This window comes from Aliivibrio sp. S2TY2 (genome assembly GCF_028765525.1).
GTDB lineage: Bacteria > Pseudomonadota > Gammaproteobacteria > Enterobacterales > Vibrionaceae > Aliivibrio > Aliivibrio finisterrensis_A.
The window spans coordinates 1-55,739 of the sequence record NZ_JARACS010000016.1; the positions used below are offsets into that span (position 1 = coordinate 1).

Below are 55,739 nucleotides of genomic sequence, written 5' to 3' on the forward strand. Positions count from 1 at the left end.
CGCTTAATAGCTAAAGATTTTGCGATAAATCGCATGACTAAAAAAGGGAAGCTTAGGCTTCCCTTTTTGTTGCTTGTAAGAAAATATAATTTTTTTCGTTTGTTTTTCAAACAACGCTTGCAACTAAAAGTGTGATCTGTATAATGCATCGCACTGGTTAAGCCAGTTGTGAACCAATGAGCAGCGAGGAAAGTGCTGATTCCTACAGAGTAGGGTGAGTACTTAGAATGAATACTCAGCTTATGTTCGCGGTTAATATTATTAGACATTACTCTAATGAGTGATCGTTAGATGTAAATTCTAATATAAGTTAACTGACAATGTGTCCTAATTTTGGACCTATGGTTTCACATAAATCAATCGACATTCTCTCGTTCTTACGGGATTGAGTGGCGATATTGTTTGTGTATTTATTATTGGAGCTCTGTCTCATGCAGAACCAACGTATACGTATCCGCCTAAAAGCATTCGATTACAAATTAATCGATCAGTCTACAGCGGAAATCGTTGAAACAGCTAAGCGCACTGGCGCTCAGGTTCGTGGTCCTATTCCACTACCTACTCGTAAAGAGCGTTTTACTGTTCTTACTTCTCCTCACGTTAACAAAGACGCACGTGACCAGTACGAAATTCGTACTCACAAGCGTTTAATCGACATTGTTGAGCCAACAGATAAAACTGTTGACGCACTAATGCGTTTAGACCTTGCTGCTGGCGTTGATGTTCAAATTAGCCTAGGTTAAGGGGAGATTATTATGATTGGTCTAGTCGGTCGTAAAGTGGGCATGACCCGCATCTTTACCGAAGAAGGCGTTTCTATCCCAGTAACAGTAGTTGAAGTTGAAGTTAACCGTGTTTCTCAAGTGAAAACTGTAGAAACAGATGGCTACAACGCAATTCAAGTTACTTGTGGTTCTAAGAAAGCTAACCGCGTATCTAAGCCTGAAGCTGGTCACTTTGCGAAAGCAGGTGTTGAAGCAGGTCGCGGTCTTTGGGAATTCCGTTTAGAAAGCGGTGAAGAATTCGCAGTTGGCGCTGAGCTAAGTGTTGAAATCTTTAACGAAATCAAAAAAGTAGACGTTACTGGTACATCTAAAGGTAAGGGCTTCCAAGGCGCTGTTAAGCGTTGGAACTTCCGTACTCAAGATATGACTCACGGTAACTCTTTGTCTCACCGTGCTCCGGGTTCAATTGGCCAATGTCAAACTCCAGGTCGCGTATTTAAAGGCAAAAAAATGGCAGGTCACATGGGTGCTGAGCGTTGTACGACTCAAAACCTAGAGATCGTACGTGTTGACGCTGAGCGCAATCTGCTTCTTATTAAAGGTGCAGTACCAGGCTCAACAGGTGGCAACGTGATCGTTAAACCAGCTGTTAAAGCATAACGTCTTAGGAGTATGTAATGGAACTAATGGTTAAAGGTGCTGCGGCACTAACTGTTTCCGAAACTACTTTCGGACGTGAGTTTAACGAAGCTCTTGTACACCAAGTAGTTGTTGCTTATGCAGCAGGTGCTCGTCAAGGTACTCGCGCTCAAAAAACACGTTCAGAAGTATCTGGCGGTGGCGCTAAGCCATGGCGTCAAAAAGGTACAGGCCGAGCTCGTGCGGGTACTATTCGTAGCCCAATCTGGCGTTCAGGTGGTGTTACTTTTGCTGCGAAACCACAAGATCACAGCCAAAAAGTAAACAAAAAAATGTACCGTGGTGCTCTTAAGAGCATTCTTTCTGAGTTAGTTCGTCAAGATCGTCTGATCGTTGTAGACAACTTCTCAGTTGAAGCACCTAAAACTAAAGAGCTAGTTGCTAAGCTTAAAGAGCTTGAGCTTAACGATGTTCTTATCGTAACTGGCGAAGTAGATGAGAATCTATTCTTAGCTGCTCGTAACCTTTACAAAGTTGACGCACGTGACGTTGCTGGTATTGATCCAGTAAGCCTAGTGGCATTCAACAAGGTTCTAATGACTGCAGCTGCAGTTAAGCAAGTTGAGGAGATGCTGGCATGATCAGTGAAGAGCGTCTACTAAAAGTTCTACGTGGCCCTATTATCTCTGAAAAAGCAACGATGGCTGCTGAAGGCAATAACACTATTGTTTTCAAAGTAGCAATCAATGCAACTAAAAAAGAGATTAAAGCAGCAGTAGAAAAGTTGTTTGAAGTTGAAGTTAAGTCTGTAAATACCCTTATCACTAAGGGCAAGACCAAACGTCAAGGTGCACGCCAAGGCCGTCGTTCAGACGTGAAAAAAGCGTACGTAATCTTGAAAGAAGGTCAAGACCTAGACTTCGTTGGCGGCGCGGAATAACAGGAGTAGTTAAAAATGGCTATTGTTAAATGTAAGCCGACTTCCCCTGGTCGTCGTCACGTTGTAAAAATCGTTAACGCTGACCTACATAAGGGTAAGCCATACGCACCTCTTTTAGAGAAAAACTCTAAATCTGGTGGTCGTAACAATAACGGTCGTATTACAGTACGTCACGTTGGTGGTGGTCATAAGCAACACTACCGTCTAATTGACTTTAAACGTACTAAAGATGGCATCCCAGCTATCGTTGAACGTTTAGAATACGATCCAAACCGTAGTGCAAACATTGCACTAGTTCTGTTCGCAGACGGTGAGCGTCGTTACATTATCGCACCAAAAGGTCTTAAAGCCGGCGATACAGTACAATCAGGTGTTGATGCGCCAATCAAAGCAGGTAACTGCTTACCATTGCGCAACATCCCAGTAGGTTCTACTGTTCACTGTGTTGAATTAAAACCTGGTAAGGGCGCGCAAGTTGCACGTTCTGCTGGTGCATACGCACAAATCATTGCTCGTGATGGCGCTTATGTGACATTACGTCTACGCTCTGGTGAGATGCGTAAAGTTCTTTCTGAAGGTCGTGCGACTATCGGTGAAGTTGGTAACTCTGAACACATGCTACGTGAGCTAGGCAAAGCCGGTGCTACACGCTGGCGCGGTGTTCGTCCAACGGTACGTGGTGTTGCAATGAACCCAGTGGATCACCCACACGGTGGTGGTGAAGGTCGTACATCAGGCGGTCGTCACCCAGTATCACCTTGGGGTATGCCAACTAAGGGCTTCAAGACTCGTAAGAATAAATCTACTGACAAGTACATTGTACGTCGTCGTAACAAATAATCTATAAAGAGGAATCGCCATGCCACGTTCTCTCAAGAAAGGTCCTTTTATTGACCTACACTTGCTGAAGAAGGTAGAGAAAGCGGTGGAAAGCGGAGACAAAAAGCCTATTAAGACTTGGTCCCGTCGTTCAATGATCATTCCAACTATGATCAACTTGACCATCGCTGTCCATAATGGTCGCCAGCATGTACCAGTTTTCGTTACAGAAGACATGATTGGTCACAAGCTGGGCGAATTTGCACCTACTCGTACTTATCGTGGCCATGCTGCAGATAAGAAAGCTAAAAAGCGTTAGGAGGTAGAATATGGAAGCTATTGCTAAACATCGTTTTGCCAGCATTTCTCCACAAAAGGCTCGCTTAGTTGCGGACCAAATTCGTGGGAAATCAGTAGACCAAGCTCTTGAAATTCTTACTTTCAGCAACAAAAAAGCTGCAGTATTAATTAAGAAAGTTGTTGAGTCTGCTATCGCAAACGCTGAACACAACGAAGGTGCAGATATCGACGATCTAAATGTCGCTAAAATCTTCGTAGACGAAGGCCCTATCATGAAGCGTATTATGCCTCGTGCTAAAGGTCGTGCAGATCGCATCTTGAAGCGTTCAAGCCACATCACTATCGTTGTAGCTGATCGTTAAAGACTAGGAGATTAAGCAAATGGGTCAAAAAGTACATCCTAATGGTATTCGTCTTGGCATCGTTAAGCCTTGGAATGCTACATGGTTTGCTAGTAGCCAAGAGTTCGCTGACAACCTAGACGGCGACTTCAAGGTACGTCAGTATCTTACTAAAGAACTGAAAAAAGCATCTCTATCACGCATCGTTATCGAGCGTCCTGCTAAGAGTATCCGTGTGACTATTCACACTGCTCGTCCAGGCGTTGTTATCGGTAAGAAAGGTGAAGACGTAGAGAAACTACGCGCAGGCGTAGCAAAAATCGCAGGTGTTCCAGCGCAAATCAACATTGCAGAAGTTCGCAAGCCTGAGCTAGACGCTCAACTTGTAGCTGACAGCATTGCTTCTCAACTAGAACGTCGTGTTATGTTCCGTCGTGCTATGAAGCGTGCGGTACAAAATGCAATGCGTCTAGGCGCTAAAGGCATCAAAGTACAAGTAGGTGGCCGTCTAGGCGGTGCTGAAATCGCACGTTCTGAGTGGTATCGTGAAGGTCGTGTACCTCTACATACTCTACGTGCTGACATTGATTACGCAACTTCTTCGGCTCACACTCAATACGGTGTGATCGGCGTTAAAGTTTGGATCTTCAAAGGTGAAGTTCTAGGCGGTATGCCAGCTGCTAATGCAGTAGAGCCTAAGGCTGACAAGCCTAAGAAGCAGCGTAGAAGCCGTAAGTAAGGAGCTGACTGATGCTACAACCAAAACGTACTAAGTTCCGTAAGGTTATGACTGGTCGTAACCGTGGTCTTGCTAAAGGCACTGAAGTAAGCTTCGGCGACTTCGGTCTTAAAGCTGTAGGCCGTGGTCGTCTAACTGCTCGTCAGATTGAAGCGGCTCGTCGTGCTATGACGCGTCACATTAAGCGTCAAGGTCAAATCTGGATCCGTGTGTTCCCAGACAAACCTATCACAGAAAAACCGCTTGAAGTTCGTCAAGGTAAGGGTAAAGGTAACGTTGAGTACTGGGTAGCCCAAATCCAACCTGGAAAGGTTATGTACGAAATGAACGGCGTACCTGAAGAGTTGGCACGTGAAGCGTTCCGCCTAGCGGCACGTAAACTGCCTATCAAAACTACTTTTGTAACTAAGCAGGTGATGTGATGAAAGCACAAGATCTACGCGAGAAAAACGTTGAAGAGCTTAATGAAGAGCTTCTGAATTTGCTACGTGAACAGTTTAACTTGCGCATGCAAGCTGCGACTGGTCAACTACAGCAAACTCATACTCTGAAAGCTGTACGTCGTGATATCGCACGTGTTAAAACTTTACTGAATGAGAAGGCTGGCGCATAATGAGCGAGAAAATTCGTACTATGCAAGGTCGTGTAGTTAGCGACAAAATGGACAAGTCTATTGTTGTTGCTATTGAACGCATGGTGAAACACCCGATCTACGGTAAATACATCAAGCGCACGACTAAGCTTCACGCACATGATGAAAACAACGAGTGTGGCCTAGGCGATACTGTTGAGATTCGTGAATGTCGCCCACTGTCTAAGACTAAATCTTGGACTTTGGTAAACATTGTAGAAAAAGCAAAAGCTTAATTTGTTGATTCTATAGCGATTCTAAGCGGCTCCGAACTTTTTTTGGAGCCGTTTATTTTTAGACTACCTTTATTTAAAATATGGTGATATAATCCCCATCCCTTTTAAAGAGGCAGCCCGACCCGTGATGGGTCTAGTTTTAAATATTTAGCGGAGCACTAACAATGATCCAAATGCAAAGTACACTTGACGCTGCAGATAACTCTGGTGCGCGCAAGGTAATGTGTATTAAGGTTCTGGGTGGCTCTCACCGCCGTTATGCACATATCGGAGACATCATTAAAGTTACTGTTAAGGAAGCAATTCCTCGCGGTAAAGTTAAGAAAGGTGATGTTCTGAAGGCGGTAGTAGTGCGCACTCGTAAAGGCGTTCGTCGCCCAGACGGTTCTATCATTCGCTTCGACCGTAATGCTTGCGTATTGTTGAATGACACTACTGAGCAACCAGTCGGTACACGTATCTTTGGTCCAGTGACTCGTGAACTTCGTAATGCGAAATTCATGAAAATTGTTTCACTAGCACCAGAAGTTCTGTAAGGAGCGGTAAGATGGCAGCTAAAATCCGTCGTAATGACGAAGTAATCGTTCTTGTCGGTAAAGATAAAGGCAAGAAAGGTAAAGTAACTAAGGTTCTTGAAACTGGTAAAGTTATCGTTGAAGGTATCAACCTTGTTAAAAAGCACCAGAAGCCTGTACCGGCTCTTGGTCAGCAAGGTGGTATTGTTGAGAAAGAAGCAGCAATTGATGCTTCTAACATCGCAATCTACAACGAAGCTACTGGTAAAGCGGACCGTATCGGTTTCCGTTTTGAAGAAGGCAAAAAAGTGCGTTTCTTCAAATCAAACGGCGAAACCATTTCTAACTAATAGATAGAAGCAATTTGGAGTTCTACTATGGCGAAACTGCATGATTACTACAAGTCGTCTGTAGTCGCTGAGCTTACCAAAGAGTTCAGCTACTCAAGCGTCATGCAAGTCCCTAGGGTTGAAAAAATCACCCTAAACATGGGTGTTGGTGAAGCAATCAATGATAAAAAGCTTCTAGAAAACGCTGCTGCCGATATGGCAATTATCTCTGGTCAAAAACCATTGATTACTAAAGCGCGTAAATCTGTTGCTGGTTTTAAAATCCGTGAAGGCTACCCAATCGGTTGTAAAGTAACCCTACGTGGCGAACGTATGTGGGAATTCTTAGAGCGTTTAATCTCTATTGCACTTCCACGAGTACGTGATTTCCGTGGTGTTAGCGCGAAGTCTTTTGACGGTCGCGGTAACTACAGCATGGGCGTTCGCGAGCAAATCATCTTCCCTGAGATCGACTATGATAAAGTTGATCGTGTACGCGGTCTTGATATTACTATCACGACGTCTGCGAATACAGATGCGGAAGGCCGAGCTCTGCTGGCTGCCTTTAACTTCCCATTCCGTAAGTAAGGTGAAGGGTTACTGTTATGGCTAAACAATCTATGAAAGCACGTGAAGCTAAACGTGCAAAACTTGTAGCTAAGTTCGCTGAAAAGCGTTCGGCGCTAAAAGTTCTAATTAGCGATGTAAATGCTTCTGAAGAAGAGCGTTGGGATGCAGTTCTTAAATTGCAAGCTCTACCTCGTGATTCAAGTGCATCTCGTCAGCGTAATCGTTGCAACCAAACTGGTCGTCCACACGGTTACCTACGTAAGTTCGGTTTAAGCCGTATTAAGGTTCGTGAAGCTTGCATGAAAGGCGAGATTCCGGGTCTTCGTAAGGCTAGCTGGTAATTGCCACTTAATCATTTGGAGTAAATCATATGAGCATGCAAGATCCGATTTCGGATATGCTGACCCGCGTTCGCAACGGTCAATCAGCAAATAAAGTTGCTGTTAAAATGCCTTCTTCAAAGCTTAAAGTTGCAATTGCTGCACTACTTAAAGCTGAAGGCTACATCGCTGACTTCGCTGTTGAAGGCGAAATCAAACCTGAGCTAGAAATCACTCTTAAGTATTTCCAAGCTAAACCAGTTATCGAGCAAATCCAACGAGTTTCTCGTCCAGGTCTTCGTGTATACAAGAAGAACGACGCGTTACCATCTGTTATGGGTGGTCTTGGTATTGCTGTTGTTTCTACATCAAAAGGCCTAATGTCTGATCGCGCTGCGCGTAAAGCTGGTCTTGGTGGCGAAATTATCTGCTACGTAGCTTAATAGGAGTAGGATATGTCTCGTGTTGCTAAAGCACCTGTAGTAATTCCTGCTGGCGTAGAAGTTAAACTGAACGGCCAGGAAATCACTATTAAAGGTGGTAAAGGTGAACTAACTCGCGTACTTAACAGTGCTGTAGTTGTTTCACAAGAAGATAACACTGTTGTATTTGGTCCTCGCGAAGGCGTGGCTAATGCTTGGGCTCAAGCTGGTACAGCTCGTGCACTAGTTAACAACATGGTTATCGGCGTTAATGAAGGCTTTACTAAGAAGCTAACTCTTAAAGGTGTAGGTTACCGTGCTGCTATGAAAGGCAACTCTGTAGCTCTAACTCTTGGCTTCTCACACCCAGTAGAGCACGCTCTACCAGAAGGTATTAAAGCTGAGTGTCCAACTCAAACTGAGATCGTTTTAACTGGTTGCGATAAGCAAGTAGTTGGTCAAGTTGCTGCGGATATTCGTTCATACCGTCAGCCTGAGCCTTACAAAGGCAAAGGTGTTCGTTACGCCGATGAAATCGTGCGTACTAAAGAAGCTAAGAAGAAGTAGGGTATCACTATGGATAAGAAAGCATCTCGCATCCGTCGTGCTACACGTGCACGTCGTAAGATTGCTGAACTGTGTGCAACTCGCCTTGTAGTACACCGTACTCCGCGTCATACGTACGCTCAGGTAATCGCACCAAACGGCTCAGAGGTTATCGCTGCCGCTTCTACTGTAGAAAAGGCAATCCGTGAGCAAGTTGGAAACACTAGCAACAAAGCTGCAGCTCAAGCAATTGGTAAATTAATTGCAGAGCGCGCTATCGAAAAAGGCATTACTAATGTTGCTTTCGATCGTTCTGGTTTCCAATACCACGGCCGAGTAGCGGCGCTAGCAGATTCTGCTCGCGAAGCTGGTCTGAAATTCTAAGGTAGGGTTGGAAGATGGCTAAAGAACAACAACAAGCTACAGATTTGAACGAAAAGCTAATTGCTGTTAACCGTGTTTCTAAAACGGTTAAAGGTGGTCGAATCTTTAGCTTTACTGCACTAACAGTTGTTGGTGACGGTAATGGTCGTGTAGGTTTCGGTTACGGCAAAGCTCGTGAAGTACCTGCAGCGATTCAAAAATCAATGGAAAAAGCACGTCGTAACATGTTTACGATTGCACTTAACGAAGGTACTCTTCACCATTCTGTTAAAGGTCGCCACACTGGTTCAAAAGTGTACATGCAACCTGCTTCAGAAGGTACAGGTATCATCGCAGGTGGTGCTATGCGTGCAGTACTAGAGGTTGTGGGTGTCCGCAACGTTCTAGCAAAAGCTTACGGCTCTACTAACCCAATCAACGTTGTTCGCGCAACGATTGCTGGTTTAAGTAGCGTTAAGTCACCTGAGATGGTAGCTGCTAAGCGTGGTCTAACTGTTGAATCTATTTCGGAGTAAGTACCATGTCTAAAACTATCAAAGTAACTCAGACTAAAAGCTCTATCGGTCGCCTACCTAAGCACATTTTGTGCCTTAAAGGTCTAGGTCTTCGTCGCATCAACCATACAGTAGAAATTGAAGATACTCCGTGTAACCGCGGTATGATCAACAAAGTTTACTACATGGTTAAGATTGAGGAGTAATCAGAAATGCGTTTGAATACTCTATCACCGGCTGCTGGCTCTAAACCTTCTAAGAAGCGTGTAGGTCGTGGTATCGGTTCTGGCCTAGGTAAAACTGGTGGCCGTGGTCACAAAGGCCAAAAATCACGTTCTGGCGGTAAAGTTCGCGTTGGTTTTGAAGGCGGTCAAATGCCTCTGAAACAACGTTTACCTAAATTTGGCTTTACTTCACGTAAGAGCCTAGTAACTGCAGAAGTTCGTCTAAGCGAACTTGCTAAAGTTGAAGGTAACGTTATCGATCTAAACAGCCTTAAAGCTGCTAACGTAATCACTAAGAACATTGTGTTCGCGAAAGTTGTACTTTCTGGTGAAATCGCTACTGCTGTAACTGTTAAAGGTCTACGCGTAACGAAAGGCGCTAAAGCTGCGATTGAAGCTGCAGGCGGTAAGATCGAGGAATAATCCTCGAAGGATGAGGTACAATGGCAAAGAAACCAGGAAAAGAAGTAAGTAGTGCACAGAACGGCCTAGCTGAACTGAAATCGCGTCTGTTATTTGTTATAGGTGCGCTTTTAGTGTTCCGAGCTGGCTCATTTGTGCCAATTCCTGGGATTGACGCTGCTGTCCTTGCTGATCTTTTTGAACAGCAACAGGGTACCATCATTGAACTGTTTAACATGTTTTCTGGTGGTGCACTGTCTCGTGCCTCAATTCTTGCTTTAGGTATTATGCCGTATATTTCGGCATCTATCGTTGTTCAGCTGTTAACAGTTGTTCATCCACCTCTAGCAGAGTTGAAAAAAGAAGGTGAGTCTGGTCGTCGTAAGATTAACCAGTACACACGTTATGGCACCTTGGTGCTGGCTACATTCCAAGCAATTGGTATTGCAACCGGTCTACCAAGCATGATTCCAGGGTTAGTTGCTAACCCTGACATGATGTTCTATCTGACAGCTACAGTAAGTTTAGTAACTGGTACCATGTTCTTAATGTGGTTAGGTGAGCAAATTACTGAGCGTGGCATTGGTAACGGTATATCTTTGATTATTTTCACAGGTATCGTTGCTGGTTTACCACCGGCTATCGGAGAAACGATTCAGCAGGCGCGTCAAGGTGAACTGCACGTGCTTCTTCTATTACTAATTGCAGTTTTATCATTTGCAGTTATCTACTTTGTAGTGTTCATGGAGCGTGGTCAACGTCGTATCGTCGTTAACTATGCGAAGCGTCAGCAAGGCCGTAAGGTATTTGCAGCTCAAAGTACTCACCTTCCATTAAAAATAAATATGGCTGGTGTGATTCCTGCAATTTTTGCATCAAGTATTATACTATTCCCTGGGACATTGGCTCAGTGGTTTGGTGGTAATGGTGAAGGAACATTCGGTTGGTTAACTGATGTTTCCATGGCGTTAAGCCCTGGTCAGCCGTTATATGTAATGCTTTATGCAGCAGCAATTATCTTCTTCTGTTTCTTCTATACAGCGTTGGTGTTTAACCCGCGTGAAACAGCAGATAACTTGAAGAAGTCTGGTGCATTCGTACCCGGAATCCGCCCAGGTGAACAGACTACGAAATATATTGATAAAGTAATGACTCGTCTAACCTTAGCTGGTGCGATGTATATCACCTTTATCTGTCTGATTCCCGAGTTTATGATGATAGCTTGGAACGTACGCTTCTATTTTGGCGGTACTTCCCTACTAATCGTAGTTGTTGTTATCATGGACTTTATGGCACAGGTTCAGACTCATCTGATGTCTCAACAGTATGAGTCCGTGTTGAAGAAGGCCAATCTGAAAGGCTACGGCCGTTAATTTCAGATTCCAATTTTACGGAGTTTAGCAATGAAAGTTCGTGCTTCCGTTAAAAAAATCTGCCGCAACTGTAAAGTTATTAAGCGCAACGGTGTTGTGCGTGTAATTTGCGTTGAACCAAAGCATAAGCAACGCCAAGGTTAATTAGCAGAAATTTTTACTTGATATATTAAGTTAGGCCGAGTATTATTCTCGGCCTACCTTTTGTGTGCAAAAGAAGTAGTTATAGTCGCAACGTATCCTCAACGGGCTTTGTTGCGGCTCTTCTTAAGAAAAAGTACTAGGAGTGAATAGTGGCCCGTATAGCAGGCATTAACATTCCTGATCATAAACATGCAGTAATCGCTTTAACAGCGATCTACGGAATCGGTAAGACTCGCTCTCAAGCTATTTTAGCTGAAGTGGGTATTGCTGAAAATGTTAAGATCAGTGAACTGAATGATGAGCAGATTGATATTCTGCGTGATGGTGTTGCCAAATACACTGTAGAAGGCGATCTACGTCGTGAAGTATCGATGAACATCAAGCGTCTAATGGACCTTGGTTGTTATCGTGGTCTTCGTCACCGTCGCAGTCTACCGTTACGTGGACAGCGTACTAAAACCAACGCACGTACCCGTAAAGGTCCGCGCAAGCCGATCAAAAAATAATCGGATAAGGTAGAGAGTACAATGGCAAAACAACCTACTCGCGCTCGTAAGCGCGTTCGCAAGCAAGTAGCGGATGGCGTAGCGCACATCCATGCTTCTTTCAACAACACAATCGTAACCATTACTGACCGTCAAGGTAACGCACTAGCTTGGGCTACTGCAGGTGGTTCTGGTTTCCGTGGTTCTCGTAAATCTACGCCGTTCGCTGCACAAGTTGCTGCTGAGCGTTGTGGTGAAATGGCCAAAGAATATGGCGTTAAGAACCTTGAAGTTATGGTTAAGGGCCCTGGTCCTGGTCGTGAGTCAACTATCCGTGCATTAAACGCTGCTGGATACCGCATCACAAATATTGTTGATGCTACTCCGATCCCTCATAACGGTTGTCGTCCACCTAAGAAACGTCGCGTTTAAGTTTCGTTTCTAGGAATATTGGAGAAAGAACATGGCAAGATATTTGGGTCCTAAGCTGAAGCTTAGCCGTCGCGAAGGCACAGATTTATTCCTTAAATCTGGTGTACGTGCGATCGATACCAAGTGTAAAATTGATAACGCTCCAGGTGTACACGGCGCTCGTCGCGGTCGTCTATCTGAGTACGGCGTTCAGCTTCGTGAGAAGCAAAAAGTTCGTCGTATGTACGGCGTTTTAGAAAAACAATTCCGTAACTACTACAAAGATGCTGCTCGTATTAAAGGCAACACAGGTGAAAACCTACTTCAACTTCTTGAAGGTCGTCTAGATAACGTAGTTTACCGTATGGGTTTTGGCGCTACACGTGCTGAATCTCGTCAACTAGTTAGCCATAAGTCTATTCTAGTTAATGGTAAAGTAGTTAACGTTCCTTCTTTCAAAGTTGCGGCGAACGATGTTGTTTCTATTCGTGAAAAAGCTAAACAGCAATCACGTATTAAAGCTGCTCTAGAAGTTGCTGAACAACGCGAAAAACCAACTTGGATTGAAGTAGATGCTGGCAAAATGGAAGGTACGTTTAAGCGTCTTCCTGAACGTTCTGATTTGTCTGCCGACATCAACGAACACTTGATCGTCGAGCTTTACTCTAAGTAAGGCTTAAATAAAGAGAGGACACAATGCAGGGTTCTGTAACAGAATTTCTAAAGCCGCGTCTTGTTGACATTGAACAAGTTAGCATGACTCACGCAAAAGTAACTCTTGAGCCGTTAGAGCGTGGTTTCGGCCACACTCTAGGTAACGCTCTACGTCGTATTTTACTATCTTCAATGCCGGGTTGTGCCGTAACTGAAGTAGAAATCGAAGGCGTATTACATGAGTACAGCACCAAAGAAGGTGTTCAGGAAGATATCCTTGAAATCCTTCTAAACCTTAAAGGCCTTGCCGTTAAGGTTGAGGGTAAAGATGAAGTTATCATTACTCTTAACAAGTCTGGTGCAGGCCCTGTTGTTGCAGGTGACATCACCCATGATGGTGATGTTGAGATTGCGAACCCAGAGCATGTAATCTGCCACTTAACTGATGACAATGCTGAAATCAGCATGAGAATCAAGGTAGAGCGTGGTCGCGGCTATGTACCGTCAACAGCGCGTATCCATACTGAAGAAGATGAGCGTCCAATTGGTCGTCTGCTTATCGATGCAACTTACAGCCCAGTAGATAAAATTTCTTACTCGGTTGAAGCGGCACGTGTTGAGCAACGTACTGACTTAGACAAGCTTGTTATCGATATGGAAACAAATGGTACGCTTGATCCTGAGGAAGCTATCCGTCGTGCAGCTACAATTTTAGCTGAGCAACTGGATGCATTTGTAGATCTTCGTGATGTACGAGTTCCTGAAGAGAAAGAAGAAAAGCCAGAGTTCGATCCGATCCTACTGCGTCCTGTAGACGATCTTGAACTAACGGTTCGCTCTGCTAACTGTTTGAAAGCAGAAGCGATTCACTACATTGGTGATCTGGTGCAGCGCACTGAGGTTGAGCTACTTAAAACGCCAAACCTTGGTAAGAAGTCTTTAACTGAAATTAAAGATGTTCTAGCTTCACGTGGTCTTTCTTTAGGCATGCGCCTAGAGAACTGGCCACCAGCGTCTATCGCTGAAGATTAATCAGTTCACTAATTATCTAGTTAGAAGGATTAGGTCATGCGCCATCGTAAGAGTGGTCGTCAACTCAACCGCAACAGCAGCCACCGTAAAGCTATGTTTAGCAATATGGCTTGCTCTTTGGTTCGTCACGAGATTATCAAGACGACTGTACCAAAAGCAAAAGAGCTTCGCCGTGTAGTTGAGCCTTTGATTACATTAGCTAAGATTGACAGTGTTGCTAACCGTCGTCTTGCATTTGCTCGCACTCGTGATAACGAAGTTGTAGCAAAACTATTTACCGAGTTAGGTCCACGCTTTGCACAACGTGCTGGTGGTTACACTCGTATTCTGAAGTGCGGTTTCCGTGCAGGTGATAAAGCGCCAATGGCTTACATTGAGCTTGTAGATCGCCCAGAAGTAGAAGCTGCAGCTGAGTAATCAGAAGTAGTTTCAAGAAAAAACCGAGTCCTAGGACTCGGTTTTTTTGTTTCTGTACTATTGTATTTCGGTTATATTCTTTGTTATTCCGATTTAATAACAATGTAACTAATTAGATCGTCTATTTATTACGTAGTAAAATCACTTAAGAGTAATACCAATTTACATAAGTATTTGATTATTCTTGCCATTCATCAAGAAAATCTTGAACCTTATCTACCATATTGCTTGAGCCAACGAAGAAAGGTACACGCTGATGTAATTCTGTTGGTTTGATATCTAGAATACGTTGTTCTCCATCTGTCGCTTTACCTCCTGCCTCTTCAATCAACATTGCCATAGGGTTGCATTCATAGAGTAGTCGTAGCTTTCCATTTGGGTAAGCTTGAGTGCTTGGGTAAAGATAAATGCCGCCTTTTAATAAATTTCTATGGAAGTCAGCAACTAAAGAACCAATATAACGAGATGTATATGGTCGATTATCTTCAGGCTTCATTTCTTGGCAGTATTTTAAGTATTGTTTAATCCCTTCAGGAAAACGGATGTAATTTCCTTCGTTGATAGAATAAATATTACCATCTTTAGGGATCTTCATATCTTCATGAGATAAACAGAAGACACCAAGTGATGGATCATAGGTAAAACCATGAACGCCATTTCCTGTGCTATAGACCAACATGGTTGATGAACCATAAATAATATAGCCTGCAGCAACTTGTTGGTTTCCTGGTTGTAGGAAATCTTCTTCTGTAGGAGGTGTACCAATTGGTGAAATACGACGATAAATAGAGAAAATAGTCCCTACAGATACGTTAACATCAATATTTGATGACCCATCTAGTGGATCCATCAATACTACGTATTTAGCGTCTTTATTTAATGCTTTATTAAAGGCAACGGCTTCATCTTCTTCTTCACTAGCTACACCACAGACTTGCCCTCGATTTTCTAATGCCGCCTTGAATTTATCATTAGCGTAAAGATCGAGTTTTTGTTGCTGTTCACCTTGAATATTTTCTTCACCTGATGCGCCAGTGATATCAACCAGTCCCGCCTTATTTATCTCACGGTTTACAATTTTAGCAGCCAATTTAATTGAACCAATAAGGGAAGAGAGTTCTCCACTTGCATGAGGGAAGTCATGTTGCTTGGCAACAATGAATTCACCGAGGGTTCTTATTTCAGACATAGTTATTCCTTTAATTCTCTGTTATTAGATATCAATGCTAAGTAGGGTTAGGTACTGATTTATTTTTACAGTGGTTGTGTTACTGTTTGCTGTAATTCATTCTATAGCATAGAACTTTTTAAGAGTATTGAAGTAACTTTGAATTGAGGTTGCTTACTAATTTAATAAATAAGACGGTTGTAATTATGCATATTCATATCCTTGGTATCTGTGGCACCTTCATGGGAGGCGCTGCAACATTAGCCCGTCAGCTTGGGCATAAAGTCACTGGGTGCGATGCTAACGTTTACCCTCCAATGAGCACGTTATTAGAGTCTCAAGGCATTGAGATTATCCAAGGATTTGATCCGAGTCAGCTAGACCCCGCACCAGACCTAGTGGTAATTGGTAATGCAATGAGCCGTGGAAATCCATGTGTTGAGTATGTCTTAGATAAGAACCTGAAATACACCTCTGGTCCACAATGGTTACAAGAGTTTTTGTTGCAAGATCGCTGGGTGATGGCGGTTGCTGGTACTCATGGTAAAACAACAACGGCGAGTATGTTGACATGGGTGCTTGAAGAGTGTGGTTATAAACCAGGCTTTTTAGTCGGTGGCGTGCTTGGTAACTTCGGAGAGTCGGCTCGATTAGGCGAAAGCATGTTTTTTGTGGTCGAAGCAGATGAATATGACAGTGCTTTTTTTGATAAGCGTTCTAAGTTTGTGCATTACCGTCCACGTACGCTTGTATTGAATAATCTAGAGTTTGATCATGCGGATATCTTTGATGATCTTGCTGCTATTCAGCGCCAATTTCATCACTTAATTCGAACGGTTCCAAGTACAGGCCGTATTTTTGCACCAAAACAAGATAAACCACTTGAGCAAGTATTAGAGCTGGGATGCTGGAGTGAGCTTGAATTTACAGGCGAAGATGGTCAGTGGAAGGCAATAAAGCTAGAAAAAGATGGCAGTGTATTTGACGTTTATTTTGAAGGCGAGAAAGTTGGACAAGTTAATTGGGATTTAGTCGGTGATCATAATGTGAGTAATGCATTGATGGTTATCGCTTCTGCTCGCCATGTTGGTGTTACTCCTGATTTAGCCTGTGAAGCGTTAGGTAAGTTTATTAATACTAAACGTCGTCTAGAGTTTAAAGGTGAGGTTAATGGGGTGACGGTTTATGATGATTTTGCTCATCACCCAACAGCGATTGATCTAACGCTAGGTGGCCTACGTAATAAAGTGGGTGATAAGAAGATTATCGCGGTATTAGAACCACGTTCAAGTACCATGAAACTCGGTGTACACAAAGATACATTAGCGGCCTCTTTACATGCGGCTGATGCGGTTTATCTTTTCCAACCAGACAATATTTCTTGGTCTGTTGATGAGGTTGCACAACAATGCGCTCAACCTGCTTATACCCATAATAACATCGATATTTTTGTTGATATGATTGTGGCCGAAGCACAGCCGGGCGATCAAATATTGGTAATGAGTAACGGTGGTTTTGAAGGCATTCACGGAAAATTACTTGAGAAGTTAAACTAACAATGAAATCTGAAAAGAGAGCGATTACTTTAGCAATGACAGGCGCATCTGGTGCGCCCTATGGTCTACGCTTGCTTGAATGTTTATTAGCGGCAGATTATCACGTTTATTTTTTAATATCGTCAGCGGCTCGTGTTGTGATGGCGACAGAACATAGTTTGAAGCTCCCAAGCGGCCCTGATGCAATGAAAGCAGCGTTAGTTGAACACTTAGGTTGTAATGCAGATAACTTAACCGTTTGTGGCAAAGAGGATTGGTTCTCACCAGTGGCTTCAGGTTCTGCCGCACCAAAACAAATGATAGTGTGTCCATGCTCGGCAGGGAGTGTGGCATCAATTGCTCATGGTATTTCAGATAACTTAATAGAGCGTGCTGCGGATGTGGTGTTAAAAGAGCGAGGGCAGTTAATTCTAGTTGTTCGCGAAACGCCATTTTCTACATTACACCTAGAGAATATGTTAAAGCTATCTCAAATGGGTGCGACGATCATGCCGGCAGCCCCAGGTTTTTATCATCAGCCTCAATCAATAGAAGACTTAGTTGATTTTATGGTGGCGAGAATTTTGGACCACCTTGGGGTTGAACAAGGATTAGTTCCACGTTGGGGATACGATCACCGTTGATATAATCAATATGCTTAGAGAAAACCTCTGGCTCATTGCTTGATTCACACATACAATATCGCTTCTCATCGGGGAGCAATAGATATCGGCTTATTTAAGTTGGTATTCGCTGAGATTAGTAAGGGTTGGATAATGCTTACTTAAACCCGTACTACCTGACTCAGATAATGCTGGCGTAGGGATTGAGATGACATCCTCTTAGAGAATATCACCTTAATTCTGTGCCGCTCAAAAGGATGTAAGCGCACACAATGAACACTCTTTCTATTTCCTCTCCTCTTAAATTATTACCAAGTGTCTTAGCGATGGCTACGGCAACTTCTTTTGCTGTTTCAGCAGCAGAAACCAAAACGTTAACTGTTTATACCTATGACTCTTTTGCGGCTGATTGGGGCCCGGGCCCAACGGTTGAAGCGGCTTTTGAAGCGCAATGTGGCTGTGATTTAAACTTGGTTGCACTTGATGACGGAGTGTCTATTTTAAATCGTCTTCGATTAGAAGGGAAAAATGCCAAAGCAGATATCGTCTTAGGGTTAGATAACAACTTAATGGCAGAAGCGAAAGCAACAGGGTTATTAGCTCAGCATCAAGTAAATACAGATTCAGTGACTTTACCGGGAGGTTGGAATGACACTACGTTCGTTCCTTATGATTTTGGTTACTTTGCGTTTGTTTATAATAAAGAAAAAGTAGCAAATCCGCCTAAAAGCTTAAAAGAGTTAGTCGAGCAGCGTGATGATCTAAAAGTGATTTATCAAGATCCTAGAACATCAACACCGGGCCAAGGTTTATTACTTTGGATGAAATCGGTTTATGGAGATGAAGCACCACAAGCGTGGAAGCAGCTAGCGAAAAAAACCGTTACTGTTACAAAAGGGTGGTCTGAAGCCTACAGCATGTTCTTAGAGGGGGAGTCTGATTTAGTTCTCTCTTATACCACATCTCCAGCGTATCACTTGATTGCAGAAAAAGATGACAAGTTTACAGCGGCTGATTTTTCAGAAGGGCACTACACTCAAGTTGAAGTAGCGGCTAAAGTAAAAAATACTAAAAATAATGCACTGGCGGATGAGTTCTTAGCGTTTATTTTAAGTGATAAATTCCAATCAGCAATGCCAACTGGAAACTGGATGTATCCTGTGACTGATGTTGCATTACCTCAAGGTTTCGATAGTCTGACGGTGCCTAGTAAAGCCTTATCATTTAATTCTCAAGAGATCTCGCAACAACGTAAATCATGGATCCGAGAGTGGCAACACGCTCTAACATTTTAATTTGATATAAGGAGTACAGATGTGCTCCTTTCTTTTGGCAATGATGAAAAAAAAATCTTCTTATAATTCTGTTCCTCTATTGGGATATGTAATCGCAATTGTCATTATTGGCTTTGTTGGTGGGGCGATAAGCGCTCTATTTTTAGAATCGCCAAGTTTGGATTTGAGCTTAATTTGGTCTGATCGTTATTATCGCTACATTACTCAGTTCAGCTTATACCAAGCATTTCTCTCTGCTTTATTAAGCATTAGTTTGGCTATTCCTACTGCATATGCGTTATCACGCCGTCAGTTTAAAGGACGAAGCCTTTTACTTAAGCTTTGTGCAACTACGCTTGTGCTTCCTGCATTAGTGGGTGTTTTTGGCTTACTCTCTATTTATGGCAATAGCGGTTTAATCTCCGATTTATTTCAGTGGTTTGGTTACTCCTTACCATTTTCTATCTATGGCCTTAATGGCATTTTACTCGCACATGTTTTTTTCAATTATCCTTTTGCGACTCGTTTATTTTTACAAAGTTTAGATTCGATCCCCACAGAGCAGCATCAGTTAGCGGCGCATTTAGGGTTAATCGGTTGGAATAAATATCGATTAGTTGCGTGGCCGAGAGTAAAGCAACAATTGCCTCATGTGGCAGGTTTAGTCTTTATGCTTTGCTTCACCAGTTTTGCAACCGTAATGGCGCTAGGAGGTGGACCAAAATCAACCACTATTGAACTGGCTATCTATCAAGCGATTAAGTTTGATTTTGATTTGCAGTCGGGGGCTATTTTAGCTTTATGGCAGATGTTGCTATGTGGCGTACTTTCCTTGTTTATTCAACGTTTTTCTAAATCAGTGGCGGTTGACTCGGCATCTATTTCTCAAGCTGTATTGTATCAAGACTCAGCACAAGAGAAGCGGTGGGATAGAGGGTGGATTTTATTATTAATACTTTTTCTATTACCCCCATTACTGATGGTCGTACTCAGTGGCTTAAATTCAGAATTAATCAGAGTGCTTGGCTCGCAGGCGTTTTGGTTAGCGTTGGCTAATTCATTGATAGTCGCTTTAGGGGCTGCGGTATTAGCCATGCTATTTGGTGTGATGTTATTGCACACCACTCGAGCATTGAGATTAAAACAGAAACGTTTATGGGCAGATAAATTAGATCTGATAGGAACGATGATCTTAGTCACTCCAGGTTTGGTTATTAGTACCGGGTTATTTTTGTTATTGAGAAACATGACTGACGTATTTTCAATTGCTATTTGGATAGTTGTTGTCGTAAATGCACTTATGGCTCTGCCGTATGTGATAAAAACACTCGCTCAGCCCTTATTGCATATAGCGCAACAGTATCAATTATTATCGGCAAGTTTAGGGCTTTATGGTTTTACTCGTTTTCGATTGATTGAATGGCGAGCATTACGAAAACCCATGGCTCATGCGTTTGCCATTGCCTTTATTATGTCGATTGGTGATTTAAGTGCGGTAGCTTTATTTGGTAGCCAAGAGTTTAGAACATTGCCTTTGTATCTGTTTCAATTATTAGGAAGCTATCAAATGGAAGCTGCCTCAGTGGTATCCTTAAGCTTATTGTTATTAAGTGTTGGTGTATTTAGTGTCGTAGAGTGGTTATTCTCCTCTAAAAATAATCATAAAGGTGAATTGTAATGCTGAGCTTTTCAGAGGTGAAATACCGTTATCATTCAGAATTATTTGAGTTTGACTTAAAGGTGAATAAAGGGAATGTGGTGGCCATTCTTGGGCCGAGTGGTGCGGGGAAAAGTACATTACTGAGCTTGTTGGCTGGGTTTATTAGCCCTGAATCGGGTGATATCACAATTAATAATCTATCACTATTATCACAAGCGCCCCATCAGCGTCCGTTATCGATGCTATTTCAAGAGCACAATTTATTTGCCCACCTTTCTGTTTTCGACAATATTGGCTTGGGTATTAAGCCTAATTTACGTTTAAATGAAACAGAGAAAAGAAGTGTTACTCAGGCTGCTCAACAAGTTGGTGTTGATGAGTTATTGCATCGTTTGCCTGAGCAGTTATCGGGCGGGCAAAAGCAGCGAGTGGCTTTAGCTCGTTGTTTAGTGCAAAAGAAACCTGTTTTATTATTAGATGAACCCTTTTCAGCGCTTGATCCTATGCTAAGAGAAGAAATGATCGGGTTAATTCAACGCTTGATTGAAGAGCAACAATTAACCGTTTTAATGGTGACGCATAGCTTACAAGATGCAAAGGCATTAGCTTCTCATTATGCTTTTGTATGTCAGCACAAAGTATTGAGTTTTGGTGAAGTGTCGGCACTCGCCATGGAAGAGCATCCATCAGAATTAGTTCGTTATTTAAAGGCCGTTAAATAAACTTTTTCATCTCAAATTGAGTATAATCTACTACACTCATTTTTATGATAAATGGGCGTGACCTATGTGCTGTCATACAGTAACATTAGCGCCCTTTTGAACCTCGCCATTTTAGGCTGTTATTCTTGGTTCTAAAATTCTCACTCTATATAAAATAAATTAATTTTGAGGTGTGTTACCACTATGTCATTTGCTTTGGGCCAACGTTGGATCAGTGATACAGAAAGTGATTTGGGTTTAGGAACCGTAGTTGCGGTTGACGATAGAACCGTATCGATACTTTTTGCCGCATCAGAAGAAAATCGTTTATACGCAAGACACGATGCACCCGTTACCCGAGTGATGTTCAATAAGGGAGATACAATTGAAAGCCATGAGGGCTGGTCACTTGAAGTCGAAGACGTTATCGAAGATGGCGGTCTACTTACTTATATCGGAACTCGTGTCGATACTGATGAAGCGAATGTTGTCCTTCGTGAAACATTACTAAGCCATCAGATCCGCTTTAATAAGCCTCAAGATAAATTATTTGCAGGTCAAATTGATCGTATGGATCGTTTTGCGCTGCGCTTCCGTGCGCTGCAAAATCAATACGAACAACATAAAAACCCAATGCGTGGTTTGTGTGGTATGCGTGCAGGCTTAATTCCGCACCAGTTATTCATTGCACACGAAGTTGGCCGTCGTTATGCGCCACGTGTTTTATTGGCTGATGAAGTTGGCCTAGGTAAAACGATTGAAGCGGGTATGATCATTCACCAGCAAGTGCTGTCTGGCCGTGCTGAGCGTGTGTTAATCGTGGTTCCTGAAACACTACAGCATCAGTGGTTAGTTGAAATGATGCGTCGTTTTAACCTGCATTTTTCTATCTTTGATGAAGAACGTTGCGTTGAAGCTTATGCCGATTCTGAAAACCCATTTGATACTGCGCAGTTTGTATTGTGTTCATTAGATTTTATTCGTAAGAGTAAGCGTCGTTTCGAACAAGTTGTTGAAGCGGATTGGGATTTACTTGTGGTCGATGAAGCGCATCACCTTGAGTGGAACCAAACTAAACCAAGTCGTGAATACCAAGTAATTGAAGCAATTGCAGAAGAGACTGCAGGTGTTTTACTACTAACTGCAACACCAGAGCAATTAGGCCATGAAAGTCACTTTGCTCGCTTACGTTTGTTAGATCCTGATCGTTTCTATGATTACGATGCGTTTGTTGAAGAAGAGCGCCAATATCAACCTGTTGCTGATGCGGTTACCGCATTAATGAGTGGTGATACGCTATCTAACGAATCTAAAAATCGCATTGCAGATCTGCTTTCTGAGCAAGATGCGGAACCTCTGTTTAGAATTATTGAGTCCTCAACTTCTGAAGAAGAGCAAGCGCAAGCTCGTCAAGAGTTAGTTGATAATTTAATGGATCGCCATGGTACGGGTCGAGTGCTATTCCGTAATACTCGTGCTGCGATTAAAGGTTTCCCACAGCGTAATCTTAATTTAATGCCAATGCCTTTACCTTCTCAGTATGCAACGTCTATGCGTGTGGCAACGATGATGGGCGGTCGCATGACGGATGAAGCGCGTGCGATGAAGATGCTTTATCCAGAAGAGATCTTCCAAGAGTTCGAAGGTGATAGTGCGACGTGGTGGCAGTTTGATCCACGTGTTAACTGGTTACTTGAATTACTAAAAGAAAACCGTAATGAGAAGGTGCTAATTATTGCATCTCGTGCTTCCACTGCATTGCAATTAGAGCAAGCACTGCGTGAGCGTGAAGGTATTCGTGGTACGGTTTTCCATGAAGGCATGTCTATCATTGAGCGTGATAAAGCAGCCGCTTATTTCGCACAAGAAGAAGGCGGCGCACAGGTTCTGATCTGTTCTGAAATTGGCTCTGAAGGTCGTAACTTCCAGTTTGCTAATCAACTTGTCATGTTTGATTTGCCGTTTAACCCAGATCTTCTTGAGCAACGTATTGGCCGTTTGGATCGTATTGGTCAAAAACGTGATATCGATATTCATGTTCCGTACCTACAAGGTACATCTCAAGAGTTACTAGCACGTTGGTTTGATGAAGGTTTGAATGCCTTTGGTGAAACCTGCCCAACGGGACGTGCGGTGTATGATAAATTCTCAGATGCGATTATCTCAATTCTAGCGACAGGTAAATCAGATGGTTTGGAGCCATTGATTGAAGAGTCAGCAGCATTAAACAAAGAGCTAAAAGCCCAGTTAGAGCAAGGTCGTGACCGTTTATTAGAAGTGCATTCTAATGGTGGCGATAAAGCAAAAGAGATTGCAGAGAAAATTGCAGCGACCGATGGTGATACTAATCTGGTTAACTTTGCTTTAAATCTGTTTGATACCATTGGTTTAAATCAAGACGATAAAGGTGAAAACGCAATTGTAGTAACACCAGCAGAAAACATGTTGGTATCTAGCTACCCAGGTTTACCTTATGAAGGTTGTACCATTACCTTTGATCGTGAAACAGCATTGTCTCGTGAAGACATGAACTTGATCAGCTGGGAGCACCCAATGATCCAAGGTGGTATTGATTTAGTATTAACTGAAGGAGTAGGGGCTACAGCGGTTTCTTTATTGAAAAATAAAGCGCTACCTGCAGGAACATTATTGCTTGAACTCGTTTATGTGGTGGATGCACAAGCGCCTAAGCAAAGTGGCATTGGTCGCTTCTTACCGAAAACACCGATCCGCCTAATGATGGATGGTAAAGGGAATGACTTATCTGCTCAAGTTGAGTTTGAAAGCTTTAACCGTCAGTTAAGCCCTGTAAACCGTCATATGGCAAGTAAGCTTGTCAATTCGGTACAAAAAGAAATTCATGCGTTAATTGATAAGGCTGAAGTAAGTATTGAAGATCGTATTGAAGCGGTTCGTGTTGATGCGAATACTGAGATGAAAAATGCCTTAAATGCAGAGCTAGAACGCTTACAAGCATTAAAAGCAGTAAACCCAAATATTCGTGATGAAGAGTTAACTCAAATTGAAACTCAAATCAGCGAATTATCTGGTTATATTGGTAAAGCACAAGTTCAATTAGATTCATTACGTCTAATTGTAGTGAGCCATAATTAAGTAACGTAATGCTCTCTGAAGAATGGTATGTTTCAGAGAGCATGCCTAGAGTGAGTATAAACATGGCAATGCTAGAATATTTACCACCACAAGATCCATGGATAGATATTGTTTATCAAGATGAATCTATTTTAGTGGTAAACAAGCCATCTGGTTTATTATCTGTACCTGGCCGAGCTCCTGAGCACTACGATAGTATGTGGAGCCGTTTAAAGGTTGAATTCCCTGATATTCAAGTTGTACATCGTTTAGATATGTCTACGTCAGGGTTAATGTTGTTTGCAATGAATAAATACAGCGAACGTCATTTAAAAAAACAGTTTCAATACCGCCTAACGCACAAAATTTATTATGCGCGAGTATGGGGGCATATTGAGCAAGATGAAGGTGAAATTGACCTACCTTTAATTTGTGATTGGGAAAAAAGACCGAAACAGAAAGTCTGTTTTGAGCATGGCAAGCCTTCTCAAACTCGCTATCAAGTGGTAAGGCGTGAAGAGAAAACGACGATTGTTCGGTTGCTACCAATCACTGGACGTTCGCATCAATTACGAGTACACATGTTATCTATTGGGCATCCAATAGTAGGGGATGAATTTTATGCGAATGAGGAAGCGAAAAATTTCTCTTCTCGTTTGGAGTTGCACGCGGCTGAATTGAGCTTTTACCATCCCAAATCGGATTGGGTTCGTTCTATTTTTGTCCCTTGTGATTTTCATCCTGAAGCACAAGAAATGATGTTTTCTATTTATGATCCAATAAGAAAATTACCAGATTATAAAACACTGAAATCATCTTAATTATACAAATCTACATAAGTATTTGATCATTCTTGCTTGTTAAAATCTATTTTTCCTACGCAATTATCTGAACAACGACTTATCCAGAATGGTATTGGATATATTCAGTTCGAGAGGTTTATCTCGAACTGAATTTTTCATAATGCTTAGCCTTGAGGCTTTACAACCATCACATTAATTGTTGAGTTATCAACGACCTTACTTGCGACTGAACCTAACATCACTTTATCGATTTTTGAGCGCTTATGGCTTGGCATAACGATTAAGTCAGCGCCTAAACGTTCAGCATAATCTAAGATTGTGACATAAGGTTTTCCTTCAGATACGTGAACTTTATATACCACTTCTTCATCAACAAATTTTGCTGCAAATTCGTTTAATTGAGCGGAGACATCTTCTTTCATTTTTTTCGCGGCATCTTTAGGGAAGTAGGTCGAGACCATCGACATATGAATGCCCGGTAATACATTTAATAAATGCAGCTCAGCATTAGATTGTTTTGCATGCCAAACAGCTAACTCAACCGCTTTATCAGCAAAGCCTTTTTCATTTAAATCTACTGGAACCAATATTTGCTTATACATGATTTTATTACCTAATAAGGGGAGAGTGACTCCCCTAGATTCCATTCATTAATTTATGCCGCTAAGTTTTCCTTTTTTGCTCGGCGACGCTGATTAAAGCCTAGTGCAAACAGCAGAAGTAATGTTGGTACAAATACCCACTCTTTTAGAGGACGGTCAGCATCAAGCACTACATTCTTTATTTCCCAGTCAAAATCAATTCCAGAAGCTTCGGCTGGACTGCCAAATTCAACCATATCTACAATCATTTTATTATCCACTTCAGATAACATTAGACCCATAGAGCTAACGCGATCATCACCAGTAACCGCTCGATCATCAAAAGGTAAGCGAACTGTTTTGCTGATGACATCACCTTCGAGGTTTTGTCCTGTTACTTCTAATGTCAGTGATTGTCCCACATTTAGCTCTTCTGCTATTTGAGCGATCTCAATACCTTGATGATAATCTTTGGCTGGATAGATTTGATCCCACCAATAGCCAGGACGGAACAGTGAGAATGTGATTAGTAAAAGTAAGACTACTTCCCACCATTTCGTTTTGGTGAACCACCAACCTTGCGTTGCTGCTGAGAAGGTCAACATTGCAATAACTGAAGATATAATCGTAAGTGCTAAATGCCACCAAGAATCAATGCCCATCAATAAAAGCTGAGTATTGAAAACAAACATGAAAGGTAAAATTGCGGTACGAATATCGTAAGTGAATCCTTGGATACCGGTGCGGATAGGGTCAGATTTTGCAATAGCAGCGGCAGCAAAAGCCGCAAGACCGACTGGTGGTGTATCATCTGCAAGAATACCAAAGTAGAACACAAATAAGTGAACTGCAATTAATGGAATAATCAGACCGTGTGCAGCGCCTAGAGTCACAATAACTGGTGCCATTAACGTTGATACAACAATATAGTTTGCCGTTGTTGGTAATCCCATACCTAAAATTAAGCTGATCACTGCGGTAAATAACAGCATAAGAATGATGCTACCACCAGAGATAAACTCAACAAAGTCAGTCATGACTAGGCCAATACCCGTTAAGGTTACAACACCTACAACCGTACCTGCAGCAGCAGTAGCTACACCGATGCCAATCATATTTCGAGCACCAGAGACTAAGCTTTCTAGTAAATCATCAAATCCCTGTTTCACTTGTTCAACGAGATTGCCTTGCTTTGAAAAGAAAGCAATTAAAGGGCGTTGAGTCAGTAGGATAAAGATCATAAATACGGAAGCCCAAAATGCAGACAAACCAGGAGAGAAGCGCTCTACAGTTAGACACCATACCAATACGACGATAGGCAGTAAGAAGTGTAGGCCTGATTTGATCGTAGGACCAGGGTCAGGAACTTCAGTTAACTCTTCATCAATCGCCATCATTGCGTGCTCTTGGTATTTTGCAGATATGCTAACCAAGCCCACATAAGAGAGCAGTAATGCGATTGTTACGATCGGTGTTGCAGCATCACCGAAGACATCTTTTGTCCAACCAATACCATAGTAAACCGCTGCACTAATGACACAAAGCCCTAGAATAGTACCAGTAAAGGAAAGCAGGCTATGGACTAAGGTTGGAGTATGGCGACGTGGAAGGCCAGTCATACCAGCTTTACACGCTTCAAGATGAACGATGTAAAGTAGCGCAATATAAGAAATTAAAGCAGGGAGTAATGCGGCTTTAATCACTTCTACATAAGAGATACCGACGTATTCCACCATTAAGAACGCCGCCGCTCCCATGATAGGTGGAGTAAGTTGACCATTAGTGGAGGCTGCAACTTCAACTGCGCCCGCTTTTGTTCCAGGAAAACCCACACGTTTCATTAATGGAATGGTAAACGTACCAGTGGTTACTACGTTAGCAATTGATGAACCAGAAACTAAACCTGATAAGCCTGAAGCCACGACCGCCGCTTTTGCAGGGCCGCCTTTCATATGACCAAGTAGAGAGAAAGCGACTTTAATAAAGTAAGCACCAGCACCTGCTTTTTCTAGCATGGCACCAAATAAAACAAATAAGAAAACAAAAGAGGTTGATACACCTAGTGCAACGCCAAAAACACCTTCAGTTGTTAACCATAGATGTGACATTGCTTTGTTTAAACTCGCCCCTTTATGTGCAATTACATCTGGCATATGAGGGCCGGCAAAGGTGTAAAGTAAGAATACGGCTGCAACCACCATTAGTGGGGGGCCTAAAGCACGTCGAGTTGCTTCAAGCAACAGTATCATACCAACAACAGAGGCAATAATATCGGGGGTCGTTGGTGCGCCAGAACGCTCAGCTAATTGAGTATAGAAGATATAAATATAAGCAGCTGAGAAACTGCCAGCAAAGGCAAGAGCCCAATCTATCGTAGGAATACGATCTCTTGGTGAGTTTTTAAGAGCAGGATAAGCGGTAAAAGCTAAAAAGATGGCGAAAGCCAAATGTATTGAGCGAGCCTCTGTATCATTGAGTATGCCGAAATCAAAAATGAACGGTAAAGGGGAAGCATACCAAAGTTGGAACAGAGACCAACATAATGGAACAAACCATAAAATACGGCCAGATAATCCTTGTGGTGAACGTGCACCAGTGTCCGATTGGGCCACCATTTCTTGCACATCTTGTGACGTATTTGACGACTGCGTCATGTACTTTTCCTTAGTGATGCTCGAATTTAACACTCAATTATTAAGCATTAGATTACTGAATATAAGCCAATGTGTAGGCTAGAAAGAGCTGATCTTCAAATCCGTTTTATTATTGGTAGTTATCCGTTGTATGGAAAGATCAGGGATATTGCGAAGAACCAAAGAGACCACATGGCCTCTTTGGTTGATAGTTACGCTACCTGTAAAGAGTAGCGCAGTGTTGAAGAAAGGCTATTTTAGTAGACCAACTTCTTTGTAGTATTTCACAGCACCTGGGTGAAGTGGGATAGAAAGACCTGACTTAACCATGTCTTCTTTTTTCAATGTTGCAAATGCTGGGTGCAAACGCTTAAAGGTATTAAAGTTTTCAAATACCGCTTTTGCTACGCTGTAAGCCACTTCATCAGAAACATCAGAAGTTGTTACCATAGTTGCTGCAACACCAAAGCTGTTTACATCACCTTCAGTACCGCGGTACATACCTGCTGGTACTGTGCTATATGCATAGTAAGGGTTGTCTGCAACGATTTTATCGATTTTAGGACCGGTTGCAGACACTAGTTTTGCATCACAAGAAGTGGTTGCTTCTTTGATTGAACCATTTGGATGTCCAACCATGTAGATGAAGGCATCAATTTTGTTATCACAAAGTGCTTGTGAACGCTCAGACCCTTTTAGTTCAGAAGCGAGCTTAAAGCTATCGTTAGTCCAACCCATCGCATCCATTACAACACCCATGGTTGCGCGGTCACCAGAGCCAGGGTTACCAATGTTTACGCGTTTACCTTCAAGGTCTGCAACATTGTTAATGCCTGAATCGGTACGAGCGATAATGTTAAAAGGTTCTGTATGAAGAGAGAACATTGCACGCAGTTTCTTGTAAGGGCCTTGAGCTTCAAATTTGCTTGTGCCGTTGTAACCATGGAACTGCCAATCTGATTGAACGATACCAAAATCCAGTTCACCAGAGCGAATGGTATTTACGTTATAGATTGAGCCGCCAGTTGATTCAACAGAACAGCGAACATTGTGTTCTTTACGATCTTTATTCACTAATTTACAAATAGCACCGCCAGTTGGGTAGTAAACCCCAGTCACTGAACCTGTACCTATTGTGATAAATTCCTGAGCGCTTGCTGTACCCATACCAGCTACAACCATTGCAGCAGCAACAGTTGTGGTTTTAATCGCTTTACTTAGTGCCATGTTATTCCCTTCCTTTATTGTATGACTTTTAATTGCATACCTTGTAATGACAAGATTAAATAAAAAATCAGTATTTATTCACTTTTAATTAAGTGTTTTCGTTTCCTGTTACAGAAATGGCGAGCAAATGATAGCAAATTAATGAGTTACTTTTAAAATGATGTTAAATAAAAACTATCAAAAGTGTGAAATAACTAACTAATGACAGGGTTAATAATAGCTATTATCGGCTTATTAGCATCAGTTTAATAAAATTTTGAACTGTGGGGAGTCGGTAGAATGATGAATAAGAGCACTTTATTGATTTATAAAATGCTCTGATATTGAGAGGAATTTATTTAGGTTTAAACTGAGTATTCAAATAAGTCACACACTGAATCAAATAAATCAGTCACATCAATCGTTCTTGTTGGGGTGATAAAAATAGTATCATCGCCAGCAACAACGCCTAAAATGCCTTCCGCTTTCCCTAAAGAGTCTAACAAGCGAGCAATAAGTTGAGCAGCTCCTGGACCTGTGTGAATAACAACAAGCGCACTGTTATAATCAATATCCATTACAAGTTCACGAAGAGAGCTTGAAACCGTAGGTACGCCAAGTTCAATTGGTAGGCAATACACCATTTCCATTTTGGCATTACGAGTACGAACTGCACCAAATTTGGTTAGCATTCGTGATACTTTGGATTGATTAATATTATCGAAACCTGCAATACGAAGTGCATCGACAATCTCACCTTGCGAACCAAATCGTTCCGCTTTAAGAATAGATTTAAACTCTTTAACTAATCGTTCTTGCTTTTCATTATTTCGCATACTGTTTTGATTCTTTTTGCAATAATTCCTACTATTCTCGCATAATTATTTATCTATAACCAAATCAAAATCGTATTTCTGTGATTAGTTACTTTTTATCAATAGACCTTTATTCTGTTGGTTAATTTGAAAGAATGGTTGTGAGGTCGGAGTAAAATAGTGATGAATTTGTAGCACGAATGGCATGTCATTGCGTAAGGTCGCAAAGCGAAGCGAATAGGATTGAATTTCATTTGAGCTTACTATAACGTCGCTTTTAGTTTGAAAGTAAATTCATAATAAAAATATACCTCTACCACTCAAGGAGAACGAACATGAAAGTTGCTGTTATTGGCGCCGCAGGAGGCATCGGACAAGCGTTAGCACTACTTCTTAAGAACCGCCTACCAGCGGGTTCAGATCTTGCTCTTTATGATATAGCACCTGTAACACCTGGTGTTGCTGCAGATCTAAGTCATATCCCAACCCCTGTATCTATTAAAGGTTATTGTGGTGAAGATCCAACTCCTGCGCTTGAGGGAGCTGATGTTGTTTTAATTTCTGCAGGTGTTGCTCGTAAGCCAGGAATGGATCGTTCAGATCTATTTAATATCAATGCGGGTATTGTGAAGTCATTAACTGAAAAAATTGCAGTCACTTGTCCAAAAGCATGTATTGGTATTATTACAAACCCTGTTAATACAACAGTTGCGATTGCTGCTGAAGTACTAAAAAAAGCAGGCGTATATGATAAAAATAAATTATTCGGTGTAACAACACTTGATGTGATCCGTTCAGAAACGTTCGTTGCAGAATTAAAAGACAAAGATCCAGGCGAGATCCGTGTTCCAGTAATTGGTGGTCACTCTGGTGTTACTATCTTACCTCTTCTTTCTCAAGTAGAAGGTGTTGAGTTTACTGCTGAAGAAGTTGCAGCATTAACCCCACGTATTCAAAATGCAGGAACTGAAGTTGTTGAAGCTAAAGCCGGTGGTGGTTCTGCAACGCTTTCAATGGGACAAGCAGCGTGTCGTTTTGGCTTGTCGTTAGTAAGAGCGCTAGGTGGCGAACAGGGTGTTGTTGAATGTGCTTATGTTGAAGGTAACGGTGAACATGCTCGTTTCTTCGCACAGCCAATTCTTCTTGGCAAGAATGGTATTGAAGAGATCCAATCGTATGGTGAGCTAAGTGCATTTGAACAAGAAGCACTGGAAAGCATGCTAGATACGCTACGAGGCGACATTAAAATTGGCGAAGAGTTTGTTAAATAATACCAATCTACATAAGTATTTGATCATTCTTGCTTGTTAAAATCGATTATACCTGCGTTATAAATTTTTGTAATTAGAACCACTAGTTACTGTAATTTATGCCTTGCTCTAATCGATTTTTCCTACGCAATTATCTGAACAACGACTTATCCAGAATGGTATAACTAACGAACAATATGTATTAAAAAAGGGCCGCTAATCAATTAGCGGCCCTTTTTTTGATCTTTTCTTGCTGTTTATATTCGCGAGATTATCTTATTTACTGCGTTTAACTGCTAAATGAGCTAACGCTTTTAATGCTTCTTTATAATCAGATTCTGGCAGAATGTTCAATTCAGCAATGGCTTTATCTGCTTCTTCATCTGCTTTTTGTTTTGTGTACTCTAATGAACCGACTTCTTTCATACAAGCTAGGATAGGTTCTAGTTTATCTAACCCATTTCCTTTTTCTATTGCTTCACGGATCATTGCTGCTTGTTCTTCATTACCATATTTCATTGCATGTAGTAATGGTAACGTAGGTTTTCCTTCTGCAAGATCATCCCCTACGTTTTTACCCATGTCTTCACCATCAGAAGTGTAATCCATGACATCATCAATTAACTGAAAAGCAGTACCTAGATATTTACCGTAGTTTTGAAGTGCGGTTTCGATCTCTTGTGGAGCATCATTTAGGATCGCACCGATCTGCGTTGCTGCTTCAAATAGGCGAGCTGTCTTAGAGTAGATCACCTGCATATAACTTTCTTCGGTCGTATTAGGATCGTTACAGTTCATTAATTGAAGCACTTCGCCTTCAGCTATCACATTTACAGCTTCACTCATTAGGCTGAGGATCTTTATGGATCCTAAGCTTGTCATCATTTGGAAAGAGCGGGTATAGATGAAATCACCAACCAATACACTTGCTGCATTTCCGAACTCTGCATTTGCCGTTGCTTTACCGCGACGCATGTCTGATTCATCAACAACATCATCATGCAAGAGGGTAGCGGTATGAATAAATTCAATAAAAGCGGCTGCCATTGTGTGGTCTTTGCCTTCATATCCAAGAGCTTTAGCTGATAAAATGGCAAGAACTGGGCGTAGGCGTTTTCCACCGCCGCTAACAATGTAAAAACCAAGTTGGTTGATTAACGCAACATCTGAGTTGAGTTGAGCTAAGATGGTCTCATTGACGATTGCCATGTCATCAGCCGTTAGGGCTTGAATAGCTTTAAAATCCATTATTCTTCCAGCAAGGTTAGGGCCTAAATCAGGCTTCATTATAATAAGTGATTAACTAAATAATACACTAAAATGGGGTTAGCAATACAGTCGAAAATTATCTCCTTATAGCTTAATGAGCACGTCGGCGATCTTTTCATCATTTTTCTTCATTTTTGGGTTGTCAGATTGAAATCATTCGCGTAGAATCCACGCCCTATTGATGACAAGTTTAACGCACACCAAAATTGTTGAGTAAACAAAATAAATGGTAGTGCGAAAGTAGCGGAGTAAAATATGTACGCTGTTTTCCAATCTGGTGGTAAACAACACCGTGTAAGTGAAGGTCAAACTCTTCGCTTGGAAAAATTAGACGTTGAGACTGGCGCAACAGTTGATTTCGACAACGTTCTTATGATTGCTAATGGTGAAGAAATCACTGTTGGTGCACCTCTAGTAGCTGGCGGTAAAGTAACTGCGGAAGTAGTTCAGCACGGTCGTGGCGATAAAATTAAAATCGTTAAGTTCCGTCGTCGTAAGCATTCTCGTAAGCAGCAGGGCCATCGTCAATGGTTCACTGAAGTCAGAATCACTGGCATCAGCGCTTAATTTAAGGAGAATAACAAATGGCACATAAAAAAGCTGGCGGTTCTACTCGTAACGGCCGCGATTCAGAAAGTAAACGTCTTGGTGTTAAGCGTTTCGGTGGCGAATCTGTTCTTGCAGGTAACATCATCGTACGTCAACGTGGTACTAAATTCCACGCTGGTACTAACGTAGGCATCGGTAAAGACCACACTCTTTTCGCTCTATCTGAAGGTAAAGTGAAATTTGAAGTTAAAGGTCCTAAAAACCGTAAATTCGTTTCTATCGAAGCTGAATAATAACTTTATAAGTTAATTCTAAAGCCCTGCCAATTGGCGGGGCTTTTTATTTATGGATAGTCACCAGTTAAGCACTCTTCATCTATAATTATATCCATCTTTATAGATATCAATGTTAGAGTACTTAACTAGTGACTATATTAATATATACGTAGCGTAAAGATCATTGACGATCAACGATTGAGACCTTATTCACTGGTCTACAGTAAATCAGCCGTACTTGATATTCGAATGCCTTTTTATGTAAGTGCTTTTGATTATTAATAAGTACCAACGCTACAGCTCGGAGAAGAAAATGAAATTCGTTGATGAAGCGACAATTAAAGTAGATGCCGGTGATGGCGGTAATGGTGTAGTTAGCTTTTGGCGTGAAAAATTCGTAGCTAAAGGCGGCCCTGACGGCGGTGATGGCGGCGACGGTGGCGATGTTTACCTAGAAGCGGATGAAAACCTAAATACACTTATCGATTATCGTTTTAATCGTTTTTATGACGCAGAGCGTGGTAAGAATGGTAGCGGTGGTAACTGTACTGGTAAGCGTGGTGAAGACATTACGTTGAAAGTGCCTGTAGGTACACGTGCTATTGATATCGATACTGGTGAGAAAGTTGCAGAACTGATGACTCACGGTATGAAGGTGATGGTTGCTAAAGGCGGCTGGCATGGTTTAGGCAATACACGTTTTAAATCATCAGTAAACCGTGCTCCTCGTCAAAAGACATTAGGAACAAAAGGTGAAGTACGTGAACTTCGTCTAGAGCTTCTTCTTCTTGCTGATGTAGGTATGCTTGGTTTACCAAATGCGGGTAAATCTACGTTTATTCGTGCGGTATCAGCAGCAAAACCAAAAGTAGCCGATTACCCATTTACAACATTAATCCCTAGTTTAGGTGTTGTACGTGCTCGCGGTAACAAAAGCTTTGTTGTTGCCGATATCCCTGGTCTAATTGAAGGTGCTGCTGATGGCGCAGGCCTAGGTGTACGTTTCTTAAAACACCTTGAGCGTTGTCGTGTACTGCTTCATGTAATTGATATTCTTCCAATTGATGGCAGTGATCCTGTACAAAATGCATTAACTATCATTGATGAGTTAGAGCAATACAGTGAGAAAGTAGCGGGCAAACCACGTTGGTTATTATTCAATAAAACCGATCTTCTATTAGAAGAAGAAGCGGATGAAAAGATCAACGAGATCTTAGAAGCACTTGCTTGGGATGATCGTCACTTTAAGATTGCAGCAGTAAGCCGCACAGGTACTCAAGAAGTATGTGATGAGCTGTCTGACTTTATGGATACTCTACCAAAAGAGATTCAAACAGATGAAGAGAAAGCGGCTGATAAAGTTGACTTCATGTGGGATGATTACCATAAAGACGCAATGTCTGGTCAACACGTTGTTACTGAAGATGATGACGATGACTGGGATGATGAAGAAGATGACGGTCACGTAATTTACGTTCGTGACTAATTCAATCTGCTTCTATTACAGATAATAATAAAAAACCGCACTTGTTGCGGTTTTTTTGTATTTAAATCAGTAAACATTATATCGAAATGATTAGAATGGGTTTTAATTTAATAAATCATTGCGAATAAACATGGATGAGAAGCAAAGAGAGATATCCCGCTTAGTAGCCAAAGCAGGGCAAATGCTATTACAGCATGGAGCTGAAAGTAGTTTGGTTTCTGATGTCAGTCGCCGCTTAGGCATTGCCGTCGGGGCTGATGATGTCGAAATATCATTGTCAGCAAGTTCACTAGTGATCACGACCATCATTAATGAGCATTGTATGACAACGGCTCGAAGAGCCCCCGATCGCGGCATTAATATGAGGGCAATTACTGAGATCCAACGGATCTGCATTATGTCAGAAAAGGGATTGTTGGATCGACATGAAGCAACCGCTAAGTTAGATAATATTAGCCCTGAAAGATATAACCGCTGGCTTGTGGTTGTGATGATTGGTTTATCATGTGCCAGTTTCAGTCGTTTAGCAGGAGGTGATTGGCCTGTATTTATGATGACATTTTTAGCTTCTTCATTAGGCATGATTGTTCGTCAAGAAATAGGACATCGACAATTTAATCCTCTGCTTAACTTTGGTATCACTGCCTTTGTGACCACTCTTATCTCCTCTCAAGCTGTTATTTATCACATTGGTAATATTCCTTTTCTTGCAATGGCTTCTTCTGTTTTGATGCTTGTTCCCGGTTTCCCTTTAATAAATGCCGTTGCCGATATGGTGAAAGGGTACGTTAATATGGGAATTGCTCGATGGACATTTGCGACCTTACTTACCCTAGCAACCAGCATTGGGATTGTGGGTGCGATGAACTTGGTTGGTGTCTGGGGATGGATTAACTAATGAATGTTTTAATTAATTCGAATTTTGATTTATTCCTCGCTTTATTAAATGATATGTTTTTTGCCATGATCCCTGCCGTTGGTTTTGCCTTGGTATTTAATGTACCGGCTAAGGCTTTGAAATATTGTGCCATTGGTGGAGCAATTGGCCATGGAACACGATTTTTATTAATGCATTATGGTGCGCCTTTAGAGTGGGCAACACTATGTGCCGCAACTACGGTTGGAATGATAGGCGTACATTGGTCGCATCGATTTCTCGCACACCCTAAAGTATTTACGGTTGCCGCTTTGATCCCAATGGTTCCGGGAGTCTTTGCATTTAAGGCAATGATCGCCGTGGTAGAAATTAATCATCTTGGTTATTCTCCAGAGTTATGGGCCATGATGATTGATAATTTAATTAAGACCCTATTTACCATAGCGGCACTTGCGATTGGTCTTGCTATGCCTGGGCTACTGTTTTACCGTAGAAAATCTATAGTGTGATAAAGGTATTAATTTGTTATTCTACGGACCAGTTTTTTTGCTTAATAAAATGAGATTTAGAATAAATGAAGATTAGTATGATTGCAGCCATGGCACATAATGGAAAAATTGATAAATCGTGCAATCTGTCAAATTCTCAACCTCTAGTTATTGGTAAAAATAATCAAATGCCATGGCACTTACCTGCTGATTTTGCATGGTTTAAACAATGTACTATGGGTAAACCAATTGTGATGGGGCGTAAAACCTATGAGTCGATTGGTCGTCCTTTACCAGGGCGTTTAAACATTGTATTAAGCCGCGATACTAATTTGCAAATCGATGGTGTGACTTGCGTAACTTCAATTGAAGAAGCAAAGCAAGCTGCAGGTGATATTGAAGAGCTTATGATTATTGGTGGTGGGTCAATTTACCAAGCGTGTCTTGCTGATGCGGATAAGTTGTATCTGACGTTTATCGATGCTGATATTGATGGCGATACGCAGTTCCCAGATTGGGGTGAAGGCTGGAATCGGACTCACTCTGAAACGTATTCGAAAGATGAAAAAAATCAGTACGATATGGAATTTGTGGTTCTTGAAAGGTAAGAGGTTATACGCTGCGCTAACTAGAGACTAGAGACTAGAGACTAGAGACTAGAGACTAGAGACTAGAGACTATAAGTAGCATTGTGACAAATTAGGTTTCAGGACGCTGCGCTTGCAGGGTTCAGGTGTACTCGCTTTTGATTTTCCTGAAACCTGAAACCTGAAACCTGAAACCTCGCTCTTATAGCCTCTAGTCAGCGAAGCGTATAGTTCCTAGTCTCTGCTCTTCCTCGTTACTGTGCTATCGCTTTCTGCGTAAAATACTTCCCATCATCAACACGATACATCGTCATATATTCCCCCCATACACAGCCTGTATCGAGCGCTATTACGTTATTTCCATCATGTCCCATCAATGCTGCCCAGTGACCAAAAATCACTTTATGCGAAAGGGGAAGACGATTTTCTAGCTCAAACCAAGGCACGAGTTCATCGCTATTAATCTCTTGAGGTGGCAGCTTACATTCCATATCTAAGCGACCATCAGAATAACAAAAACGCATGCGTGTAAAAGCGTTGATAATATAACGGTAACGCTCAATATCGGTAAGATCTTCTCGCCATACATCAGGCTGGTTATCATACATATTCTCTAATAACCAAATCCATTTGTCCGATTGTAAAACCGCTTCAACTTCATGCGCGCACTCAATGGCAGTATTAATATCCCATTGAGGGGAGATCCCTGCGTGACTCATTACGATATTATGTTCAGAGTTAACGGCTAATAATGGTTGATGACGTAACCAAGTTAGTAACTCCTTACTATCAGGTGCCGTAAAGATAGGTGCTGTTTTGTCTTTTTCTTTAACGCGAGAAATGCCCTGAGATACCGCCAGTAAATGCAAATCATGATTACCTAAAATAGTCACGGCTGCTGATCCTAATGACTTTACAAAGCGTAAGGTTTCTAATGATTTTGGTCCGCGAGCAACCAAATCTCCTGTTAGCCATAGTTGGTCAGTTTCTTTATTAAAATGGACCTGCTCTAATAAGAGCTGTAGTTCATCTAAACAACCTTGAATATCTCCAACAAAGTAGGTCGCCATATCCCTTTCCTTAAATTAGTATAAAGCTTGTGCCAATAGGTATTAGATAGAAAAAAGGTGACAATAAAGTCACCTTTTAATATGTATAATTTATGAATACGAAAACAGTTACTTAGACGTTTCTGTTTCAGCCTGATAATTGTCATTTAACCAGTTTGCCATATTAACAAACTGCTCTAATGTAAGGTTTTCAGGGCGCATAGTAGGGTTAATGCCTAATTCTTCTAGCTGCTCTTTAGTCAGTAATGCTTTATAACAGTTACGAACAGTCTTACGACGTTGGTTAAAGCCTTCACGACACACGCGATCAAGCCACTTTAAGTTCTTCGCAGGGTACGGTAATACTTCATAAGGTACCAAGCGAACAACTGCTGAATCTACCTTCGGTGGCGGAACAAACGCTGTTGGTGGCACTTCTAATACAGGCATTACTTTACAGAAGTATTGCGCCATAACGGTTAAGCGGCCATATGCTTTTGTACCAGGGCCTGCGGCCAAACGGTTCACCACTTCTTTTTGTAGCATAAAGTGCATGTCTAATACGTCTTTATGGAATTCAAATAGGTGGAACATTAGTGGTGTTGAGATGTTGTATGGCAAGTTACCGAAAATACGCAGCTTATTATTTTCTTTAATTAACTGAGTAAAGTCGAAACGCATAGCATCGCCTTCATGAATCGTCAGCTTACTGCCTAATTCAGGATGGTTACGAAGACGTTCTGCTAAGTCACGGTCAAGTTCGATAACAGTAAATTTATCAACTTCACGGCCAACTGGCTCAGTGATAGCACCAAGACCTGGACCAATTTCTACAAGGTTTTGGCCTGGCAGAGGGTTGATTGCAGATACGATTCCATCGATCACATAAGGGTCATTTAAGAAGTTTTGACCAAAGCGTTTTCTTGCTTTATGGCCTAAATGGACATCATTTCTAGTACTCATTTTTTCTCTACCAGTTCAATTGCATGGGTTAGTGCGGTAATAAAGCTTCCTGCATCTGCTTTTCCAGTACCCGCCAATTCCAATGCAGTACCATGGTCTACTGAGGTTCGGATAAACGGTAAACCTAGTGTAATGTTTACTGATTTTCCAAAGCCTTTAAATTTTAACACAGGAAGCCCTTGATCGTGATACATCGCTAGTACCGCATCCGCTTCTTGTAAGTATTTATCTTGAAATAGTGTGTCAGCAGGTAATGGACCAATAAGATTCATTCCTTCTTCTGCACGTAATTCATTTAATGCTGGCGTAATGATATCAATTTCTTCACGACCAAGACAGCCATCTTCACCTGCATGAGGATTTAATCCGCATACAAAAATTGATGGTTTCGCAATTCCAAACTTAGTGATTAAGTCTTGATGTAGAATTCGAGTCACTTGTTTTAAGCGATCAGCAGTAATGGCTTTTGATACATAAGCGAGTGGTATGTGAGTAGTTACTAATGCCACACGCAAGCCTTCAGTAGCAAGCATCATCACAACTTGCTGAGTGTTTGATTGCTCTGCAAAAAATTCGGTATGGCCACTGAATGCAACTCCGGCACGATTAATGACGCCTTTATGTACAGGGCCAGTAACGACAGCATCGAATTCGCCATCCATATTGCCTTGCGCAGCTCGGCGTAATGTTTCAAGAACATAATGTCCATTGGCTTCATTAAGCTCTCCAGCAATGACCTCTTCACCTAAAGCGATATCATCGACAATTAAAGTGCCAGCTTTGTGAGCTTTGGCTGGAGACTGCACATTATACTCTTCAATTGAGATATCAATATTTAGTAATTTAGCTCTCTGCTCTAGCGCATTCTTATTGCCGCAGACAACTAATTGATGCGGCCAATTTTGTTGTGCAATAGTAAGAACAAGATCTGGCCCAATACCTGATGGTTCTCCAGGAGTAATGGCAATTCGTTTAATCTTATTCATTATTTTCTTCACCATCATCATCTTTTAGTATTTCAACATAAGCACTAGCACGGATTTCTTGCAACCAAGCGCCTGCTTCTTCGTTAAATTTACGATTCATTAAAATACGGTATGCTTTGTTTTTCATTGCGGCATCAGTTCTGTCAACTTGACGGCGTTCTAATACTTCAACAATGTGCCAGCCATGAACAGTTTTGAAGGGTTCACTGATTTGACCAACAGGCAGGATCTCTACTTGGTGTTTAAATTCTGGAACATATAAATCAGGTGTTTGAAAACCTAGTTCGCCATCTCTTGCTGCTGAACCTGGATCTTGGCTATAGCGCTTTGCCATTTCAGCAAAGGTATCATTGCCTGCTTTAATATCAGCAATAATAGTGTTTAACTGACGTTTAGCGCCTTCGTCACTCATGATGACCGAGGTTTTGATTAGAATATGACGAGCATTTACTTCAGTAACCGCAATAGTCTCAAGCCCTTTAACGTCATCAATTTTCAGAATATGGAAACCCACACCAGAGCGGAATGGACCGATAATGCTGTTTTTTCCTTGTCCCGTAATTTGGTCTGCAAAAATGGTTGGCATTTCTTCTTTACGCATCCAGCCCCAGTCACCACCTTGAAGTGCTTTAGGGCCTTTAGAGTAAGTGTATGCCATGGTCGCAAAATCAGCGCCTTGTTTTAGGCGTTCGGTAAGCTCATCAGCTTGCTGCTCTAACGCTTCTTTATCTGCTTGAGTTGCGCCATCTTCTGCTCGTAATTGGATGTGGCTGATTTTATATTGCACTGTTGCCTGAGTCTCTTCAGCAAGTAGTAGAGCAAGGCTTTCTACTTCTTGAGGAAGGATGTTAATACGACGACGTACTTGAGCGTTTCGAGCTTCACTTGCTGCGATCTCTTTACGAATTTGTTCACGGAAGCTAGCGTATGAAAGCCCTTGAGCTGCGGTTTTTTGTTGCAGTTGAGCCAATGTCATGTTGTTTTCTTTGGCTATGTTCTTCAGTGCTTCCTCAAGTCGAGTATCGTCGATACGAATACCCATTTTTTCAGCTTGTTGGCTTTGAATCGTATCAACAATAAGCTTTTCAAGAATTTGTTCGCGTAGAACACTCTCTTCCGGCAAAGGTTGTCCTTTTTCTTGTGCGTTTATTTTTACTGTTTTAAGAGAGGTATCAATGTCGCTTTGTAATACAACGCCTTCATCAACAATCGCTACAACACGATCTAATTCAACCGGTGCTGCTTGTACATTCATGGTTAGCATAAGTAATAATGTGCTAACTAATGGGAGTTTCCAGTTTTTCATAGTGTCATCCAAGAGTAAGGAGAGTGAAGCGTCCGATTAACATAGGACGCTTCAGGTATATCCGTATAAATTAATTGTTTAAATAAAATGGGCGACCGTAGCCCAGTGCGTTAGTTGCTGAGCCAGAGGTGATACCAGTGTTACTTCCAAGACCTCGAATGCCAATAGAAAGCATTAGGTTTTTCTCATACTCAGGTTTGTAAGTTCCAATTGCTAATGCGGAATCATTAGTAGGAGCGATTAACTGGTCACTATACGTTAAACCAAATGACCAGCAATCACTTAAATAGGTTACTCCGACTAAGGCCTCTATCATTTGGTCTTCTTTTGTATCATGGAAGTATTGTCCTTTAAGAGCCCAATTTCGACCAAGATTATATTCACTCAGTAAGCCAGCTTGGTAGATACCATGTTGGGTGATCTGCTCTATAGAATCATCCTCAAAGCGAACATTACTTTCGATGTAACGATAGTTAGCTTGAACATAACCTTTTGCGAATCGGTATTCTAATGTGCTGTTTGCTACTTGAAGCTCACTGACATTTGAATCGTACTGAATACCGCCATGATAGAAAAGGTAGTCATTGAAGTTAAAGTCACTTTCCATAGCCCAAGCCGATGAGTTACTAGTATCGTTTTCATTAGTGGTACCCGAACCATCCATATAAAGGATCTGACCAAAAGAGATATTCATGCGTTCTTTGTAAGCATCATCATAAAATCGTGAGGTTGCACCAATACTGAATTGGTTCGCTGATGAAATGTAATCAACACCACTGTACTGACGATCCCTAAATAATCCGTAGTAATCCAATTGCAGTTTACTACTGTCATAGCCGCCTTCACCTCGGCCACCATAGATCTCACTTTGGTCAACTTCTGGTACGTATAAATATTGTATTTTAGGTTCTAGCGTTTGTAAGTACTCACCTAAGAATTTATGAGTGCTGTCTAAATAGATAGCACCATTAATACGTACCTCAGGAATAGTTCGAGATACTTCTTCTGATAATTCTGATAGTGAGGTTTCTGAACGATCAAAATCTTGAGAATAATAGGTATAGAGTAAACTCGCCTCAGGCGTTAATGACCACCAAGTTGAGCTTAATGGTAAGCTTAACTTAGGCTCTAAGTGAACTCGTGTTGCTGATGGTTTTGCTTCGTCATCTGTAGCAAATTTACTAACGTGACTATGTAGGTTGAAGTCAAATTCTTTATAAAACTGAGGTGCATAATAGTTAAATTCTATTTGTGGCATTAGTCGATACGGTGTTTGATTCTCAACTAAGACTTGGAAGTCGCGCACACGCATGGTCATATCCCAATCTTGAGTACGATAAGAGACTTCGCCTGATTGAGTCAATTGGCCTTCATCACGAGTACCTATGCTTGAATTTAAGTCTTGGAAGTAATCGATATCGCTGACTTTGGAGTAGTCAACTTCAAATTTCCAGTGCTTTTGATAGATGCCTGAATGATTCCAACTTACCCCCCAACGAGTACCTTTATCTTTGAACTTAGCATCCTCATTAAGGTATTCGAGATCGACAGTACCCTGGCCAAATGTTTCCAAATAACGGAATTCTGCTTCTAATTGAGTACCACGCTTCTCCATGTAATTAATGGTTGTGGTTGCATCATAATTTGGTGCGATATTCCAATAAATAGGGACAGATAGCTCAAAACCATTTTTACTATCAAGGCCTACACTAGGGATTAACACCCCTGTTTTACGTTGGTCGCCAACAGGAACAGTAATATAAGGCAAGTAAAAAATAGGAACATCAAGCACTTCAAAGCGAGCATTGTAGAATGTTGCCCACTCATCAGATTGGTCTAATTCGATATCACTGGCTTTAAAGCGCCAGCTATTGTCATCCGCAGGACAGGTTGTGAAAGAGGCATCTTCTAATTGGTAGATTTCTTGCCCTGTTTTTAATACACGGCTTGCTGTACCACGAATAGGCTGACAAGACATATTGTAGGCCGTATTAACCATAGTGGTATCTTCGGTAGTTAAATCCGTAGTTACTTTATCTGAGGTTGAGCGCATATCCATGCTTGAGTAATCAACATTACCTTCAGCTATTGCAATGTTTTCTTGCTGATGAAGGGTGATGCTATCCGCTTTAATCTCTTGTCGGCCTTTAATAATATGAACGTTGCCTTTATAAACGGCTTTAGAATTATTACTGGCTTCAACACTGTCTGCTTGAATTAAAACGGGTTGTTGTTCCTCTTCCTCTTTTGACATTTTATCAGGTACTTTGCAAGAGTTAACTGCGTCAGTTTTTAGAGGGAAGATGGCACTATTTTCTGGAGATACAGGGTTACCATCATCAGCGATGACGGGAGCTCCGTAAAGAAGGCATCCAGCGAATGAGACAAGTAGGCTGCGAGAAGTAAAAGGCATCGAGATAGACGTTCCTGTTCGTTATATTAATCCGCTGATATACTCAATGATATTAGACAGAGTCACTTCTTTATAATAAAGCAAAAGCTATGCCCAAACCACCTTAAGATGCGGCTATCATCTCATTCAATTCAGTTATTTTTCTGCAATTGCTTCTGTTGATGATACCCTGAATCCTGTATCTTGATGTTGCTTGGCTGCAAAGTAAGAGGCTGCGTTTGCCCGTTATGTGGTTAAGTAGAATTATGTGACCGAGTAAAAATAGAATAATTCAATAATTGGAATATAAAATGCAAATATTTGGCAAAATATTAGGTGGTTTTTTTGGTTTCTTATTTGGTGGCTTTTTTGGCGCTGCATTAGGGATCTTTATTGGACACCAATTTGATAAAGCAAAACGCATGGCAACTAGTGGATTTACTTTCCAAACTGGTGGTGCTTCTCAAACAGAGAGACAGGCTGAATTTTTTCATGCCGCTTTTGCCGTTATGGGACATATAGCGAAAGCGAAAGGGCAGGTAACAGCACAAGAAATCCAATTAGCATCAATGATGATGGATCGCATGAATCTAAGCGGCGAGCAGAAAAAAGAAGCTCAAGAAGCGTTTAGAGAAGGTAAAGAAAATGATTTTCCATTACGTGAAACTTTACAGAAAATCCGCTCAATTACGGGTGGTCGCTATGATTTATTGCAATTCTTTTTAGAGTTACAAATAGCATCAGCCATTGCGGATGGTGATATTCACCCAAGTGAGCGTGATATTTTACACATTGTTGCTGAAGAACTTGGCTTTAGTGCTGCACAGCTTGAAAAACGTTTAAAAATGCAAGAAGCGGCTTTTCGTTTTCAGCGCAGTGGTGGTTTCTCTGGTCAAGGCGGCTCACAACAAAATCATGGTCAATGGCAGCAAGCCAGTTCAGCTGAACAACTAAAAGATGCTTATAATTTGTTAGGTATTAATGAAGATGCTGATGCTAAAACAATTAAGCGTGCCCATCGTAAATTAATGAATGAGCATCATCCAGATAAGCTGGTAGCAAAAGGTCTACCACCAGAAATGATGGAAATGGCAAAAGAAAAAGCGCAAGAGATCCAAGGCGCTTATGACTTAATTAAAAAGGCTAAAGGGATTAAGTAATCCCTCTGCATTTTTTATTGTTTATTCAATGACCAGTCGTAGTCATAGCGAATATCGCCTTTGAATGATTTTAATTCTGGGCGATATTTTTTTAGGTGCTTAAAAAGCTGTGCTTGATTACCAAAATCAACAGCGAACCAATCATAAATAGAGGATAGTTGGACTTTATCTTCTTGAATCAATACACCCTTGTTACTGTTAATGAATTCGGTTGCCGCTTTATCTAATAATTTATCGCTGTTTCTAGCGGTGAAGGCTTTTGGTTGTAAGTTAGGGCAGCCTAAACTTGCACAATTAACCGCATAATGGGTTCTAGGATCATTCCATATTGGTCTTAAAATTCGATGTTCGATGTCATTAAGAGTAAGAGCTTTTCCTGCCACTATAATAACTTCTTCATCCCAAGGTCCGAAGCTAAATAGCCCTCCTAATTTAGTAATCGATTTGATAGGGTAATTATCTAAAATAATTTTTACAGTGATTGCATTGTAAAGGTTGACCCAATAAGCGTATTGCTCAGCTTTTTTATATTCTCTCGGATCAATACGACTCATTTGACGTAAATAGCTGTTAAGAGTTCGCTCATCAGCATCGGTGACGTTAGCATAGTCAAAAAGCGTGAATTCCCCCTTAGTCATGAGGTATTTATCTAAGGTTTGTTGCCAATACTGGTGAGAGATGGTGGTGGCGTTTTTTTCATTACTTACATTCCAATAATCCCAGAGTTCAGATTTTGGTGCAGCGAACGTACTGAATGAGAAAAGCAAAAGTAACGAGGAAAAAATGTATTTCATAAAGGGCCTCTGATTTTTTACTAATGACTATTTAGTATAGATTGTCTGTATTCTATAGACAAAAAAGAGGTTGATACGTTCATATCAACCTCTATTATTTCCTGAATCCTGAATCCTGAATCCTGAATCCTGAATCCTGAATCCTGAATCCTATTTTAAAAAGCTCGGGATCTTCGCTTCATATTCCGAAATTTTATCGGCGTGTTGCAGTGTCAGTCCGATATTATCTAAACCATTTAATAAACAATGACGACGAAACTCATCAATTTCAAAAGAATACTGTTTATTGTTAGCAGTCACTAACATCGCTTCTAAATCCACAGTAACCTCAGCGCCTTCATTCGCTTCAACGAACTGAAATATTTCATCAACTTCAGATTCGGTCAGGCGAACTGGAACCATTTGGTTATTGATTGAGTTGCCATAAAAAATATCAGCAAAGCTTGGTGCGATCATCACTTGGATGCCGTAATCCACTAATGCCCAAGGTGCGTGTTCACGAGATGAACCACAACCAAAGTTTTCACGAGCAAGCAGAACGGTAGCACCTTGATAGCGTGGTGCGTTCATGACAAATTCTGGATTTGGTTGTTCACCACCATCATCCAAAAAGCGCCAATCGTGAAATAGGTGTTTACCAAAACCAATGCGATTTACTTTTTGTAGAAACTGCTTTGGTATAATGGCATCGGTATCAATATTCGCCGTATCTAAAGGAACGACTAGACCTGTATGTTGCTTAAAACCTGACATAGTAAATTCCTTTTATGCTTGTTCTGTAATGGTACGAATATCAACAAAGTGACCCGCAATTGCAGCAGCAGCAGCCATTGCAGGGCTCACTAGGTGAGTTCGACCATCACGGCCTTGGCGACCTTCAAAGTTACGGTTTGATGTTGACGCACAGCGTTCTTGCGGACCTAGACGGTCGTTGTTCATTGCAAGGCACATAGAGCAACCCGGTAGGCGCCATTCAAAGCCAGCTTCTTTAAAGATCACATCTAGGCCTTCTTTTTCTGCTTGTGCTTTTACTTGCTCAGAGCCAGGAACAATCAAGGCTTGAACATGAGATGCCACTTTATTGCCTTTTGCTACTGCAGCCGCAGCACGCATGTCTTCGATACGTGAGTTAGTACAAGAACCAACAAATACTTTATCAACATTGTAATCAGACAGGGATTTTCCAGCTTCAAGTCCCATGTAAGCTAAGGCTTTTTCAGCAGATGCTTTTTCTACAGGGTCAGAAAAACTCTCTGGTGCAGGGATTGGATCGTCTACTGCGATCACTTGCCCTGGGTTTGTACCCCAAGTGACTTGCGGTTTAATTTCAGAGGCTTCAAGTGTTACTACGGCATCAAACTCAGCATTATCATCAGTTTTCAATGATGACCAGTAGTCGATAGCGGCGTCTAAATCTGCACCTTGTGGTGAGAATTTACGTCCAGTAATATAATCAAATGTCGTTTGGTCAGGTGCGATAAGACCTGCTTTAGCGCCTAATTCGATCGCCATGTTACATACCGTCATACGACCTTCCATCGTAAGGTCGGTAATCGCTTCACCACAGAATTCAACCACATAACCAGTACCACCAGCAGCCGTTGTTTTACCTATGATCGCAAGAACGATGTCTTTAGCGGTAATGCCTTCGGCTACTTTGCCTTTAACTTCGATTTTCATGGTTTTAGCACGTGCTTGTTTTAGCGTTTGTGTCGCTAATACGTGCTCAACTTCAGAGGTACCGATACCAAAAGCTAATGAACCAAATGCGCCGTGAGTTGCAGTGTGTGAATCACCACACACAATCGTCATACCTGGTAAGGTAATACCAAGTTCTGGGCCCATAACATGAACAATACCTTGATATTTATGGTTTAGATCGTAAAGGGTAACGCCAAACTCTTCACAGTTTTTTGATAGCGTCTCCATTTGGATTCGAGCCATTTCACCAGAGGCATTAATGTCTTTGGTTTGTGTTGAAACGTTGTGATCCATCGTTGCGAAGGTTTTACCTACTTGGCGAACTTTACGTCCTTTTTCACGTAGGCCATCAAACGCTTGTGGTGATGTCACTTCATGAACCAAATGGCGGTCGATGTATAAAATTGGGTTTTCGCCTTCTGCCGCTACAGCAACATGGGCATCGTAAATTTTTTCGTATAATGTTTTTGCGTTAGACATTGCTTCTTCCTTGAATTACGAATTCAAAATGTACTCAGCGATTTTATCGCCCATTGCTGATGTAGTTAGTGCTGGTTTATCGCCGGCTAAGTCAGCCGTTAGCTCGCCTGCTGATAGCGCTTTAGATACGGCAGCTTCAATACTTTGTGCTGCTGCTTCTTCACCTAGGCTATAGCGTAGCATGAGTGCTGCAGATAAGATCTGAGCAACAGGGTTAGCAATATTTTTACCTGCAATATCAGGCGCTGAACCACCTGCGGGTTCATACAGACCAAAGTTGCTCTCATTCAGACTTGCAGAAGGAAGCATACCCATTGAGCCTGTGATCATCGCGCACTCATCAGAGATAATGTCACCAAAGATATTTGAACATAGCATCACATCAAACTGAGATGGATCTTTGATTAGCTGCATGGTCGCGTTATCAATGTACATGTGGCTTAGTTTTACATCTGGGTAATCTTGAGCGACGTCTTCTACCACTTCACGCCATAGGATAGAGCTTTGTAGAACGTTGGCTTTATCAATTGAGTAGACGTTTTTATTACGTAGACGAGCCGATTCAAAAGCAATCTTTGCAATACGTTCGATTTCGTAGCGGTGGTAAATTTCAGTATCGTACGCTTTTTCTTGAGGGCCTTCGCCTTCACGCCCTTTTGGTTGGCCAAAGTAGATACCACCAGTCAGTTCACGAACAACAACAATATCGAAGCTGTTACCTGAAATATCAGCACGCAGTGGAGAGAAGTTTTCTAATCCTTTATGGATTTGCGCAGGACGAAGATTACAGAACAGTTGGAAATGTTTACGAAGAGGAAGTAGGGCGCCACGCTCTGGTTGGTCATTTGGTGGAAGATGTTCCCACTTAGGACCGCCAACTGAGCCAAATAATACGGCATCTGAATCTTCACAACCTTTGACTGTGCTCTCTGGTAGCGGACAGCCATGGTTATCAATCGCGATACCACCTACATCGTGCTGCTCGCGTGAAAATGAAATGGCGTGTTTTTTCTCAATCGCATCCAGAACTTTATGTGCTTGTTCCATCACTTCTGGGCCAATACCATCGCCAGGTAGAACCGCAATCTTGTATGTTTTATTCGTCATGTTAATCCTTTAATCTTTTCTATTTAATTTGCTTAATCAGAGAAGGCCTATACTTCTCTGATTTAAAATTTGTTTCGGCTTTTTTAAACCGTAGCTACTTTCTTTTGCTTAATTTCAGCAATTTGATCTGCACGATGAATGCTATTAATTACGTGAAGTAATGCCTGACCAGAGGCTTCGATAATATCGGTCGCTAAACCTGTACCGTGATATTTTCGGCCTTTGTAATTGGCAATAATATCAGCCTGACCTAAACCATCTTCACCTTCGCCTTTTGCAGTTAAATCAAACTTATCTAGAACAATCTCATAGCCTGTTAGTTTGTAGATACATTGGTAAAGGGCATCAACAGGACCATTACCGACAGCGGCTTCACATTTTTCTTCATCACCACAAAGTAGTTTGATACTAGTTGTCGCCATTACGCTGCCAGATTGAACGCTTAGGTAGTTCAACTTATAGAAGTCATCTTCATCACGTAAGTTGGCAAAATGCATTAGCGCTTCTAAATCGTAATCAAAGACTTGGCCTTTACGATCCGCTAGCTTCACAAAATCTGCATATAGCGTGTCTAGATTGTATTCTTCGTCTTTATAACCCATCGCATCCATGTGGCTCTTAACCGCGGCACGACCTGAACGACTGGTTAGGTTTAACGCTTTGTTTTTAAGACCGATAGACTCAGGTGTCATGATCTCATAGGTATTTTTATTCTTAAGCATGCCATCTTGGTGAATGCCAGAAGAGTGGCTAAAGGCGTTTGCGCCTACGATAGCCTTATTGCTTTGAATTGGCATGTTACAAAGCTGACTTACCAACTTACTGGTGCGGTGGATTTCATCATTTTTAAGACCCGTATGAACGCCTAGATATTCTGAACGAGTCTGTAGAATCATCGCAATTTCTTCTAAAGAACAGTTGCCTGCACGCTCACCAATACCATTAATTGTACCTTCAACTTGTCGAGCGCCTGCTTGAACCGCTGCAATAGAGTTGGCAACTGACATCCCTAAATCATCATGACAATGAACAGAGATGATAGCTTTATCAATGTTTGGAACACGGTTAAATAATTGCTGAACAATGCCACCAAATTCACCTGGAATGGTGTAACCAACCGTGTCTGGAATATTGATAGTATTCGCACCGGCATTGATTGCAGCTTCAACCATACGACAAAGGTTATCAATTGGAGTGCGGCCAGCATCTTCACAAGAAAACTCTACATCATCGGTGTATTTACGTGCGTGTTTAACCGCTTTTACACCCATTTCAACCACATCATCGTAGCTACGGCGTAATTTATCTTGAACGTGAACGGTCGAAGTAGAAATAAAGGTATGAATTCGGAACGCTTCTGCGACTTTTAACGCTTCAGCTGCTGCATCAATATCTTTAGGGACAGCACGAGCTAGACCACAAATTCGGCTATTTTTAATGTGTTTTGCAATGGTTTGTACTGATTCAAAATCACCAGGGGAAGAGACAGGGAAGCCAGCTTCAATTACATCAACACCTAGGCGTTCAAGTGCGTACGCAATCTGCAATTTTTCTTTTACGGTTAAACTTGCTGATAGTGCTTGTTCGCCATCACGTAGGGTGGTGTCGAAGATAATGACTTGATCGCTCATGGGCTTGCTTCCTTGTGTTTGTCATTTGCCTTGATGACGGATATCCATAAAAAAACCCGCCATGGTTAGCGGGTTTTAAAATTTGGTTTATGGTTTCTTTTGGTCCATAACCTACCCGCGTGAGATGTTCACGATAATGAGGAGGTTTAAAGCAAAAGAAGATACTGTTTTCATTTGAAATACAATCCATAAAAAATAATTAACAAATTAATATCGTACTTAGCCAATATCGTCAACCTTTAAATGATGTTTTTACCTTATATGGATGTTTTTTTGATTAAATGTTAAAAAAGAGAAGAAAAACGATTGCTATGATGCGTTTTTATACAAAGGTGAGCGTATTTTTAATTCTTAATAGTACAATTAATAACTATCTAGCTTTTATCTGGCGTGACGTTAAGTAAACAGAAGAGATGCACATAATGAAAATAAATAAAAAATTCCTCTTTTTTCCAGTTATTGCGGTTGGTGTGATTATTCTTATTACCATCACGAAATTGCGTCCAGATGCTGAAACCAAACCACTTGAAGACCGTTCAAAAGTTGTCAATATCCAAGTGTTAGAACCTCAATCAATCGCACCTCAAGCCATTGGTTACGGGAAAATTAGACCGAAGTTTGAATGGAAAGCCATTGCTGAAGTATCCGGTAAAGTGGTGTATCGCCACCCTGAATTACACAAAGGAAATATCTTATTAGCCGGAACTGAAGTACTGAGAATCGACCCACTTGATTATGAGTTGAAACTCGCTCAAGCAGAAGCCGACTTGGGGTCGAGCCAAACTCAATTAGCAAAAGTGGATTTAGAAGAAAAAAACATTCGAAACACATTAAAAATAGAAAAGAATCGACTTTCGATCAGTAAGAAAGAGCTAAGCCGTAAGGTTAATCTTCAGAAAAAAGGCCTGACATCTCAATCGGATTTAGACCAGCAGAATCAGTCTTATTTGGCGCAACAAAAAGTCGTTCAAGATATTCAAAATCAAATCTTATTATTGCCTGATGAAAGAAAAGTGGCCGCGGCAATGGTGAAGGTAAACCAAGCTAAATTAGAAGAAGCGCAACGCTCTTTAGAAAAAACCTCGATTATATTACCAACGGATGTGCGAATTTCTGAGGTGGATATTGAAGCGGATCAAGTGGTTAATCTACAGCAAACCATGTTTATTGCTCATGGTATTAAAACCATGGAGATGGAAGCGCAAATCTCTATTCATGACATGCAAACATTAGCTCAAAGTGTGAAAGCCTTTGAGGTAAGTGAACAGGGCATGCCAAATATTGATTCATTACCATTAACGGCGAATGTGGAATTAAGCAGTGGTCGCTTTGATGCTAAATGGGAAGCGAAAGTCGCTCGTATTAGTGAAACGGTCGATCCAAATCAAGCGACGGTTGGCGTCATTTTAGAAATAGATCAAAACTACCGTGCTTTTCAACCCAACTCATTACCACCATTAGTGAATGGGATGTTTGTGAAAGCGAGGATCGAGGGTGAGGCGTCAGCGCAATGGGTGATCCCTGAAAGTGCGTTGCATGGCGATAAGATCTATTTATTAGGGCAAGATAACAAATTAACTATCCTTCCGATTGAGATTGTTTATCGACGCAATAACCAGGTTGTCGTGACTGGAGATATTAAGAGTCATGATCGTTTGATCTTAAATGATCTGCTGCCTGCGATTAATGGTATGCAATTGCGCTTGGTCAAATCAAATAATGATGAGGAGCCAGTTCAATGATCAAGTTCTTTGCTCGTCATCCAACCGCAGCTAACTTATTAATGCTCACTTTATTGCTGCTTGGTTTGGTCTCTTTATCTCAATTAAAACGAGAGACATTTCCCGAATTTAGTCCTCCTTATATTTTAGCTGGCGTTGTGTACCCAGGGGCTTCTCCGCAAGAGGTGGAAGAGAGCATTTGTATTCGTATGGAAGATGCCGTTGATGGGTTAGGTAATATTGAAGAAACCAAATGTGAAGCGATAGAAGGCTCAGCTCGACTGATTATTAAGTTGAATGAAAAAGCCGATATCGGACGAATGTTGGTGGATGTACAAACTCAAATTGACTCAATTAATGACTTTCCAAAAGAGATTGAATCCCCAGTTGTTCAAGAGCTTGATTGGAATGAACCTGTGGTGGATGTGGCGATTACCGCAGATACGACATGGCCGGAATTAAAAGCCTACGCAGAGAAATTAAAACAAAGCTTAAAACTTGATTACGATGTATCACTCGTTGAAGTGAGTGGTTTTTCTGATCATCAATATCGAGTGGAGTTGGATGAAAGTGCGATTCGTCAGTTGGGATTGAATGTCAGTGATATTGCCAATCAATTAGCTCAACAGAACATTAAATTGCCTAGCGGTAATATCGAAACGCCAGAAAAGAACTTTTTAATTCGTTTTGATGAGAGAAAAACCACACCTGAGGAATTAGCAAAAACGGTAATAGGGGCATCAGAGAATGGCGCATTACTTCGCTTAGGAGACATTGCCACTATCACGGATCGTTTTGAACTTGATGAACAGAAAGTACTGTTTGATGGTAAGCCATCAGCGGTACTTAAGATCAGTAAAAATAAAGCTGACGATGCTCTGCGAATCAAAGATCGTGTTTCTGCATTTGTTGAATATCAGCAATCAGTCGCACCCGATGGTGTGACGTTAGAGATGACGAATGACCTCTCATCACTGCTTTGGGATCGTTTGACCATGATGGTAAAAAACGGATGGCAGGGGATCATTCTTGTTTTTCTAACCATGTGGCTGTTTTTTACTTTCCGCTATTCTTTCTGGGTTGCTGCTGGTTTGCCCGTGGCTTTTTTAGGTGGGCTGTTCTTAATGGCAAGCTTAGGGCTCTCTATTAATATCATGTCTCTTGTTGCCTTATTAATGGCCATCGGGATTATGATGGATGATGCGATTGTAATTGCAGAATCCATCGCTTCTCATCTAGATAGAGGACAAGAGATTGATGATGCGGTGTATAACGGGGTTAAAAAAGTCTTTCCCGGTGTTTTATCTTCTTTTTTAACGACGGTCTGTATTTTTGGTAGCTTGATGTTTTTACAAGGAGAGATGGGGGCGGTACTCAAGGTTATTCCACAGGTTCTGATCTTAGTGCTCTCCTTGAGTCTTATTGAAGCATTTTTAATTTTACCTAATCATTTAAGCCATTCATTACACAGAGCAAAAAACGATAAGCCGATTACTGGGTTTAAAAAGAAAGTATTGGACCGTTTTGAGCACTTTAGAAATACCACCTTGGTGAATGCGGTAACGAAAGTAGTGGAATGGCGTTATGCGTTTTTAGGTGCGGTTATCGCAAGTTTATTGGTTTCTTTTTCTTTGATATCTGGTGGCGCGTTAAAGTTTGTTGGTTTTCCTGAGTTAGATGGAGATATCGCCGAAGCTCGTATTATTTTGCCCCCTGGATCTTCATTATCTCAAACTGAATTAGTCGTAGATAAGATTGTTAATGCAGCGAATAAATTGAATAAACAATGGAGTGAAGAAAAGGAAGGTGGCACACCATTAGTTGAGCATATTACCGAGCAATTTAATACTAATGCCGACGCTAATGAATCTGGCCCGCATTTAGCGACAATTCGTTTAGATTTATTAGGGGCTGAAAAACGAAACACATTAATTGATGATTTTATTGATGCATGGCGTAAAGAAGTCGGAGATTTAGCGGATCCAATAATTATGGTTTTTAAGCAGCCAACCATGGGACCGGGTGGAAGGGCGATTGAAATTCGTATGATGGATGATGATTTACACACACTGAAGTCAGCATCATTAGAAGTTCAAGCCTATTTGAATGATTTTGCAGGCGTTTATGGCGTGCTTGATGACATGAGAATGGGGAAAGAAGAAGTATTAATAAAACTTCGCCCAGGTGCTGAAGCTTTTGGTGTGACGGGTCAACTGATTGCTAATCAATTACGTGCTGCTTACTTTGGACAAACGGCAGATGAAATTCAATTAGGTGTTGAAAACATTGAAATTGAAGTGCGTTTAAATAAACAACAAGCAGGTGATTTACATACTTTAGAGAACTTCCCAATCATTTTGCCTACGGGAGACCAAATACCTCTAGCCTCTATCGCAACATTAGATTTTCAAAGAAATTATGTGCGAATACAGAGAATTAATGGGTTAAGAACCTTAAGTGTCTTTGGTGATGTTCACGCATCTCAGGTGAGCTCAACAGAAATACTGAATCAATTTAAAAAAGATCTCGCACCAGAATTGAAAAAGAAATACCCAGGACTGCGTTTTGATTTTGAGGGGGAAGCGAAAGATTCGGCCGAAACAGGACAATCCATTGGTACTGGATTTATGCTTGGGCTGTTTGGGGTATTTGTTATTCTCAGCTTCCAATTTAGAAGCTACTTAGAACCGTTTGTGGTGATGTTAGCGATACCATTAGCGCTGATTGGCGTGTTATGGGGACACGTTTTATTAGGTCATCCATTGAGTATGCCAAGCATTATGGGGTTTGTTTCTTTAGCGGGTATTGTGGTCAATGATTCGATTTTATTGGTGCAGTACATACGCCACCATGTTGATGATGGTGATTCCGTTTATGAGTCAGTGGTCAAAGCAAGTCGTGAGCGTTTTAGGGCGGTATTTTTAACCTCAATTACGACAGCTGCAGGGTTATTACCCTTGTTATTAGAAACCAGTTTGCAGGCGCAAGTTATTCAACCCTTAGTTGTATCGATTGTCTTTGGTATCTTTACTTCAACCTTATTGGTGTTGTTTATGATACCAGCGGCTTACGCCATTTTAGCTGACTTTGGTTTAGTGAAGAAACATGAAGAGCTTCATTAAACTGGAAGAGTCTAAAATGAAAACAATAAGTTAATTGAAAAAACAGAGTCGGTTTGACTTAGCCCAGGGGGAACACGATCAAGATACTCTTGTGATTGTGCAATTTTTAGGGCGATTTCTTCAGTAATGTTATTCGTAACGCTGACTTCAGAATCGACACGAGTATTACTATGACCTGCGGTAATGGTAACTTCACCCGCTAAGGTTAAGTTATCGAGCGCTTTCCAAGACATATTAACGTTGGTACGAACAATAGGTTCTTGGACGGTTTCAGGCAAAATTAAATCATCATCATCAATTTCATCTAAGTTAGGGTTTTGGTAACGAAAACCGGGACCCACTTCTAATTCTAATAATAATTT

The 55,739-nt window shown here is 41.4% G+C and carries 62 protein-coding genes and 1 riboswitch (1 of these 63 running past the window's edge); of the genes, 45 read left to right on the plus strand and 17 right to left on the minus strand.

What is annotated here, in order from left to right:
* Positions 1 to 431: 431 nt before the first annotated feature.
* The 28 genes from rpsJ to rplQ all read left to right on the plus strand — a co-directional run bounded on the left by rpsJ (position 432) and on the right by rplQ (position 14,092).
* Positions 432 to 743 carry a 30S ribosomal protein S10 gene (rpsJ, locus tag PVK63_RS17755; protein ID WP_005417222.1) on the plus strand — a complete coding sequence of 104 codons (312 nt, stop codon included), beginning with the start codon at positions 432 to 434 and terminating at the stop codon, positions 741 to 743.
* 12 nt (positions 744 to 755) lie between these two features.
* Positions 756 to 1,385 (plus strand): 50S ribosomal protein L3, encoded by a 630-nt coding sequence (rplC, locus tag PVK63_RS17760; protein WP_060993968.1) that lies wholly within the window; start codon positions 756 to 758, stop codon positions 1,383 to 1,385.
* Positions 1,386 to 1,402: 17 nt separating this feature from the next.
* Positions 1,403 to 2,005, plus strand: coding sequence for a 50S ribosomal protein L4 (gene rplD, locus PVK63_RS17765; protein WP_130048645.1), 603 nt, complete (start codon positions 1,403 to 1,405; stop codon positions 2,003 to 2,005).
* Entirely contained in the window at positions 2,002 to 2,304 is a 303-nt protein-coding gene (gene rplW, locus PVK63_RS17770; protein WP_130045879.1) for a 50S ribosomal protein L23, read from the plus strand. The genes rplD and rplW overlap by 4 nt, the downstream gene beginning before the upstream one ends.
* 15 nt (positions 2,305 to 2,319) lie before the next feature.
* The gene (gene rplB, locus PVK63_RS17775; protein WP_012549153.1) at positions 2,320 to 3,144 is read left to right on the plus strand and encodes a 50S ribosomal protein L2; all 825 of its coding nucleotides are present in this window, start codon (positions 2,320 to 2,322) and stop codon (positions 3,142 to 3,144) included.
* Between the two features lie 19 nt (positions 3,145 to 3,163).
* Positions 3,164 to 3,442 carry a 30S ribosomal protein S19 gene (gene rpsS, locus PVK63_RS17780; RefSeq protein ID WP_012549154.1) on the plus strand — a complete coding sequence of 93 codons (279 nt, stop codon included), beginning with the start codon at positions 3,164 to 3,166 and terminating at the stop codon, positions 3,440 to 3,442.
* Between the two features lie 10 nt (positions 3,443 to 3,452).
* Positions 3,453 to 3,785 (plus strand): 50S ribosomal protein L22, encoded by a 333-nt coding sequence (rplV, locus tag PVK63_RS17785; protein WP_045103050.1) that lies wholly within the window; start codon positions 3,453 to 3,455, stop codon positions 3,783 to 3,785.
* A 19-nt stretch (positions 3,786 to 3,804) separates the two neighbouring features.
* Positions 3,805 to 4,503: a 30S ribosomal protein S3 gene (gene rpsC / locus PVK63_RS17790; protein ID WP_045103049.1), complete on the plus strand. Its 699-nt coding sequence runs from the start codon at positions 3,805 to 3,807 to the stop codon at positions 4,501 to 4,503.
* An 11-nt stretch (positions 4,504 to 4,514) separates the two neighbouring features.
* The gene (gene rplP, locus PVK63_RS17795) at positions 4,515 to 4,925 is read left to right on the plus strand and encodes a 50S ribosomal protein L16 (protein WP_005417237.1); all 411 of its coding nucleotides are present in this window, start codon (positions 4,515 to 4,517) and stop codon (positions 4,923 to 4,925) included.
* Complete coding sequence (gene rpmC, locus PVK63_RS17800) at positions 4,925 to 5,116, plus strand: 50S ribosomal protein L29 (protein WP_005417238.1); 192 nt, start codon at positions 4,925 to 4,927, stop codon at positions 5,114 to 5,116. The genes rplP and rpmC overlap by 1 nt, the downstream gene beginning before the upstream one ends.
* Positions 5,116 to 5,370, plus strand: a complete 255-nt coding sequence (gene rpsQ / locus PVK63_RS17805) for a 30S ribosomal protein S17 (RefSeq protein WP_130048646.1) — start codon at positions 5,116 to 5,118, stop codon at positions 5,368 to 5,370. The genes rpmC and rpsQ overlap by 1 nt, the downstream gene beginning before the upstream one ends.
* Positions 5,371 to 5,534: 164 nt before the next feature.
* Positions 5,535 to 5,906, plus strand: coding sequence for a 50S ribosomal protein L14 (gene rplN, locus PVK63_RS17810; RefSeq protein WP_005417241.1), 372 nt, complete (start codon positions 5,535 to 5,537; stop codon positions 5,904 to 5,906).
* 11 nt (positions 5,907 to 5,917) lie between these two features.
* Positions 5,918 to 6,235, plus strand: a complete 318-nt coding sequence (gene rplX, locus PVK63_RS17815; RefSeq protein WP_130045881.1) for a 50S ribosomal protein L24 — start codon at positions 5,918 to 5,920, stop codon at positions 6,233 to 6,235.
* Positions 6,236 to 6,262: 27 nt separating this feature from the next.
* Positions 6,263 to 6,802: a 50S ribosomal protein L5 gene (gene rplE, locus PVK63_RS17820; protein ID WP_130045882.1), complete on the plus strand. Its 540-nt coding sequence runs from the start codon at positions 6,263 to 6,265 to the stop codon at positions 6,800 to 6,802.
* Between the two features lie 17 nt (positions 6,803 to 6,819).
* Positions 6,820 to 7,125: a 30S ribosomal protein S14 gene (gene rpsN, locus PVK63_RS17825; protein ID WP_130045883.1), complete on the plus strand. Its 306-nt coding sequence runs from the start codon at positions 6,820 to 6,822 to the stop codon at positions 7,123 to 7,125.
* Between the two features lie 29 nt (positions 7,126 to 7,154).
* Positions 7,155 to 7,547 (plus strand): 30S ribosomal protein S8, encoded by a 393-nt coding sequence (gene rpsH / locus PVK63_RS17830; protein ID WP_130045884.1) that lies wholly within the window; start codon positions 7,155 to 7,157, stop codon positions 7,545 to 7,547.
* Positions 7,548 to 7,559: 12 nt separating this feature from the next.
* Entirely contained in the window at positions 7,560 to 8,093 is a 534-nt protein-coding gene (rplF, locus tag PVK63_RS17835; RefSeq protein WP_130048647.1) for a 50S ribosomal protein L6, read from the plus strand.
* Between the two features lie 9 nt (positions 8,094 to 8,102).
* A complete protein-coding gene (rplR, locus tag PVK63_RS17840) occupies positions 8,103 to 8,456 on the plus strand; it encodes a 50S ribosomal protein L18 (RefSeq protein ID WP_130045886.1) in 354 nt (117 codons plus the stop codon).
* Positions 8,457 to 8,470: 14 nt separating this feature from the next.
* Entirely contained in the window at positions 8,471 to 8,971 is a 501-nt protein-coding gene (gene rpsE / locus PVK63_RS17845) for a 30S ribosomal protein S5 (protein WP_045103039.1), read from the plus strand.
* A 5-nt stretch (positions 8,972 to 8,976) separates the two neighbouring features.
* Positions 8,977 to 9,156, plus strand: a complete 180-nt coding sequence (gene rpmD, locus PVK63_RS17850; protein ID WP_130045887.1) for a 50S ribosomal protein L30 — start codon at positions 8,977 to 8,979, stop codon at positions 9,154 to 9,156.
* Positions 9,157 to 9,162: 6 nt separating this feature from the next.
* Positions 9,163 to 9,597, plus strand: a complete 435-nt coding sequence (gene rplO, locus PVK63_RS17855; RefSeq protein WP_130045888.1) for a 50S ribosomal protein L15 — start codon at positions 9,163 to 9,165, stop codon at positions 9,595 to 9,597.
* 20 nt (positions 9,598 to 9,617) lie between these two features.
* Positions 9,618 to 10,949 carry a preprotein translocase subunit SecY gene (gene secY / locus PVK63_RS17860; RefSeq protein ID WP_130048648.1) on the plus strand — a complete coding sequence of 444 codons (1,332 nt, stop codon included), beginning with the start codon at positions 9,618 to 9,620 and terminating at the stop codon, positions 10,947 to 10,949.
* Between the two features lie 30 nt (positions 10,950 to 10,979).
* Positions 10,980 to 11,093, plus strand: coding sequence for a 50S ribosomal protein L36 (gene rpmJ, locus PVK63_RS17865; protein WP_005417265.1), 114 nt, complete (start codon positions 10,980 to 10,982; stop codon positions 11,091 to 11,093).
* 149 nt (positions 11,094 to 11,242) lie between these two features.
* Positions 11,243 to 11,599, plus strand: a complete 357-nt coding sequence (gene rpsM / locus PVK63_RS17870) for a 30S ribosomal protein S13 (protein WP_130045890.1) — start codon at positions 11,243 to 11,245, stop codon at positions 11,597 to 11,599.
* Positions 11,600 to 11,620: 21 nt separating this feature from the next.
* Positions 11,621 to 12,010: a 30S ribosomal protein S11 gene (rpsK, locus tag PVK63_RS17875; protein WP_005303517.1), complete on the plus strand. Its 390-nt coding sequence runs from the start codon at positions 11,621 to 11,623 to the stop codon at positions 12,008 to 12,010.
* 31 nt (positions 12,011 to 12,041) lie between these two features.
* Positions 12,042 to 12,662, plus strand: a complete 621-nt coding sequence (rpsD, locus tag PVK63_RS17880) for a 30S ribosomal protein S4 (protein WP_045103035.1) — start codon at positions 12,042 to 12,044, stop codon at positions 12,660 to 12,662.
* A gap of 23 nt (positions 12,663 to 12,685) precedes the next feature.
* Positions 12,686 to 13,675, plus strand: coding sequence for a DNA-directed RNA polymerase subunit alpha (locus tag PVK63_RS17885; protein WP_130045891.1), 990 nt, complete (start codon positions 12,686 to 12,688; stop codon positions 13,673 to 13,675).
* A 36-nt stretch (positions 13,676 to 13,711) separates the two neighbouring features.
* The gene (gene rplQ / locus PVK63_RS17890) at positions 13,712 to 14,092 is read left to right on the plus strand and encodes a 50S ribosomal protein L17 (protein WP_130045892.1); all 381 of its coding nucleotides are present in this window, start codon (positions 13,712 to 13,714) and stop codon (positions 14,090 to 14,092) included.
* A gap of 178 nt (positions 14,093 to 14,270) precedes the next feature.
* Here the strand turns inward: rplQ and fbp are convergent, their stop codons facing one another.
* Positions 14,271 to 15,281: a class 1 fructose-bisphosphatase gene (gene fbp / locus PVK63_RS17895; protein WP_130048649.1), complete on the minus strand. Its 1,011-nt coding sequence runs from the start codon at positions 15,279 to 15,281 to the stop codon at positions 14,271 to 14,273.
* Positions 15,282 to 15,466: 185 nt separating this feature from the next.
* Between fbp and mpl the strand changes: the two genes are divergently transcribed.
* The 7 genes from mpl to rluA all read left to right on the plus strand — a co-directional run bounded on the left by mpl (position 15,467) and on the right by rluA (position 24,967).
* Positions 15,467 to 16,816, plus strand: coding sequence for a UDP-N-acetylmuramate:L-alanyl-gamma-D-glutamyl-meso-diaminopimelate ligase (mpl, locus tag PVK63_RS17900; protein ID WP_274440793.1), 1,350 nt, complete (start codon positions 15,467 to 15,469; stop codon positions 16,814 to 16,816).
* Positions 16,817 to 16,818: 2 nt separating this feature from the next.
* Positions 16,819 to 17,439: a flavin prenyltransferase UbiX gene (locus tag PVK63_RS17905; protein WP_130045895.1), complete on the plus strand. Its 621-nt coding sequence runs from the start codon at positions 16,819 to 16,821 to the stop codon at positions 17,437 to 17,439.
* Between the two features lie 59 nt (positions 17,440 to 17,498).
* Positions 17,499 to 17,638, plus strand: a riboswitch (TPP riboswitch).
* Between the two features lie 52 nt (positions 17,639 to 17,690).
* Complete coding sequence (thiB, locus tag PVK63_RS17910; RefSeq protein ID WP_130048651.1) at positions 17,691 to 18,713, plus strand: thiamine ABC transporter substrate binding subunit; 1,023 nt, start codon at positions 17,691 to 17,693, stop codon at positions 18,711 to 18,713.
* A 19-nt stretch (positions 18,714 to 18,732) separates the two neighbouring features.
* On the plus strand, positions 18,733 to 20,370 hold the full coding sequence (gene thiP / locus PVK63_RS17915) for a thiamine/thiamine pyrophosphate ABC transporter permease ThiP (RefSeq protein WP_443111694.1): 1,638 nt from the start codon (positions 18,733 to 18,735) through the stop codon (positions 20,368 to 20,370).
* The gene (gene thiQ / locus PVK63_RS17920) at positions 20,370 to 21,074 is read left to right on the plus strand and encodes a thiamine ABC transporter ATP-binding protein (protein WP_274440794.1); all 705 of its coding nucleotides are present in this window, start codon (positions 20,370 to 20,372) and stop codon (positions 21,072 to 21,074) included. The genes thiP and thiQ overlap by 1 nt, the downstream gene beginning before the upstream one ends.
* 183 nt (positions 21,075 to 21,257) lie before the next feature.
* On the plus strand, positions 21,258 to 24,167 hold the full coding sequence (gene rapA, locus PVK63_RS17925) for an RNA polymerase-associated protein RapA (protein WP_130048653.1): 2,910 nt from the start codon (positions 21,258 to 21,260) through the stop codon (positions 24,165 to 24,167).
* A 62-nt stretch (positions 24,168 to 24,229) separates the two neighbouring features.
* A complete protein-coding gene (rluA, locus tag PVK63_RS17930) occupies positions 24,230 to 24,967 on the plus strand; it encodes a bifunctional tRNA pseudouridine(32) synthase/23S rRNA pseudouridine(746) synthase RluA (RefSeq protein ID WP_274440832.1) in 738 nt (245 codons plus the stop codon).
* Positions 24,968 to 25,113: 146 nt separating this feature from the next.
* Here rluA and PVK63_RS17935 read toward each other — a convergent pair whose 3' ends face one another.
* The 4 genes from PVK63_RS17935 to argR form a co-directional block, all read right to left on the minus strand.
* Positions 25,114 to 25,551, minus strand: coding sequence for a universal stress protein (locus PVK63_RS17935; RefSeq protein WP_130045899.1), 438 nt, complete (start codon positions 25,549 to 25,551; stop codon positions 25,114 to 25,116).
* A gap of 53 nt (positions 25,552 to 25,604) precedes the next feature.
* Positions 25,605 to 28,184, minus strand: coding sequence for a TRAP transporter permease (locus tag PVK63_RS17940; protein WP_274440795.1), 2,580 nt, complete (start codon positions 28,182 to 28,184; stop codon positions 25,605 to 25,607).
* A 231-nt stretch (positions 28,185 to 28,415) separates the two neighbouring features.
* The gene (locus PVK63_RS17945) at positions 28,416 to 29,390 is read right to left on the minus strand and encodes a TAXI family TRAP transporter solute-binding subunit (RefSeq protein WP_130048655.1); all 975 of its coding nucleotides are present in this window, start codon (positions 29,388 to 29,390) and stop codon (positions 28,416 to 28,418) included.
* A gap of 344 nt (positions 29,391 to 29,734) precedes the next feature.
* Positions 29,735 to 30,205, minus strand: coding sequence for a transcriptional regulator ArgR (argR, locus tag PVK63_RS17950; RefSeq protein WP_130048656.1), 471 nt, complete (start codon positions 30,203 to 30,205; stop codon positions 29,735 to 29,737).
* Between the two features lie 314 nt (positions 30,206 to 30,519).
* Between argR and mdh the strand changes: the two genes are divergently transcribed.
* Positions 30,520 to 31,455 carry a malate dehydrogenase gene (gene mdh / locus PVK63_RS17955; protein WP_274440796.1) on the plus strand — a complete coding sequence of 312 codons (936 nt, stop codon included), beginning with the start codon at positions 30,520 to 30,522 and terminating at the stop codon, positions 31,453 to 31,455.
* 255 nt (positions 31,456 to 31,710) lie between these two features.
* Here mdh and ispB read toward each other — a convergent pair whose 3' ends face one another.
* The gene (ispB, locus tag PVK63_RS17960; RefSeq protein WP_130048658.1) at positions 31,711 to 32,682 is read right to left on the minus strand and encodes an octaprenyl diphosphate synthase; all 972 of its coding nucleotides are present in this window, start codon (positions 32,680 to 32,682) and stop codon (positions 31,711 to 31,713) included.
* A 276-nt stretch (positions 32,683 to 32,958) separates the two neighbouring features.
* On the opposite strand from ispB, the gene rplU reads away from it, so the two are divergent.
* From rplU to folA, 6 genes are all read left to right on the plus strand, one after another.
* Positions 32,959 to 33,270: a 50S ribosomal protein L21 gene (rplU, locus tag PVK63_RS17965; RefSeq protein WP_060993942.1), complete on the plus strand. Its 312-nt coding sequence runs from the start codon at positions 32,959 to 32,961 to the stop codon at positions 33,268 to 33,270.
* Positions 33,271 to 33,287: 17 nt separating this feature from the next.
* On the plus strand, positions 33,288 to 33,545 hold the full coding sequence (rpmA, locus tag PVK63_RS17970) for a 50S ribosomal protein L27 (protein ID WP_005417307.1): 258 nt from the start codon (positions 33,288 to 33,290) through the stop codon (positions 33,543 to 33,545).
* 295 nt (positions 33,546 to 33,840) lie between these two features.
* Positions 33,841 to 35,013, plus strand: a complete 1,173-nt coding sequence (gene cgtA, locus PVK63_RS17975) for an Obg family GTPase CgtA (RefSeq protein ID WP_130045905.1) — start codon at positions 33,841 to 33,843, stop codon at positions 35,011 to 35,013.
* A gap of 130 nt (positions 35,014 to 35,143) precedes the next feature.
* Complete coding sequence (locus tag PVK63_RS17980) at positions 35,144 to 35,911, plus strand: threonine/serine ThrE exporter family protein (RefSeq protein ID WP_130045906.1); 768 nt, start codon at positions 35,144 to 35,146, stop codon at positions 35,909 to 35,911.
* Positions 35,911 to 36,399 (plus strand): threonine/serine exporter family protein, encoded by a 489-nt coding sequence (locus PVK63_RS17985; RefSeq protein ID WP_130048659.1) that lies wholly within the window; start codon positions 35,911 to 35,913, stop codon positions 36,397 to 36,399. The genes PVK63_RS17980 and PVK63_RS17985 overlap by 1 nt, the downstream gene beginning before the upstream one ends.
* 65 nt (positions 36,400 to 36,464) lie before the next feature.
* Positions 36,465 to 36,986 carry a type 3 dihydrofolate reductase gene (gene folA, locus PVK63_RS17990; protein WP_274440797.1) on the plus strand — a complete coding sequence of 174 codons (522 nt, stop codon included), beginning with the start codon at positions 36,465 to 36,467 and terminating at the stop codon, positions 36,984 to 36,986.
* A 233-nt stretch (positions 36,987 to 37,219) separates the two neighbouring features.
* Here the strand turns inward: folA and apaH are convergent, their stop codons facing one another.
* The 5 genes from apaH to lptD form a co-directional block, all read right to left on the minus strand.
* Complete coding sequence (gene apaH, locus PVK63_RS17995; protein WP_274440798.1) at positions 37,220 to 38,035, minus strand: bis(5'-nucleosyl)-tetraphosphatase (symmetrical) ApaH; 816 nt, start codon at positions 38,033 to 38,035, stop codon at positions 37,220 to 37,222.
* A gap of 108 nt (positions 38,036 to 38,143) precedes the next feature.
* A complete protein-coding gene (gene rsmA / locus PVK63_RS18000; protein ID WP_130048661.1) occupies positions 38,144 to 38,977 on the minus strand; it encodes a 16S rRNA (adenine(1518)-N(6)/adenine(1519)-N(6))-dimethyltransferase RsmA in 834 nt (277 codons plus the stop codon).
* Positions 38,974 to 39,963: a 4-hydroxythreonine-4-phosphate dehydrogenase PdxA gene (gene pdxA, locus PVK63_RS18005; RefSeq protein WP_165371232.1), complete on the minus strand. Its 990-nt coding sequence runs from the start codon at positions 39,961 to 39,963 to the stop codon at positions 38,974 to 38,976. The genes rsmA and pdxA overlap by 4 nt, the downstream gene beginning before the upstream one ends.
* Positions 39,956 to 41,269, minus strand: coding sequence for a peptidylprolyl isomerase SurA (surA, locus tag PVK63_RS18010; protein WP_274440799.1), 1,314 nt, complete (start codon positions 41,267 to 41,269; stop codon positions 39,956 to 39,958). Before surA ends, pdxA begins: the two co-directional genes overlap by 8 nt.
* 70 nt (positions 41,270 to 41,339) lie before the next feature.
* The gene (lptD, locus tag PVK63_RS18015; protein WP_274449268.1) at positions 41,340 to 43,682 is read right to left on the minus strand and encodes an LPS assembly protein LptD; all 2,343 of its coding nucleotides are present in this window, start codon (positions 43,680 to 43,682) and stop codon (positions 41,340 to 41,342) included.
* 290 nt (positions 43,683 to 43,972) lie between these two features.
* Here lptD and djlA point away from each other — a divergent pair, with 290 nt between their 5' ends.
* Positions 43,973 to 44,821: a co-chaperone DjlA gene (djlA, locus tag PVK63_RS18020; protein ID WP_274440801.1), complete on the plus strand. Its 849-nt coding sequence runs from the start codon at positions 43,973 to 43,975 to the stop codon at positions 44,819 to 44,821.
* A gap of 14 nt (positions 44,822 to 44,835) precedes the next feature.
* Here djlA and PVK63_RS18025 read toward each other — a convergent pair whose 3' ends face one another.
* The 5 genes from PVK63_RS18025 to leuA form a co-directional block, all read right to left on the minus strand.
* Positions 44,836 to 45,615 carry a DUF547 domain-containing protein gene (locus PVK63_RS18025; protein ID WP_274440802.1) on the minus strand — a complete coding sequence of 260 codons (780 nt, stop codon included), beginning with the start codon at positions 45,613 to 45,615 and terminating at the stop codon, positions 44,836 to 44,838.
* Between the two features lie 150 nt (positions 45,616 to 45,765).
* Complete coding sequence (gene leuD, locus PVK63_RS18030) at positions 45,766 to 46,368, minus strand: 3-isopropylmalate dehydratase small subunit (protein ID WP_274440803.1); 603 nt, start codon at positions 46,366 to 46,368, stop codon at positions 45,766 to 45,768.
* Between the two features lie 12 nt (positions 46,369 to 46,380).
* On the minus strand, positions 46,381 to 47,796 hold the full coding sequence (leuC, locus tag PVK63_RS18035) for a 3-isopropylmalate dehydratase large subunit (RefSeq protein ID WP_274440804.1): 1,416 nt from the start codon (positions 47,794 to 47,796) through the stop codon (positions 46,381 to 46,383).
* 15 nt (positions 47,797 to 47,811) lie between these two features.
* Entirely contained in the window at positions 47,812 to 48,903 is a 1,092-nt protein-coding gene (leuB, locus tag PVK63_RS18040) for a 3-isopropylmalate dehydrogenase (RefSeq protein WP_274440805.1), read from the minus strand.
* A gap of 83 nt (positions 48,904 to 48,986) precedes the next feature.
* Complete coding sequence (leuA, locus tag PVK63_RS18045) at positions 48,987 to 50,534, minus strand: 2-isopropylmalate synthase (RefSeq protein WP_130045918.1); 1,548 nt, start codon at positions 50,532 to 50,534, stop codon at positions 48,987 to 48,989.
* Positions 50,535 to 50,956: 422 nt separating this feature from the next.
* Here leuA and PVK63_RS18050 point away from each other — a divergent pair, with 422 nt between their 5' ends.
* Positions 50,957 to 52,276 carry an efflux RND transporter periplasmic adaptor subunit gene (locus tag PVK63_RS18050; RefSeq protein WP_274440807.1) on the plus strand — a complete coding sequence of 440 codons (1,320 nt, stop codon included), beginning with the start codon at positions 50,957 to 50,959 and terminating at the stop codon, positions 52,274 to 52,276.
* On the plus strand, positions 52,273 to 55,377 hold the full coding sequence (locus PVK63_RS18055) for an efflux RND transporter permease subunit (protein ID WP_274440808.1): 3,105 nt from the start codon (positions 52,273 to 52,275) through the stop codon (positions 55,375 to 55,377). The genes PVK63_RS18050 and PVK63_RS18055 overlap by 4 nt, the downstream gene beginning before the upstream one ends.
* Before the next feature lie 11 nt (positions 55,378 to 55,388).
* On the opposite strand, the gene PVK63_RS18060 is transcribed toward PVK63_RS18055, so the two are convergent.
* Positions 55,389 to 55,739, minus strand: partial view of a DUF481 domain-containing protein gene (locus PVK63_RS18060; RefSeq protein ID WP_207215686.1) — the end only. It continues 414 nt past the right edge of the window; only the last 351 of its 765 coding nucleotides appear in the window; its start codon lies beyond the right edge, outside the window — the gene reads right to left on this strand; it ends in the stop codon at positions 55,389 to 55,391.

What these genes read in the sequence shown, in the direction of transcription:
- rpsE (WP_045103039.1), top strand. Translation starts at nt 8,471, where the DNA reads ATGGCTAAAGAACAACAACAAGCTACAGATTTGAACGAAAAGCTAATT.
- surA (WP_274440799.1), bottom strand. Translation starts at nt 41,269, where the DNA reads ATGAAAAACTGGAAACTCCCATTAGTTAGCACATTATTACTTATGCTA.
- rpsK (WP_005303517.1), top strand. Translation starts at nt 11,621, where the DNA reads ATGGCAAAACAACCTACTCGCGCTCGTAAGCGCGTTCGCAAGCAAGTA.
- rpsJ (WP_005417222.1), top strand. Translation starts at nt 432, where the DNA reads ATGCAGAACCAACGTATACGTATCCGCCTAAAAGCATTCGATTACAAA.
- rpmD (WP_130045887.1), top strand. Translation starts at nt 8,977, where the DNA reads ATGTCTAAAACTATCAAAGTAACTCAGACTAAAAGCTCTATCGGTCGC.
- cgtA (WP_130045905.1), top strand. Translation starts at nt 33,841, where the DNA reads ATGAAATTCGTTGATGAAGCGACAATTAAAGTAGATGCCGGTGATGGC.
- rplC (WP_060993968.1), top strand. Translation starts at nt 756, where the DNA reads ATGATTGGTCTAGTCGGTCGTAAAGTGGGCATGACCCGCATCTTTACC.
- rplN (WP_005417241.1), top strand. Translation starts at nt 5,535, where the DNA reads ATGATCCAAATGCAAAGTACACTTGACGCTGCAGATAACTCTGGTGCG.
- rplV (WP_045103050.1), top strand. Translation starts at nt 3,453, where the DNA reads ATGGAAGCTATTGCTAAACATCGTTTTGCCAGCATTTCTCCACAAAAG.
- rpsH (WP_130045884.1), top strand. Translation starts at nt 7,155, where the DNA reads ATGAGCATGCAAGATCCGATTTCGGATATGCTGACCCGCGTTCGCAAC.
- thiQ (WP_274440794.1), top strand. Translation starts at nt 20,370, where the DNA reads ATGCTGAGCTTTTCAGAGGTGAAATACCGTTATCATTCAGAATTATTT.
- PVK63_RS17935 (WP_130045899.1), bottom strand. Translation starts at nt 25,551, where the DNA reads ATGTATAAGCAAATATTGGTTCCAGTAGATTTAAATGAAAAAGGCTTT.
- PVK63_RS17980 (WP_130045906.1), top strand. Translation starts at nt 35,144, where the DNA reads ATGGATGAGAAGCAAAGAGAGATATCCCGCTTAGTAGCCAAAGCAGGG.
- rplR (WP_130045886.1), top strand. Translation starts at nt 8,103, where the DNA reads ATGGATAAGAAAGCATCTCGCATCCGTCGTGCTACACGTGCACGTCGT.
- PVK63_RS18050 (WP_274440807.1), top strand. Translation starts at nt 50,957, where the DNA reads ATGAAAATAAATAAAAAATTCCTCTTTTTTCCAGTTATTGCGGTTGGT.
- PVK63_RS17985 (WP_130048659.1), top strand. Translation starts at nt 35,911, where the DNA reads ATGAATGTTTTAATTAATTCGAATTTTGATTTATTCCTCGCTTTATTA.
- PVK63_RS18055 (WP_274440808.1), top strand. Translation starts at nt 52,273, where the DNA reads ATGATCAAGTTCTTTGCTCGTCATCCAACCGCAGCTAACTTATTAATG.
- secY (WP_130048648.1), top strand. Translation starts at nt 9,618, where the DNA reads ATGGCAAAGAAACCAGGAAAAGAAGTAAGTAGTGCACAGAACGGCCTA.
- apaH (WP_274440798.1), bottom strand. Translation starts at nt 38,035, where the DNA reads ATGGCGACCTACTTTGTTGGAGATATTCAAGGTTGTTTAGATGAACTA.
- rplW (WP_130045879.1), top strand. Translation starts at nt 2,002, where the DNA reads ATGATCAGTGAAGAGCGTCTACTAAAAGTTCTACGTGGCCCTATTATC.
- rpsS (WP_012549154.1), top strand. Translation starts at nt 3,164, where the DNA reads ATGCCACGTTCTCTCAAGAAAGGTCCTTTTATTGACCTACACTTGCTG.
- leuA (WP_130045918.1), bottom strand. Translation starts at nt 50,534, where the DNA reads ATGAGCGATCAAGTCATTATCTTCGACACCACCCTACGTGATGGCGAA.
- rpsD (WP_045103035.1), top strand. Translation starts at nt 12,042, where the DNA reads ATGGCAAGATATTTGGGTCCTAAGCTGAAGCTTAGCCGTCGCGAAGGC.
- pdxA (WP_165371232.1), bottom strand. Translation starts at nt 39,963, where the DNA reads ATGAATAAGATTAAACGAATTGCCATTACTCCTGGAGAACCATCAGGT.
- rplF (WP_130048647.1), top strand. Translation starts at nt 7,560, where the DNA reads ATGTCTCGTGTTGCTAAAGCACCTGTAGTAATTCCTGCTGGCGTAGAA.
- rpsN (WP_130045883.1), top strand. Translation starts at nt 6,820, where the DNA reads ATGGCTAAACAATCTATGAAAGCACGTGAAGCTAAACGTGCAAAACTT.
- rplE (WP_130045882.1), top strand. Translation starts at nt 6,263, where the DNA reads ATGGCGAAACTGCATGATTACTACAAGTCGTCTGTAGTCGCTGAGCTT.
- thiB (WP_130048651.1), top strand. Translation starts at nt 17,691, where the DNA reads ATGAACACTCTTTCTATTTCCTCTCCTCTTAAATTATTACCAAGTGTC.
- thiP (WP_443111694.1), top strand. Translation starts at nt 18,733, where the DNA reads ATGTGCTCCTTTCTTTTGGCAATGATGAAAAAAAAATCTTCTTATAAT.
- rplD (WP_130048645.1), top strand. Translation starts at nt 1,403, where the DNA reads ATGGAACTAATGGTTAAAGGTGCTGCGGCACTAACTGTTTCCGAAACT.
- rpsQ (WP_130048646.1), top strand. Translation starts at nt 5,116, where the DNA reads ATGAGCGAGAAAATTCGTACTATGCAAGGTCGTGTAGTTAGCGACAAA.
- mpl (WP_274440793.1), top strand. Translation starts at nt 15,467, where the DNA reads ATGCATATTCATATCCTTGGTATCTGTGGCACCTTCATGGGAGGCGCT.
- leuB (WP_274440805.1), bottom strand. Translation starts at nt 48,903, where the DNA reads ATGACGAATAAAACATACAAGATTGCGGTTCTACCTGGCGATGGTATT.
- rpsC (WP_045103049.1), top strand. Translation starts at nt 3,805, where the DNA reads ATGGGTCAAAAAGTACATCCTAATGGTATTCGTCTTGGCATCGTTAAG.
- folA (WP_274440797.1), top strand. Translation starts at nt 36,465, where the DNA reads ATGAAGATTAGTATGATTGCAGCCATGGCACATAATGGAAAAATTGAT.
- rplB (WP_012549153.1), top strand. Translation starts at nt 2,320, where the DNA reads ATGGCTATTGTTAAATGTAAGCCGACTTCCCCTGGTCGTCGTCACGTT.
- PVK63_RS17885 (WP_130045891.1), top strand. Translation starts at nt 12,686, where the DNA reads ATGCAGGGTTCTGTAACAGAATTTCTAAAGCCGCGTCTTGTTGACATT.
- PVK63_RS17905 (WP_130045895.1), top strand. Translation starts at nt 16,819, where the DNA reads ATGAAATCTGAAAAGAGAGCGATTACTTTAGCAATGACAGGCGCATCT.
- rplP (WP_005417237.1), top strand. Translation starts at nt 4,515, where the DNA reads ATGCTACAACCAAAACGTACTAAGTTCCGTAAGGTTATGACTGGTCGT.
- argR (WP_130048656.1), bottom strand. Translation starts at nt 30,205, where the DNA reads ATGCGAAATAATGAAAAGCAAGAACGATTAGTTAAAGAGTTTAAATCT.
- leuD (WP_274440803.1), bottom strand. Translation starts at nt 46,368, where the DNA reads ATGTCAGGTTTTAAGCAACATACAGGTCTAGTCGTTCCTTTAGATACG.
- rplQ (WP_130045892.1), top strand. Translation starts at nt 13,712, where the DNA reads ATGCGCCATCGTAAGAGTGGTCGTCAACTCAACCGCAACAGCAGCCAC.
- rsmA (WP_130048661.1), bottom strand. Translation starts at nt 38,977, where the DNA reads ATGAGTACTAGAAATGATGTCCATTTAGGCCATAAAGCAAGAAAACGC.
- djlA (WP_274440801.1), top strand. Translation starts at nt 43,973, where the DNA reads ATGCAAATATTTGGCAAAATATTAGGTGGTTTTTTTGGTTTCTTATTT.
- rplU (WP_060993942.1), top strand. Translation starts at nt 32,959, where the DNA reads ATGTACGCTGTTTTCCAATCTGGTGGTAAACAACACCGTGTAAGTGAA.
- rplO (WP_130045888.1), top strand. Translation starts at nt 9,163, where the DNA reads ATGCGTTTGAATACTCTATCACCGGCTGCTGGCTCTAAACCTTCTAAG.
- fbp (WP_130048649.1), bottom strand. Translation starts at nt 15,281, where the DNA reads ATGTCTGAAATAAGAACCCTCGGTGAATTCATTGTTGCCAAGCAACAT.
- rpmA (WP_005417307.1), top strand. Translation starts at nt 33,288, where the DNA reads ATGGCACATAAAAAAGCTGGCGGTTCTACTCGTAACGGCCGCGATTCA.
- PVK63_RS17940 (WP_274440795.1), bottom strand. Translation starts at nt 28,184, where the DNA reads ATGACGCAGTCGTCAAATACGTCACAAGATGTGCAAGAAATGGTGGCC.
- lptD (WP_274449268.1), bottom strand. Translation starts at nt 43,682, where the DNA reads ATGCCTTTTACTTCTCGCAGCCTACTTGTCTCATTCGCTGGATGCCTT.
- rpmJ (WP_005417265.1), top strand. Translation starts at nt 10,980, where the DNA reads ATGAAAGTTCGTGCTTCCGTTAAAAAAATCTGCCGCAACTGTAAAGTT.
- rluA (WP_274440832.1), top strand. Translation starts at nt 24,230, where the DNA reads ATGGCAATGCTAGAATATTTACCACCACAAGATCCATGGATAGATATT.
- leuC (WP_274440804.1), bottom strand. Translation starts at nt 47,796, where the DNA reads ATGTCTAACGCAAAAACATTATACGAAAAAATTTACGATGCCCATGTT.
- rpmC (WP_005417238.1), top strand. Translation starts at nt 4,925, where the DNA reads ATGAAAGCACAAGATCTACGCGAGAAAAACGTTGAAGAGCTTAATGAA.
- PVK63_RS17945 (WP_130048655.1), bottom strand. Translation starts at nt 29,390, where the DNA reads ATGGCACTAAGTAAAGCGATTAAAACCACAACTGTTGCTGCTGCAATG.
- mdh (WP_274440796.1), top strand. Translation starts at nt 30,520, where the DNA reads ATGAAAGTTGCTGTTATTGGCGCCGCAGGAGGCATCGGACAAGCGTTA.
- ispB (WP_130048658.1), bottom strand. Translation starts at nt 32,682, where the DNA reads ATGGATTTTAAAGCTATTCAAGCCCTAACGGCTGATGACATGGCAATC.
- rapA (WP_130048653.1), top strand. Translation starts at nt 21,258, where the DNA reads ATGTCATTTGCTTTGGGCCAACGTTGGATCAGTGATACAGAAAGTGAT.
- rplX (WP_130045881.1), top strand. Translation starts at nt 5,918, where the DNA reads ATGGCAGCTAAAATCCGTCGTAATGACGAAGTAATCGTTCTTGTCGGT.
- PVK63_RS18025 (WP_274440802.1), bottom strand. Translation starts at nt 45,615, where the DNA reads ATGAAATACATTTTTTCCTCGTTACTTTTGCTTTTCTCATTCAGTACG.